This is a genomic window from Microbacterium sp. Be9 (assembly GCF_011754135.1).
In the GTDB taxonomy this organism is placed as follows: domain Bacteria; phylum Actinomycetota; class Actinomycetes; order Actinomycetales; family Microbacteriaceae; genus Microbacterium; species Microbacterium maritypicum_A.
Genome location: NZ_WNWT01000006.1, coordinates 787,944 through 843,460, shown reverse-complemented (window position 1 = coordinate 843,460; position 55,517 = coordinate 787,944). Strand labels below are relative to the sequence as shown.

Here is a 55,517-nt window from a genome sequence, read left to right as displayed (position 1 = left end):
ATCCCTCCCGTCGGGCGACCGTCACCGCCGGCCTCCTGCTCGACCGCTACGGCGTCGTGACCCGCGGCGCCGTGCAGGCCGAAGGCGTGCCCGGCGGCTTCGCGCAGGCCTATCGAGTGCTCGCCGGTTTCGAAGAGGCGGGGCACTGTCGCCGCGGCTACGTGATCGAGAAGCTCGGCGCCGCGCAATTCGCCGCCTCAGGCACCGTCGACCGACTGCGCACCTACGCGGGCCTCGCCGATCCACCACCCCGCACGGCCGTCACCCTCGCCGCGACCGACCCCGCGAACCCCTACGGTGCGGCGCTCGGCTGGCCCAAGCTCGACGGGGTGTCGCACCGCCCCGGGCGCAAGGCGGGAGGTCTGGTCGTCCTGGTCGACGGCACCCTGGTGCTCTCCCTGGAACGCGGTGGCCGCACGGTGCTGTCGTTCAGCGATGACGTCGACGTGCTGCGTGCCGCCACCGCCGACCTCGCTGCCACCGCGCGCAGCCGACGCCTCGATACCCTCACCGTCGAGAAGATCAACGGCGAGGGGGTCTACGGCACCGCACTCGCGCTCGCCCTGCAGGAGGCCGGCTTCGTGGCGACGCCGCGCGGATACACCCTCCGCAAGGTCGTCTGAGCGATGCCTCTACGCTGGAAGCCATGATCCGAGAGTTCGCCGCCGGCATCCGTACGCTGCTGCGGGGATTCGGCCTGTGGCGCACGCGGCCGGGCCTCATGGTGCTCGGACTGATCCCCGCGATCATCGCGCTGATCCTGCTCGCTGCCGCACTCGTGCCGCTGATCATCTCGCTGCCGTCGGTCTCCACCTGGCTGACGCCGTTCGCCGAGGGGTGGCTCGAACCGTGGCGCGGACTGCTGCGGTCCGCAGTGAGCTTCGTGATCGTCGCGGCGGCGCTCGCCCTGGCCAGCGTCGTGTTCAGCGCTCTGACCCTGACGATCGGCGACCCGTTCTATCAGCGCATCTGGCACGCGGTCGAGGTCGATCTCGGTGACGCTCCCCCTGCCGACGGCGGCGGCTTCTGGAGCGCCCTCGGCGAAGGGCTCCGACTGGTCCTGCTCGGCATCCTGATCGCGGTCCTCGTGCTGCTGATCGGCCTCATCCCGGCCGTCGGTGGATTCCTCGGCCCCATCGCCGGTGTCGTGTTCACCGGTCGACTGCTCGCACGCGAACTGACGGGCCGCGCCTTCGACGCCCGCGACCTCAACCCCGCCGACCGAGCCGTGCTGTTCTCCGGCAGCCGCGCACGGGTGCTCGGCTTCGGTGTCGCGACCCAGCTCTGCTTCCTCATCCCCGGCGGCGCCGTCGCGATCATGCCCGCCGCCGTCGCCGGCAGCACCATGCTCGCGCGGGACATGCTCACCCGCACGGGAACCGCTGCGCTGCCCACGACGACGACCCCGACGCCGCCCCCGCCCGCGCCCCTCGGGGCTTCCTGATGCCCGAGGGCGACACGGTCTTCCGCACGGCCCGACGCCTCGACGAAGCGCTGGCCGGTGCGGAGGTCACCCGCTTCGACCTCCGCGTCCCCCGGTTCGCCACGCTCGATCTGACCGGGCAGCCCGTGCACGGCGTGGTTCCCCGCGGCAAGCATCTGCTCATGCGCATCGGCGACAGCACACTGCATTCGCATCTGCGCATGGACGGCGCCTGGTTCACGTACCGCCCGGGAGAGAAGTGGCGGCACCCGGCGTTCAAGGTGCGCGCCGTCGTCGGCACACCGCGGAGTGAAGCCGTGGGCGTCGACATCGCCGAGATCGAGGTCGTCGCCACGCGCGACGAGGACCAGCTCGTGGGGTACCTGGGGCCGGATCCCCTCGCCGACAGCTGGGACGCGGCCGAAGCGGTCAGGCGTCTCGGGGCCGATACGCGCAGCATCCATGTCGCGCTCCTCGATCAGCGCAACGTCGCGGGGTTCGGCAATGAGTACGCTGCGGAACTCCTGTTCCTGCGTGGAATCCTGCCGACCACGCCGACGCCGGACGTCGATGTGTCCGCCCTCATCGATCTCGGCGTCCGCACCATCCGCGCCAATCGCGACCGCCGCCACCGCACCTTCACCGGCATCGATCGCCCAGGTCAGGGCACCTGGGTGTACGGTCGCGCCGGACGCCCGTGCCGACGCTGCGGAACCCTCATCCGACGCGGCGAGCAGGGCGCCGATCCGACCCGCGAGCGCGTCACCTTCTGGTGCCCCTCCTGCCAGCGCTGACCACATCCATCCGCGGGAATGAATCCGCCGCTGCCGTGGTTGTTGATATATCCGGAGAACTCCGGAGCACGGGAGGAATCGTGGGCAAGAACTACGTCGACATCGAGAACGACCAGGGCGCGACGCTGCGGTATCGCAAGCACGCGAACGGCCGGGGTCTCGTCGCGCACGGCGCGAAGGTGCACCCGAAAGCGCACATCGAGGCCGGTGCGTATATCGAACCGGGGGCGCGCGTCGGCGCCGGGGCCACCATCGCCCGCGGCGCCTGGATCGACGAGGATGCCGTGATCGGCGAAGGCGCGTTCGTCGACGCGCACGCGCACGTCGGCCACGGTGCGGCGATCGGCGATCACGCCTACGTGGGTGTCCGCACCGACATCGGCGCCGGAGCGCGCATCGTCCGCGGCGCCAGGATCGGCGACGACGAGACGGTCGCCGCGGGACTCACCATCGCGACGGACCAGAAGGGCCTGTGGCTCGCGGCCTGACCGGCCGAGCCCTGAGCCGGCTCACAGCAGGCGCCGCTCCGACGCCCATGCGGTGAGTTCGTGCCGCGACGACAGCTGCAGCTTCCGCAGCACCGATGACACGTGCGTCTCGACCGTCTTGATCGAGATGAACAGCTCCGACGCCACCTCCTTGTAGGCGTACCCGCGGGCGATGAGGCGCATGACCTCCTGCTCGCGCGCCGAGAGCCGGTCGAGCTCGTCGGTCGCGGTGGCGGTCTCTCCGGAGACCGCCCCGAACGCGTCCAGCACGAAGCCGGCGAGTCGCGGCGAGAACACGGCGTCTCCCTCGGCCACCGCCCGCACCGCGCTGCTGACCTCGATGCCGGACGAGCCCTTGGTGATGTAGCCCCTGGCCCCCGCACGGATCACCCGCACCACGTCGGCCGCCGCATCCGAGACGCTCAGCGCGAGGAACCGTGCGCCGGTGGGTGCCGAACCGCGGATCACGGCTTCACCGCCGGCCGCATCGTCGCCGCTTCCGCCCGGGAGATGCACGTCGAGAAGCACGACATCCGGCTGTGTCGCGCCGATCACGGTGATGGCGGAGGGCACGTCGGCCGCTTCGCCGACCACGTCGACGCCCGCGTCGAGATCGGCACGCAGGCCGGAGCGGAAGATCGAGTGGTCGTCGACGATCACGACCCGGATGCTGTCAGCCACGTTGTTCCTCCCGAGCGGGTGCCGGCCGCGCGGCCGGGCGATCCTGGAGCGGGCCCGTCATGATCCGCAGGTGCACCTCGGTGCCGTTCTCGTCGCTGCGGACCGCTCCGCTGCCACCCGCACGCCGCATGCGCCCGATGATCGACTCCCGCACGCCCAGCCGATCGCTGGGCACGTCGTCGAGGCGGAACCCTGCACCTCGGTCACGGATGAACACGTCGACGCCCGAAGCGCTCCCCTCGATGTACACCGAGATCTCGCCACCCGCATGACGGGCTGCGTTCAGGATCGCCTCCCTGGCGGCCGCCGCGAGCTCCCCGCTCGCACGTTCGGTCGACAGACCGGCCGAGACCACGTCGATGCGCACCGGATAGTCGAGCTCGAGCGCTCCCGCATAGTCGCGCAGGTCTGTCGGAAGGTCGCTGTCGGCCGGGGCGTCCCCGTCGTACAGCCACGCGCGCAGCTCGCGCTCCTGCGCCCTGGCGAGGCGTGCGGCCTCACTGGAGGCCCCCGCCCTGTTCTGGATCAGCGCCAGCGTCTGCAGCACCGAGTCGTGCAGGTGCGCGGCCATCTGGCTGCGCTGCTCCTCGCGGATGCGGCGCACGCGCTCACCCGAGAGCTCACGCCATCGGGGGATCAACGTCGACGACACCACGGCCGCGAGTCCGGCCAGAGGAAGGAGCACGAGTGCCACGCCGGATCGGGCGACGGGCCAGGACAGCAGGATCGTGAACAGCAGAGCCAGCAGCAGGATCGAGAGGATCCGGATGCTCATGGTGTGCCGGGGTCCTCGCGCCGTGTCCGTGCGGTCGATCAGCGTGGCCCAGAGCCCGGCACCCGTCGCGAGCGCCGCCGTACCGCCCACGACCAACGCGGCGAGGTCCGGCGGGATCGATCCGCTCAACCAGTCGCTGCCCCCGCGCCAGACCAGCACGACGAGCATTCCCACGGCCGCGGGAGCGAGCAGCAGCCAGGCCACCGGCATCCGCCTCGTCGGCGCACCCTCCCCCTGCTCCCACGGCGTGAACATCCAGCACCAGGCGTAGAGGAGCACTCCTGCGCCGCCGCACAGGGTGAGGGCGATGAACAGTGCCCGCACGGTCCACACCCGCACGCCGAGATGACGCGCGAGCCCGGTGCTGACGCCGGCGACCAGGCAGTCGCGATCGCGGCTCAACGGCGGGCGCGGCGGTGCCGCGGCACGCGGGGGTCGCGCGGGAACGTGCGCCGAAGAGGACATGTGGCAATCCAATCATCCGCACGTGTACTCCGGGGGCTCCCCTGCCCGGAATCAGGGTCCGTTCAGGGGTTCCCCCCATGGCAGCAATCCCGCTGTCGCCGCCAGGATCGAAGCATGACGATTCCGACTGCGCCCCCACCCCCCGCCGACCCCGCCGCTCCGGCCGTCGGCGCTCCGGGCACCGACATCCCGCGCGGTGCCGATCGCTTCCTGCTCTGGGTCGCCGGTCTCGGCGTCGCCCGTTCCGAGGGCTGGCTCGGCGGTGTCGCCGCCGGCATCGCCGCCCGCCTCCGCATCGACCCGCTGATCGTGCGGGGTGTGCTCGTGGTCGCGGCCCTGTTCGGACTGCCGACGATCTTCCTCTACGCCGCCGCCTGGGCACTACTGCCCGACATCGACGGACGTGTGCACGTGCGCGACCTCCTGCGCCGCGATTACCAGCCCGTGCAGTGGGGCATCCTGGCGATGGCCGTCATCGGCCTGTTCCCGACCGCGCCCCTCGCCGGCCGCCTGTTCGGGCTCGGATACGACGGCTGGTCCGCTCTGTCCCTCCTCAGCTGGATCCTCGGGCTGGTGCTCGTCGCCGGCCTGCTCTTCCTGATCGTGCGCGCGGCCAGCCGCACCCCGGGTGCTTCCGCGTCCGATCTGCCGATGGCTTCCGCAGATCAGACGGCCCCGGCCGCGTCCGCTCCCCTCGACGGTTCGGGTACCGCCGAGGGGGCGGACGCCACTCTCTCCACGCAGGCGCTCCCCGCTGCCGACACCGTGACGCAGCCCGCCGCGCCGGATGCCGGGCTCGGGCTGACCCCGCCGGCGCCGCCGGCCCCGCTGCCGCCCGGATCCCAGGACCCTCTCGCCCTCGAGGCGTGGCGCGCCCAGCATGCCGCCTGGAAGGAACAGGATCAAGCGTGGCGGCGCCAGCAGCAGGATGTCGAACGGGCCGCCCGCGACCAGCTGCGCCGGGAGCGCCAGGCTGAGGCCGCCGTGTTCGCCGCGGAGGCGGCCGAGCGCCGCCGCATCCGCCGCGCATCGAACCCGCGAGCGGGCTTCGCCTTCGCCGCGACCATGATCGGCCTCGCCATCATCACGGGCGCCGCCGTCGGTCTCGTCGCCGGTGGGGAAGCCCTCGGCGGGGCACTGGGCCTGCTCGCCGCCGCCCTCATCCTCGCCCTCGGGATGATCGTCGCCGGGGCGTTCCGTCGGCGGAGCGGCTTCCTGGCCTTCGCGACAGCGCTCACGCTGGTGGGCGGACTGGTGGCCGGTGCATTCTCGGCCTTCCCCGGCGTCACGCTCGGCTATGCCTCGATCGGCAACAACGCGCCCGCTCATGTGCGCCAGCCCTTCGGAGATGTGTACGTCACGCTGAACCCGCACGACGACGGCCCCCGGTCGATCGTCGTGGACAAGGGTTCCGGGAACACCTTCATCTATGTGCAGCCGGGAGTGGAGCTCGATCTGCGCGCCACCGTCGATACGGCCACCGTCTCCTGGACGCGGCAGGACGAGGAGAGAGGCGGGATCGTCGACAGCGGCGTCTGGCCCGTCGAGGAACGCGACGGACGCTCATCCGTGTCGGTGAAGATCGCCGCGGAGAACGCCTCGACGACCACGGTCCAGCCGGTCACCGTCCATCAGACCAGCGGCGAGATCGCCGTCATCGTCATCGAGCCCGCGAAGGAAGACCAGTGATGAGCACGCCGACGATCACCGAGACGACCACCCCGCCCCGCACCCGTTGGGCCGCCATCATCTGGGGGCTCCTGTTCGCCGCCATCGCGGGAGGTGCCCTCTGGGCGCTCGCCGACGAAGCCCGACGAGAAGCGGTCGCGGACGCGCTCCTGACTCTGACCCCGCCCACGATCATCACGATCCTGCTGCTGACCGCGGGTGTGCTGCTGCTCGTCGGCGGCGCCACGGGACTCATCCGCCGGGCGCAGCGCAAGCTCGCGGCCGCGACCCCCGCTGCGTCGCCGGAGGTGTCGGGGCCGCTCGCCGAGTAGCCTGGTCCCCATGGCGAATCAGGGAAGACGGCCCGCGAAGGGCGCAAGCCGCGGCACACCGGTTCGCCGGAACAAGGCCGCTCCTGCCGAGCGCTTCCCCCCGCAGAAGCCGAAGAAGAAGACCACCAAGGTGGTCTTCGACTCTCCGCAGCCCGAACCCGAGGCACCGCGCACCTTCCGTCTGGGCGCGGTGCCCGGCGCGACGCCCGGCAAGTGGGTCGATGCGTGGAAGCAGCGGATGCCGCACGTTCCGCTCGAACTCGTGGAGATCGAGGCGGCGTCCTCGCGGGCAGCGCTGGACGATCTCGATGCCGCCCTGGTGCGCCTGCCCCTCCTGGACGAGTCGTTGCACATCATCCCGCTCTACGACGAGCTCCCCGTCGTGGTCGCCGCGGCGGACTCGCATCTGATGGCGGCCGATGACCTCACGGCGGCAGACCTGGAGGGCGAGATCGTGATCGCGCTGACCGACGATGTGCTCGGTCCCCTCGACCTCCCGGGCGCACTCCCGGCGACGTTCGCGGCGCTCCCCACCGATGACGCGATCGCGACCGCAGCATCCGGAGTCGGCATCGTGATCGTCCCGATGTCGCTCGCCCGCAAGCACCACCGCAAGGACGCCGACCACCGCATCCTCACGGACGGACCGACCTCGACCGTGGCCCTGGCCTGGCCCCGCGAGCGCACCACGCCCGATGTCGAGACGTTCGTGGGCATCGTCCGCGGCCGCACGGCGAACTCCTCGCGCTGACGACCGCGTCGGCCGACCGCCGCACGCTCGTTAGAATCTCCTGATGGCCTCGCTTCTCTACATCTGCGTGCGTCCCGAGATCGGGGCGGCGGATGCCGAGCACGCTTCGTTCCGGCGGGCGCTGGGCGTGGACGTGGTCGACCGGCTCGACCTGCTGCAGACGCCGTTGCACATCGAGCGCCTGCGCGGCTACCGCGGCGTCGTGGTCGGCGGCTCGCCCTTCAACGTCTCCGACGCCGTGAAGGCCCCGGAGCAGCTGCGCGTCGAAGCCGATCTGCGGACTCTCGCCGATGCGGCGATGGCGGCGGAGATCGCGGTGTTCTTCACCTGTTTCAGCATCGGAGTCGTCACCCGCATGCTCGGTGGCGACGTCGTGACCGACACCCCCGAGCCCGCGAGCGCCACCGTGATCGAGACGACCCCCGAGGGTGCGCTCGACCCGGTCTTCGGTCCGAGCGGCTCCGCCCTCACCGTGTTCACCGCGCACAAGGAGAGCGCGGCGAACGTGCCTCCCGGTGCGGTGCTGCTGGCGACGAACGAGGTCTGCCCTGTACAGGCCTACCGCGTGGGCACGCACCTGTATGCGGCGCAGTTCCACCCCGAGCCCACCCCTCGCGACTTCGCCGACCGGATGACCTTCTACCGCACCACCGGCTACTTCGACCCCGACGAGTTCGACGCGGTTCAGCAGCAGGTGCTCGCCGCATCCGTCACCGAGGGCGCAGCACTCCTGCGCCGCTTCGCCGAGACCTTCGCCTGAGTCGGTCCGCCGGAGTCGCTTCGCCGGCGTCAGCTCGACGCGGAGTCGCGCAGCAGCGCCACGCGCTCGCGCAGGTATGCCTCCAGCGGCATGAATCCACCGGCGGTGCTCCACCGCACGGAGGGCACCGCATCGATGAGGGCGAGCGGACCCGAGGAACCGCCGGCATCCACCGCATCGACGTCGATCACGCTCCACCCCACGTGCACCACGTCGCCCTCGTCGAAGCCGCCGCGCAGGGCCTCGGCACGGCGCTCGGCGCGCTCCCTCGCCGACTCGGCCGTGTAGCCGCGGCGACCGGGGTCGGCGGCGCGCAACACTTCATTCGTGGCCAGCGCATGCGTATCGGTCAGCAGCAGCACGCCCAGGTGCCAGGCCGCGCCGACCCGCACGATGCGACGCCCGCGCCACCGGGAGTCGCGCTGCTCGCCGAGGCCCTCCTTCGGAGCGTCCTTCAGGTCCATCACGGCCTGGGTCAGGAGGGCGGATGCGGTGGTCACAGTTCTCCCTGCGTGGATTCGGCGGCGTGCGTCGGCCCGACGACCTCGGCGCGATCGCCGCGGAGCGTCATGCCGATGAGCGGATACAGCAGCACCGACAGCATGCCGGCCCCGACCAGCGCCGCGGCCGTGCCGGTATCGAGCATCTTCTGGTCGACACCGATGGCCGTCACCGCGACGATGATCGGCAGGCCAGTCGCGGCGAGGAGCCCGAGGGCCGCCCGATCGCGCACGCTCGCACCGTGCGGAACAGAGAGCTGCGCCGCCGATCCACGGATCACCAGCAGGGCGACCAGGAAGATCGGCACCATTGCGAGCGCGGACGACGAGGTGAGCAGCGCCTGCAGGTCGAAGGTGACGCCGGTGTAGAGGAAGAAGATCGGCACGAGGAAACCGAAGGCGATCGCCTCGATCTTGCTCTCGACCTCTTCCGCGTCCTTCTTCGGGGCGCGCGCCATGATGATGCGCCAGATCGCGCCTGCCACGAAGGCGCCGAGCAGCATGTCGAGGTCGAGCATGACGCTGAGGCCGACGAGCGCGGCGATGAGGAGGATCACGAAGCGTACGCCGAACTGGTCGGAGGTGTGCAGCGTGGCGCGCACGATACGGTGCAGCCGTCCATGCGGCACACGATTGGCGAGAAGCACGGCGAGACCGGCGAGCACGACGAAGGTCAAGAGGATCACGGTGGCGATCGGCGTCGTCCGCGTGCTCAGGAAGATCGAGATCGCGATGAGCGGCAGGAACTCGCCGACCGCGCCGATCGCGCTGATCGCACGGCCGAAGGGGGTGTCGAGCTCGCGGGCATCGCGCAGGATGGGCATCAGCGTGCCCAACGCAGTCGAGCTCAGCGCGATGCCGATCACCACCATGCCCTCCCCCGGCGCGAAGAAGAACCCCAGCCCGATGCCCAGCAGGACGCTGAGCAGCCACCCGAGCGATGCGCGCGCCAGCGGCTTGCCCGCGACCATCTTGAAGTCGATCTCGGTTCCGGCGACGAAGAACAGCAGTGCCAGGCCGAAGTCGCTGAGCTTCTCGAGCAGCGGTCCCGGCTCGACCCAGCCGAGCACGGCCGGGCCGACGAGGATGCCGAGCACGAGCTCGAACACGACGATGGGCACCCGCACCACGGGTCGCACACCACGCGCGAGCAACGGCGCGGCGACCGCCAGCAGGGGGATCAGCACCAGACCGAGGTCGCTCGCTTCCATGCTCTCAGGGTAGGTGAGCCCGCCGCCTCGCGGGTGACGCGCTGCGGGTGATCTTTCGCGATTCGCCCGCTCGGCGCATCCACGGCAGAATCGATGCACACCCTCGAGGAGCCCCCATGTCTCAGCCCGATACCGCCCGCCTGCTCATCGCCTGCGACGACCAGCCCGGCATCGTCGCCGCCGTGGCCGGCGTGCTCGCGCAGCACGGGGCGAACATCATCTCGCTCGATCAGCACTCGACCGACTCCGAGGGGGGCCGCTTCTTCCAGCGCACGGTCATCCACCTCGACGGGCTGGCGGCCGCGCGTCCCGCACTGGAGGCCGACATCGCGGTCGTCGCCGAGCGCTTCCGCATGGAGTGGTCGCTGCATGACGTGGCGCGCCGCAAGCGCGTCGCGATCTTCGTCTCGAAGTACGATCACTGCCTGATGGAGCTGCTCTGGCGCACCCAACGGGGACAGCTCGACATCGACATCACGATGGTCGTCTCCAACCACCCCGACCTGGCGGAGGCCGTCCGCTCGTTCGGGGTGCCGTTCGTGCACATCCCCTCCGGCGACAAGTCCGCGATGGAGGAGCGACAGCTCGAACTGCTGCGCGGCAACGTCGACCTGGTCGTGCTCGCCCGCTACATGCAGATCCTCACCGACGACTTCATCACCCGTCTCGAAGCCCCGGTGATCAACATCCATCACTCGTTCCTGCCCGCGTTCATCGGGGCGAACCCGTATGCGCGCGCCAAGGATCGCGGCGTCAAGCTCATCGGCGCGACCGCGCACTACGCGACCGCCGATCTCGACGAAGGACCGATCATCGAGCAGGATGTCACGCGCGTGACCCACTCCGAGTCGGCGGCCGAGCTGCAGAGCCGCGGTGCCGATGTCGAGCGCCTGGTGCTCGCCCGCGCCGTGCAGTGGCACGCCGAGGACCGCGTGATCGTGCACGGCAAGTCCACCGTCATCCTCTAGCGGAGCGTCTGGCTCGTGGAGCAGCGTCTGGCTCGCGAGGGTTCCGGTCGCACTTCCTGTCGCTCCGAGGCCGTCAGCGCGGCAGGGACTGCGACCGGAACGCCGCAGAGCGAGCGTCAGCGAGCGTCAGCGAGCGTCAGCGAGCGTCAGCGAGCGTCAGCGAGCGTCAGCGAGCGGCCGGAACCCCGGCGAGGAGTTCAGCGAACACGTCCGCGGCGACGCCATGGCGCACCAGCGGCGCGGCCTGCCCCATCCACAGCGACTGCAACGCGCCCAGGTTCTGCTCGCCGGCCGCTGTGCGAAAACGTCCGGTGAGCCAGTTCTGCATCGGGAACGGCGCGATCGTGCCGCTCGCCTCGATCGCCCGCACCACGCGGTTGCGCGCACCCCGGGCGAGGCGTCCGCTCATCGCGCGCGTGAGCACGGTCTCGTCGGCGGCGGTCGAGCGGATCGCGTCACGGTGCGCCTGGTTCGCCGCCGACTCCGCCGTCGCGAGGAAGGCCGTACCGACCTGTACACCGGCGGCGCCCAGAGCGAACGCCGCGGCCGCGCCGCGCCGGTCGGCGATGCCTCCCGCGGCGATCACGGGCACGTCGACCGCATCGACGACCTGCGGGATCAGGGCGAACGTCCCGACGAGCGACTCCTCGGCAGGGCGCAGGAACGACACCCGATGGCCGGCGGCCTCAGCGCCGGTGGCGACCACGGCATCCACTCCTGCTGCGGCGAGCGCGACCGCCTCCGCCACGGTGGTCGCCGTGCCCACGAGCCGGATGCCGCGACGTCGGGCCTCCTCCACCAGCGCGTCGGAGGGCACCCCGAACACCACGCTCAGCACCGCGGGGTCGATCTCCCAGATGGCGTCGAGCTGCTCATCGAGGGAGGGGGTATAGCGCTCGGGTCTTCCGGGAACCTCGACCCCCACGGCTTCGTAGAAGGGCTCAAGTGCCTGTGCGAACACCGTGTGCTGCGGGTTCGGTTCGACCTCATCGCCTCTGGGCAGCCAGATGTTCACCGCGAACGGTCGATCGGTCAGGGAACGCAGCTCGGCCCCGGTCGCGCGGATGCGATCGCCGTCGTAGCCGTACAAGCCGAACGATCCCAGTCCGCCCGCATCGCTCACGGCCGCGGTGAGCGCCGTCGAGGAGAGCCCGCCGAAGGGGCCGAGGATGATCGGATGATCGATGCCGAGCAGGGCGCGCAGGTCACTCATGCTTCGACGTTACGCCCGCGGCGCAGGTATCGTCCCCGTTCGGATCGCGCGAACGGTTGCATTCGAGCCGCCGATGCGACGCTTCGCGCGATTCGAAGCCGGGGCGAAGCGCCGACCCCGGTGATACCCTCGTCGCAGGGAGGAGCGCGCACATGAGCGAGTGGTTCGGGCAGATGCTGAGCTTCGTCGCGACCGCGCTCGGTCTCGTCTCAATGCCCGACGCGGCGGCTCTCGGCCTCGCGATCGCGCTGCTCGCCGTGACCGCCCTCACGCTCGCCATCGTGCTGAGCGTGCGCCCCGGAGCCACAGCCGACGCCCCGCATCCGCTGCGCGCGATCGACGTCGGCACCCTCCTCACGCAGAGCGATCCCGATGCCGCGGGGCATCCGCGCCCTCGGGCGCCGGGAGTCGCGACCGCCGCGTAGTCCGTTCACACGATGGGATCACGCGGCTTTCGCCGACCCTTCCCGACGCCACGAACGGACACCCGCATGGACATCTTCGCCTTCCCCCCTCTCGCCGCCCTCCTCGACGCCGCCTACGGCGCCCTGACCGGGCTCTCCGACCTCCTCACCCCCCTCGCCGGTGCCTCGGCGGCCGCCCTCGCGGTGGTCCTCGTCACTCTGCTGGTGCGGGCGCTGCTCATTCCCGTCGGCATCTCCCAGGCCAAGGCCGAGCAGACCAGGGCGCGCCTCGCCCCGAAGCTGCGTGAGCTGCAGCGCCGCCACAAGAAGAACCCCGAGCGCCTGCAGAAGGAGACGCTGGCGCTGTACAAGGCCGAGAACACGTCGCCGTTCGCCGGGATGCTTCCCGTGCTGGCGCAGGCTCCGGTCGTCGGCATCCTCTACACGCTGTTCCTCCGACCGGAGATCGCGGGGCACCCGAACGAACTGCTCGCACACGACCTGTTCGGCGCGCCGCTCGGCACAAGCCTGGTGTCGGCGCTCTTCGGTGGCACGGCGACCCCTGCCACGTTCCTCGTCTTCGGCGTGCTGCTGGCGGTGATGATCGTCGTCGCCGAGATCACCCGTCGCGTCTTCCGTCCGGCACCGGTGGCGGGGGACGACTCTCCGCTGAACTCCCCCGCCATGCTGCGCGTCGTCTCGGCGATGCACTACCTCACCGCCGTCTTCGCCGCGTTCGTCCCGCTCGCTGCCGCGCTGTATCTCACGGTCACCGTGGTGTGGACGCTCGTGCAGCGTGTCATCCTGCGGCGGCGGTTCCCGCTGCCGACGCCCGCTCTCAGTCAGGCAGCGGTATCGGCGCGGTGAAGGGGCCGGAGGGGCCGCCGTCGCGACGGTCCCTCCGTACGCCGAGCGTGGTGCCGACGCTCGCGGCGATCACGAGCCCGACGGCGAGCATCCGCAGCGGTGTCGCGTCCTGCCCGAGGATGAGCCACCCGGCGAGGGTCGCGAACGCGGGTTCGAGGCTCAGCAGCACCCCGAACACCCGCTGCGGCAGACGGCGCAACGCCGCGAGTTCGAAGCTGTAGGGGATCACCGACGACAGCACCGCGGTGATCGCCGCGAGCAGCAGGAGCTGCGGGTCCATCGCGACCGTCGATGCGGCGGGGATACCGACCGGGATGAGGAGCACGGCCGCGACCACGAGGCCCATCGCCAGTCCGCTGCTCCCGGGGATCAGCGCGCCGACACGGGCGCTCATCCGGATGTACATCACCCAGAAGCCGGCGGCGATGAGGATGAACACGACCCCGAGCGGATCGAGCGGCTCGGCGCCGATCATGCCGTCGATGCCCAGGACGACCATGCCGAGCAGGGCGACCCCGACCCAGGCGAAGTCCGCGAGCTTGCGGGTGAGCACGGCGGCGAGCACGAGCGGACCGAGGAACTCGATCGCGACGGCGGGGCCCAGCGGGATGCGATCGATCGCGGCGTAGAAGAAGCCGTTCATCGCGGCGAGCGAGACACCGAAGAGCACCGCGGCGAGCCACTGCGGGCGGGTCCACTTCCGCGGTCGCGGGCGCACGATGACGACGAGCAGGATCGCGGCGATCGCGACGCGCAGCGAGGTCACGCCCCACGGCCCGAGCACGGGGAAGAGCTGGGCCGCGACCGCGGCCCCGAAAGGGAGCGAGAGGCAGGAGCCGATGACGAGCGCGACCCCCACGAGGGGACTGGACGCGGCGGGCTTCTGCACCAGACAAGCTTAGGCGGCGGCCCCCGGCCGGACCGCCGCCTCGACGCAGATCAGAGAGCCTTGCCGCCCGTGACCGCGATGACCGATCCGGAGGTGTACGACGACTCGGACGATGCCAGGTACACGTACGCCCCGGCCAGTTCTGCCGGCTGTCCCGCCCGGCCCAGCGGGGTGTCGTCTCCGAAGGTCGCCAGCCGCTCGGCGTCCCACCCGGTCGCCGGGATCAGCGGCGTCCAGATCGGCCCGGGCGCGACGGCGTTGACCCGGATGCCCCTGGTTCCTGCCTCCTCCGCGAGCGCCTTCACGAACGCCACCTGCGCCGCCTTCGTCATGGCGTAGTCGATCAGTCCCGGCGAAGGGTTGTACGCCTGGACGGACGCGGTCACGATGATGCTCGCTCCAGGCTCGAGCTGGGGGTAGGCCGCCCGTGCCGAGAACAGCATTCCCGCGAGGTTGGTGTCGAACACCCGGCGCATCCGCTCCGTCTCCAGGTTCTCGAAGCCGTCGATGTCGTGCTGGTAGCCGGCGTTGAGCACGAGCACGTCGAGTCCGCCGAGCGCACTCCGCGTCCCCGCCACGATCTCGGTCGCGAACGCCTCGTCCCGCAGGTCACCGGCGAAGCCCACTCCGGTGCGTCCCGCCTCGCGGACCAGGGCGAGGGTGTCCTCCGCGTCGTCCTGCTCCTCGGGCATGTGCGCGATCGCGATGTCCGCGCCCTCGCGTGCGAAGGCGATCGCCACGGCACGCCCGATGCCCGAGTCTCCGCCGGTGATGAGGGCGCGGCGTCCGTCCAGGCGGCCGTGGCCGACGTAGGTCCGCTCGCCGTGGTCCGGTTCGGGCCTGGTCTCCTCGGTCAGTCCCGGCTGGTCCTGGTGCTGTGCGGGGAAACCCTCCTCGCGGTGCGCGTGCCGTGGGTCGGTGGTGTCGTCGGTCATGGCCGATCCTCCTCGTCTCGTCGGACGTGTCGTCGTCGGAGCAACCCTCCCCGATCGTCCCGTCCTTCGTCAGGGGGTTGACAGATCTCGCCGTTCGCCAGGGTGCCGTCGATGTCCGGGGCGCAACGCCGAGACCCACCGACGGATGCTCCGCGCCGGTGGGTCTCGATGAGGTGCGTGGGCTCGAGGAGAGCCCCGGAGGTCAGAGCGGGGGCGTGACCGGAACCTCTCCGGCACCGGGCTCGTCGCCGGCCTCGGCCGGTTCGGGAACCAGGTACAGACCGCTCGGAGCGTTCGCCGTGAACGCCAGCGCCTCGATCCACGCGCGGTTGATCGAAGGCTGACGGCTGCCGAAGTACTTGAAGACGAGCGAGCTCCCGGGCTGGATCCACACGGTGGTGCGCCCGCCGCCCACGCTCGCATCTTCGCGCCAGCTGAACGGGAACGGCTCGCCGCGCCGCAGCTTCGCGGTGATGACGAGTTGCAGGTGGGTGAGGGCGCGGTCCTCGATCTCGGTCTTCACGCCGCCTTCGTAGACGAACTTTCCCATTGGTGGTGCTCCTTGGTCGCTGCCTGGCCGAGACGACGGCTTCGGTCCATTGTCGCGCACTCCTCCGCCGGATGCCGCCCTCACGGGCAGGTGTGCCCGATGCCGACTCGATACACCGAAGTCAACCCCCTCGGCGAGACATCGACCGGAGCCTAGCCTCGGGGTCACTCGAACTCGAGAAGGGCAATGCCATGAACGACCGACACATCGACGACCGTCCCGACGAGGGCTACACGCCGACGACCACCCACGCCCAGTGGGGCGCGGGAAACCCGCGGCTGCGCATCACGCGGGACGACGAACGCACCGAATTCGCCCTGGAAGACGACGTGGTGCGCATCGGCTCGGCCGACGGCAACGAGCTGCGCCTCGCCGACACCGACCCCGTGCATGCCACGATCACGCACGACGACCGCGACGAGTATGTGTTGACTATGCACGGCGAGGGCGAGACGAACGCGAGCCTGGGTGTGGACGCGACCCATGTCGATGAGGACTCCGAGACACTGCGCACGGGAGCGCACTTCACGGCCGGTCCGTGGACTCTCGTGTTCGCGCGGGATGAGTTCGCCGATCACGGTCGCCCGTACGGAGGCCGCGCGGGTGGCGAATACTCCGACCAGCCGCTCCAGCCTCCTCGCCCCGACTATGACGAGAGCGAAGAGCGATGACCACCACCCGCGACCTGATGACGCCGAGTCCGCGGTGCATCGGGGTGAACGATTCGCTGCGCATCGCCGCGTCCGTCATGGCGGATCTGGATGTCGGCGCCCTGCCGATCTGCGGCGAGGACAGCAAGCTGAAGGGCATGCTCACCGACCGCGACATCGTCGTCGGAGCGATCGCCCTCGGGATGGACCCGGAGACGACGCCGGCGTCCGCACTCGCGAAGGGCAGGCCCGTCACTGTCGACGCCGACGACGACATCCGTGTGGCCCTCGATCGGATGCAGGAGAACCAGGTGCGACGCCTGCCGGTGATCGCCGATCGGCGGCTGGTCGGGATCGTCAGTCAGGCGGACATCGCCCGTTCGCTCTCCGCGGCGACGACCGGCAAGACGGTGGAGAGCATCTCACGGTGACCCTGCACGACGACCCCACAGCCGATCCGGACACCGAGACGGACGACGCGGACGACACCGAGACAGACGGCGCGAGCGGCGGCCCCGGCATGCGCAGCCACATCGCGCGACTGAGTGAGCTGGCCGCCGAGCGACCGCTGCGGGTCGGGGTGGCGGAGTCGCTCACCGCCGGCCTGCTCGCGCACACCATCGGCTCCGGCGACGCGGCCTCGGACTGGTTCGCCGGCGGCGTCGTCGCCTACCGGACCGACGTCAAGGAGCGGGTGCTCGGGCTGACACCGGGGACCGATCCCTGCTCCGCCTCGTGCGCAGAACAGCTCGCCGCGGGGGCACGGCGCCTCTTCGACGCCGACATCGCCGTGTCGACCACGGGAGTCGGAGGCCCCGAGCCGCAGGGGGGTCACCCCGCGGGGACGGTCTACCTGGGCTGGGCCACCGCTGACGATACGGGTCATCGGAGGCTCGCTCTGGTCGGCGACCCGGAAGAGGTACTGGCCGCGACCGTCGCCGCCGCCGTCCGCCTGCTCGCCTTCCATTCCGAGGGGTTCCGCCCGCTCGGGCCCCTGCGCGGTCAGGACGCCGACGAGTAGCGTCGGCGATCCGGGCGTCACTGCCCCGGGATGAGCCCGATCCGCAGGGGCGCGCCCGGGCTGGCGGCTGCCGCCAGAGCCGCGTCGATCTCGAACAGCCCGCGCACCGCGCCGACCGCATCCGCGAACGGGTAGGCCCGCCCCCGTCCGGCGAGGAAGGCCACGGCATCGGCCAGCTCGGCACCGGTGTAGTTGTGGACACCGGCGACCGTGACCAGCCGTCGCACGATGCTCTCGGCGTCGAACGGCACCGGGTCGGCGGGGAACACGCTCCCCACCAGCACGACCGTTCCCCCGACCGCGACGCCCGCGAGTGCCTCGGCCACGGCATGCCCCGAGGCCTCGATCACCACGTCGGGTTCACGGGCGAGACCCGTCGCGCCGAAGCGTGCGGCGAGCGCGCGTCGATCCGGATTGGGGTCGAGCACCTCGACGGTCGCGCCCTGCTCGGCCGCGATGGCCGCAGCCGACAGCCCGACCAGTCCGGCCCCGTGAATCCGCACGGCGGCCCCGTCCAGGTCGCGGTCCTTGGCGGCCCTCGCCACCGCCGCCCAGGCGGTCGCCGTGGCGCACGACGCGGGGGCGAGCACCGAGGCGGGGAGCGCCTCCGGCACGCGCACGATGGCCGTCCCCTCCCGCAGCTGCACATGACTCGCGAAGGCTCCGGTGAGATCGCCGTGCGCGCCGACGCGGTCGTGTCCGTACTTCCCCAGGTCGCGGCATTTCTGCGGCATGCCCTGTAGGCAGCGGTCGCAGCGCGCACACGACACCATGACCGACCAGACCACCCGGTCGCCGATCCGCAGCGGAGTGCCGTCGACGGTGAGCGCTCCGGCGTCGCCGGTCGCGATCACCCGCCCGACGCTCTCGTGTCCGAGCACGAGGGGCGTCGGCGCGGATCGACGGCCCTGCACGGTGTGCACATCGGAACCGCAGATCGTCGACATCTCGACCGCCACGAGCACGTCGCCGTCGGCGAGCGCGACCCCGGGCACGGCGATCGTCTCATGCGGATGGCCCTCGCCGATCCAGACCATCGCGGTCGCCGCCGGGCGCAGAGCGACGTCTCTCCGGTGTCCGGGAGGACGGATCAGCAGCGTTCCCATGTCGGGCCTCTCAGGAGGTGGCGACGAGCGGGAGCAGTTCGCGCTGGACGAGCACGCCGCGCAAGGCGGTCACATCGCTCAGCACGGCATCCGCCCCTGCGGCGCTCAGCGCCGGACGATCGTGTGCACCGGTCAGCACGCCCGCGACGAATCCGGCACCGGCTCGGCGGCCCGACTCGACGTCGCTGACGGTGTCGCCGGCGACAGCGACGGCCTGGACAGAGGCGGTCTGCGTGCGCAGCAGCGCGGTGAGCACCAGGTCCGGGGCGGGACGCCCGCGTCCGGCATCGATCGGCGACAGGACGAGGTCGACGAGATCGCCCCACCCCAGACCGTTGATCAGGGCGTCGCGGGTCACCGGGGCGAAGCCGGTGGTGAGCACGACCGTCAACCCGGCATCCTTCAGCCCCTGGATCGCGTCGGCGGCGCCAGGGACCTCGGAGACTCCCTGCTCGGAGACGATCTCGGCGTACGCGCCCTCGAACGCGGCGGTCGCCCGTGCGGCCGACTCGGCGTCGCCACCGGAGAGGTGCGTGAAGACATCGATCTTCGACTGCCCCATCGTCACACGCACGTAGTCGAGCGCCTCGTCCCACGGCATCCGGTCCGCGACGCCCGTACGCTCGGCGGCGCGCTGGAACGCCTGTTCCACGACGCCGTCGTCGAGCACCGTGGTTCCCGCCATGTCGAGGACGACGAGTTCGAGAGGAGTGGTCATGATGTTCCTTCCATTGCTGCCGCCCACCCGAAGGCGGCGGTGAGATTCTCTTCGGCGAGCCCCAGCCCTGTGGTCATCCCGATGCCGGTCGTGGCGGCGAGCACCAGCACACCGTCGTCGGTCCGGTCGATCAGGAACTCCTGCCGCCCCTTCGCGTATACGCCCTGCCACCGCTCGATCACGCGGGGAGCCGGTGCGTCGAACAGCGCCTCCGCCTCGGCGAGGAACGCGGTGAACGCGGCTTCGGGCTGAAACGGCACAGGGGCCACGGCGGTGGAGTGCGAGTCGCCGATGATGAGCGTGCCGTCGGGGAGCTGCGTGTACATCTGGTTGAGGTCGATCGCGGCGAGGTCGGGCCGCTCGGTGTGCAGGCGCTCGCGCAGCACGGCGGCCTCGGGTCCGTCGGAGAACCGACCGTAGCGGACGAGCGACCAGCCGGTGAGCAGCGGCGCCGCCAGCGGATGCCGGAACGACACGGCCGCCCGCATCATGTCCAGGGCGCAGCGGACCACCCCGTGCCGTTCGGCGACTTCGGGGAGCAGCTGATCGATGTCGTGGTTCACGGCGACGACGACGCTCCCGCAGGCGATCGGACCGCGGGTGGTCTCGACACGTCCGTCTCCGACCGCGGTGACGGCGGTACGGAAGCGGAACTCGACGCCCAGACGAGCCAGGTGACGCACGATGGCATCCGCCGCGGTGCGCGGATCCGTCTGCAGGTCGGTCTCGATATGCGCGCCGCCGATGAGTCCCTCGGCACGGAGCGGGGCGAGACGCAGGAGCTCCGCGGAATCCAGCATCCGGATCCCGCCCTCGCGGGACGCGGCCTCCAGCACGGCGAGCTCATCGTCGTGCCGGGCGGCGACCAGCGTGCCCGACTCGCGCAGCCAGAAGCCCGCATCCTGGGAGAGGCGCAGCCACAGGTCGCGCGAGATGTCGGCATACCGCCGGGCCTCCCCGCCCTGAGCCCCGATGCAGAGGTGCCCGAAGTTGCGGATCGTGGCGCCGACCGGTGCGTCGGTGCGGTCGACCACGATCACGCGCAGACCGCGCCGGACCGCCGCGTACGCCGCACCCAGACCGACGATCCCAGAGCCGACGACGACCACGTCGGCCGTGTCGAGAGGACGATTCATCGGAACACCTTCCGCATCCACATCGCGAGCCCTTCGACCACCAGCACGGTGGCGAGGATCATCAGCACGATCGCCGTCACGGTCTCGTAGCGAGAGCCCTGGCTGGCGTTGAGCAGGTAATAGCCGACGCCGCCGCCGCCGACGATGCCGAGGATCGTCGCCGCGCGGATGTTCGTGTCGAGCATGTAGAAGCTGTGGCCGATGAGCGCCTGCATGCCCTGCGGCACTGTCGCCGAGGTATAGGTCTGCAGACGCGTCGCGCCCACCGCGCGAAGTGCGCGTTCCGGTCCGCGGTCCACTTCTTCGAAGGAGTCGGCGATGAGCTTGCCGAGCAGTCCGATGCCGCCGATGGCGAGAGCGATGACGCCGGCCTGCGCGCCGAGTCCGGTGATGACCACGAGCACGATCGCGAGGATCAGCTCCGGGATGCCGCGGATGCCGACGAGCAGCAGACGTGCCGTGCCACGGGCACCGGAGCTCGGGGCGACGTTGCGTGCCGCGAGCGAACCCAGCAGCAACGACGGGAGCAGGGTGAGCACGGTGGCCGCGAGGGCGATCGCGACGGTCTCGCGCATCGCCTGGAACATCGCGCTCGCGTCGTAGTTGCCGAACGACGGCGGCCAGAACTTCGCCGCCACCTCTGGCAGCTTGGCCCAGAACGTGATGAGGTCCATCCAGTTGATCTGGCTGACCACGACGCTGCCGATCACCACGAGCACCGCGACGACGCCGGCGATCGTGTGGCGCACGCGCTGCGCGGTCCAGGGCCGCCGCACCGCGGTCTCCGGGCTGGCCGCCCAGGCGGGGCGAGAGTCGGGTGCCGATGCGGCGTTCGCGCCGAGACGCGGATGCAGGATCCTGTCGATCCACGATCGGGTGTGCTTCTGCTCGCCGAGCATCGCGCCGCGGACCATGCTCGAGACGATCTCCATCGCGACGCACAGGATGAAGATCACGAGGGCGATGCCGAGGCCCTTGCCGTAGTTGAGCGACTTGAACGCATACGACATCTCCAGGCCCAGACCGGCGACGCCGACGTAGCCGAGAACCACGCTGCCGCGCAGGTTGATGTCGTTGCGGTGCAGCACGGTGGCCACCCAGCTGGGCAGCACCTGCGGCAGGATGCCCGATGTGAACTCCTGCATCTTCGAACCGCCCGCCGCACGGATGGCGAGGCGGGGGCCTTCATCGATCTGCTCGATCGCATCGGCGAACATCTTCGAGATCATGCCGATCGAGTGGATGCCGATGGCGAGGATCCCGGGAAGGGTGCCGAGCGAGAACATCAGCACGAACGCCATCGCGAGCACCACGTCGGGAAGCGCACGGGTGAGCACGCCGATAAACCGCGCGGCTGCGCGCCATCCGTTCCCCGGCGTGGTGTTGGCGGCGGCGAGGTAGGCGATCGGCACCGACAGCACGGCGGCGAGCAGAGTGCCCACGAGCACGAGTCCCACGGTGAGGGCGATCAGCCAGGCGAGGTCGCCAGGGGCGGGGAAGGTGAGACCGCCGACGCGCGCCATGAAGTTCTCGGCATTGCCCCAGCTCTGCACCATCGCCGGGAGGGAGATGTCGACATCGCGGACGGCGAGGATGCCGAGCACCACGAGGGCGACCAGGGTGAGGGATGCCGCGATCCGCTCCGGCGAGATCGGACGCTTCGGGGCGCGCTCGGCGACGCTGCGCCCGCCGCCCTGAGCCACGGGGCCTGCGCCGCGTGTGGCGGCATCGGTCGCGGAATCGAGGGCCGTCATGATGCGGCCACCTGCGCAGCCGCCTCGACCAGCTCCTCGGCCACGGCACGGATCTCGGCGGTCGTGGTGGCGACGCGGCCGTAGATCTCCATGACCTCGGCCTTGGTGAGATCGTCGGTCGGGGTGTCCAGCACCACTTCGCCGTGACGCAGACCGACGATGCGGTCGGCCCACGCGATCGCGAGGTCGACCTGGTGCAGGCTGCAGACGACGGTGAGTCCCTCGTCGGCGGCGATCTCCCGGATCAGCGCCATGACCTGCTCGCTCGACTCCGGGTCGAGCGAGGCGACCGGCTCGTCGGCGAGCAGGATGTCGGGCTTCTGCATCAGGGCCCTGGCGATGGCCACGCGCTGCTGCTGTCCACCCGAGAGGGTGTCGCTGCGCTGGTAGGCGCGGTCGAGCAGACCGACGCGGTCGAGGTGCTCGAGTGCGGTGAGCTTGGCGGCACGCGAGTATCCCCAGAGGCCGAGGCGCGGCCCGCGCACGCCGGACAGCGATCCGGTGAGCACGTTCTCGAGCACGGTGAGCGAGGGCACCAGCTCGAACTGCTGGAAGATGAAGCCCACGCGGCTGCGGAGGTCGCGCAGCGCCCTGCCCTTCAGCACCGGCACCTGTGAGCCCAGCACCTCGACCGAGCCCGCGGTGGGGGTCTCGAGACCGTCGAGGTGGCGCAGCAGGGTCGACTTCCCCGAGCCGGAGAGGCCGAGGAGCACGACGATCTCGCCGCGGGACACCTCGAGCGAGGCATCCTTCAGTGCGGTGGTCGTCCCGAAGGTCTTCGTCACGCCGTCGAGGCGGATGAGGGCGTCGGATGCCGAGGCGGTCATGTCGTAGCTCCTGTGGTGTCGTGAGTCGTGCGGTGGTGCCCTCCGTCCCCGTCCGTGCGCGACGGAAGGGACGGAGGGCGCCGGGTGAGGGGAAGCGGTCAGGCCGGGCTCAGGCCTTGCACTGCTCCGCTTCGGTCTCCTTGCAGATGTCGCGGATCAGGTCGTAGTACGCGTCGTCGACCGGCTTCGTGGCGTAGAACACGCTGCGGAAGGCGTCGGTGTCGGCACCGTCGATGCCCGCGGCGATGATGTCGTCGATCGTGATCTCGGCGAGGCCGTCGATGAGCTTCTTCGAGACGTCGTCCGGGAGCGTGGAGGAGTAGACCAGCGGCGCACCGGGCACCATCGTCTCGTCGACGACCTTCACCTTGTCCGACTTCTCGACCTCGGAGTCCTCGGCGAAGCCCGCCTCGCACTCCACGCCCTCGCCGACCTTGGTGACGCTGACATCGTGCTTGCCTGCGAACACCGGGGTGATGTCGGTCTTGGGGTCGATGCCGGCCTTGAGCAGGTTGTACGACGGGAACAGGTAGCCCGAGGTCGACGACGGGTCCACGAAGCAGACCTTCTTGCCCTTGAAGTCGTCGATGCTCGTGATGTCGCTGCCGACCGGGACGATCGCCTGCGAGAAGTAGCCCGGCTCCTGGCCCTCCTCGGTCACGATCGAGGAGATCGGGGTGAGCTTGGCGCCGTTGTTGGTGGCGGTGACGTAGGTGAATCCGGAGAAGGACGCGACGTCGACCTTGCCGGCGACCGCGGCCTCGATGAGTGCGGCGTAGTCGGTCGACTCGTGGTACTCGACCGTCTTGCCGGTGATCTCGGCGATGTAGTCCATGAGCGGCTGGTAGTTCGTCTCGGTGTCGACCGAGTCGGGCACGACGCCGAAGACGAGCGTGTTCTCGTCGACCGCGAATCCGCTGGCGGAGGACGACTCGTCGGCACCGGGTGTGCCGGCTGCGTCGGCCGAGCCGGAACAGGCGGCGAGGCCGAGGGCGAGGAGCGCGACGCCGGCGAGGGCGGGAAGAGCGCGAAGCTTCATGAGGACCTTTCAGGGTGTGAGGGGTGATCCACGGAAGACTCTCTCAGGTGCCACGCCGAGATATGTACCTAACTCTGAAGAGTTCAGGGCTCGTTTACCGAGCATTCGCCTGGATGAACACTCCTCGAACGTGATCGCGCCCACCGAGATGGCGAAGTAATGTACCTATGTGGCCGAAGCTGTGTACACCCAGATCGCCGACGACCTTCGCGCGCAGATCGCGGCGGGCACCCTGCGCCCGGGCGACGACGTCCCGACCGAGGCGGACCTCGCCGAGAAGTGGCGCACATCTCGCGGTCCGATCCGCAACGCCCTGGCCGCCCTGCGCGGCGAAGGTCTGATCGAGACGAGCCGCGGGCGGCCGGCGCGCGTGGTCGCCCGCAAGGCCAATCAGGCCGTCGACGTGTCGGTGCCGTTCACGCGCTGGGCTCGGGATCTGGGCGTCACCCCGGGGGCGCAGACGCAGGAGCTGAGCCTGCGGCGCGCCGGCGATCTGGGAGCAGCACTCGGAGTCGACGCGAGCGACACCATCGTGAGCGTGGTCAGGCTGCGTCTGCTCGACGGCCGGCCGACCATGCTGGAGCGCCTCCACTACACGGAGGTCGCGGGACGACGATTGTTCGAGGTGAACCTCGACGAGGTCTCGATCACGGAGTACCTGGGCTCGGTCGGACACCCGATCGTCACGCTGCAGCACGTCATCGATGCGGTGGCCGCCGACGACCAGGATGCCGCACTGCTGCGCGTGCCCCGTGGCACGCCCATCCTGCGCCTCACACGCACGTCGCGCGATGCGGAGGGGCGGATCTTCGAGGCCTCGGAGGACCGCTACCTGAGCGAGGTCGTGCGCTTCACGGTCGCCGCGTCGGGGATCTCCACCGACGGCCATTTCATGCGTGCCGTCGGCGCCTAGCAGGACGTGCATGAGCACCGGTCGGGAGGCCGGAGAATCGGCCGTTAACGCAGAAGGCGATCGCGAGCGCGCAAGGTGTTTCAGAAGCCAGAAAGACCGCGCCCGCGATCGCAGCGCTGGGGACGCTTTATCTGGGGAGCCTTCAGATTACGGGAGGCTGCAACGCGTTCCACAGGGTCGAACGTCGAGACTTCTCTAGACTTTCGTCTAGGTTCTCGCGGATCGCGGAAGGGGTGCTCACACACTCTAGAGCATCAGACGACCGGAAGTCGGGCCGACACGACCCAGAATCCCTCGACTTCGCCGGCGCTGAACTCGCCGCTCGCGCCCATGACGCGCTCCGCCATCCTTCCCAGGCCGGTGCGACTGGAGGAGAGCTCGCGGCGCGGCGTCGTCGGGAGCGGGCTGCGCAGCGTGAGGTGGGCGACGTCGTCGTCCACGGCGAGGTCGATCTGCACCTCACCGGGTCCTGCGTATTTGAGGATGTTCGTGGCGGACTCGCGCACGATGCGCGCGAGGACGATCTCGACGGCACGCGGGATGCGCTCGTCGCGGGGGTCTCCGTCGCGGGCCACGGAGTGACCCGCGGATTCGAACTCGCTCTGCGCCTCGTCGATCGCCGCTGCGAGGTCGCCCGTCTGCACACTGGACGACTGCGGACCGTCGTCCGCCAATTCGATCACGAAGCGAAGATCGGTCATCGCCTTGCGCGCGGCGACACGGATCGCTTCCTGCGAATCGGTGCTGGTCTCGGGGTCTTCGAGCATCTGCACGTGCAGCGCCACCACCGTGAGGTGGTGCGCGATGCTGTCGTGCAGCTCACCGGCGATCCATCGTCGCTCGGCGAGCACTGCTTGACGTTCTTGTTCCGCGCGCTCCTCGAGTTCGCGCTCGAGGCGACTGCCCCGAGCGAAGGCGAGCCGCAGGGCGAACCCGACAGCTCCGGCCACCGTGGCGAAGATGAGGAACAGACCGACGTTCACATCGGTGTCGGCATCGCCGTTGGCGACGAGTGCTGCAGCGATGAGGAACGCACCGGTGTACGACAGGATCAGGGAGGTCCATCCCAGCCTCATGACCAGCCCGGCCGCGACAGCGGCTGCGGTCAGAACCTGGGACTCGGTTCCCACGAGGAATGATGTCGCGAACACGACGCCGAGGGCGCATGTCGCGATGAGTGGATTCCAGAGATAGAGGGCGAACGCTGCGGTACATGCGACGCTCACCAAAAGTGCGACCGGGTTCACACCCGGCGTGGTGAAAAAACCTATGACGTCCGTGGCGATGGTGATGGAGACGATGACCAGGACGACGATCCGCTCGATCGCGCTGAGCTTCTCGCCCCGACCCAACCGGAACGAATCCGCAGATCGTCGGGTGGACTGGTCGAAGGCCATGGTTCACTATCTCCTATTCGCCAGGTACGCTAGCGGACGAGACCAAAAAACTTGCCAACCTGCTGCCAGAAAGTCATTACGTTCACCTCCATTATGTAGTCGTTCGTCGATGTCTGTATTCATCTTCTCGGCGAACAACGCGGCGCACATCTGTCTCACGTCTAGAGGTTTTTGGCCAAAGGTCTACATGACGTCATCGAAGCGCTCCCGCCGTTAGGCTTCCCCCTATGCAGGAAATCCGTGTCGTGATCGTCGACGATGATCCACTGGTCCGTTCGGCGCTGTCGCACTTCGTGTCGCGTGACCCGGAGATCACCGTGATCGCGCAGGCGGAGGACGGCCTCGAGGCGATCGCCACGGTGGAACGCGAGCAGCCCGATGTGGTGATGATGGACGTGCAGATGCCCGAGATGGACGGCATCGAGGCCACCGGCGTGATCGCCGAGCGCTGGCCTCACGTCCGCGTCCTCGCGGTGACGACGCTCGACGGCAGCGACACGGTGCTTCCGATGCTCAGCGCCGGCGCCTCCGGCTACCTGCTCAAGGACTCCAGCGCCGACGACATCGTCACGGGCGTCCGCGAAGTGCACAGCGGCGCCAGCTCCCTCTCTCCCCGGATCGCCTCGATGCTGATCAAGCACGTCCGCGAATCTACGCCCGTGGCGGCCGACGCCGACGCCCTCGAGCCGCTCACCGAGCGCGAGGTCGAGGTGCTCCACTGCCTCGCCCAGGGCATGTCGAACGCAGAGATCGCCAAGGCGCTGATCGTCTCCGAGGGTACGGTGAAGGCGCATCTCGGCCGCATGATGTCCAAGTGGCACCTGCGCGACCGCGTGCAGATCCTCGTGACGGCCGCGCACGCTGGTCTCGTCAGCTTCCGCTGATCACCACGCGAGCAGGACGATCCCCGCGACGACGACGAGCGACGCCGCGATCCGCCAGGCGGGACGCGACTCCCGCAGCACGAACACCCCGAACAGGCTCACCAGCACCACGCTGACCTCGCGCAGGGGGGCCACCAGCGCGACCGGTGCGATCTGGATCGCGGTCAGCACCAGGATGTACGACAGCGGCGACAGCATGCCGAAGGCCAGGATGCGGCGCCATTGCGTGCGCCCGAGCGCCCATACCGCACCCCAGCGCCGACGCACCGCGATCGAGTAGAACGGCACCTGCAGCAGCGTGGTTCCGACCATGAACGCGACCGGCGAGAGGCCCCAGGTGCGTACCGCGTGCGCGTCCCAGATCGTGTAGACGGCTATCGCGACACCGGTGAGGAGCCCGAAGACGATGCCGGGATCGAGCCGCCGAGAACCCGCCCCTCTCCCCCGGTCGACGAGTCCGATGGCGACGACGCCGACGATCACGGCGGCGACGCCCACGAGCGCGACCGCCGAAGGACGCTCGCCGAGCAGCAGCACGGCCACGATCACCGAGAGGAAGGGGCCCGTGCCCCGCGCCGTCGCGTAGACGGTGGAGAGGTTGCCCTCCCGGTACCCGCGCTGGAGCACCGCCATGTAACCGACGTGCAGCACCGACGAGACGGCGACGCCGAGGGCGAACGATCCCAGGTCGTCGGCCCCGAGACCGCCGGTGAACGGCACCGCGCCGATCCACACGACGGTGCTGCCGACCGATCCCCACCACAGGAACGGCGCTCCGGCCCGGCTGATGCCGTGCGCGATGATGTTCCACGCCGCGTGGGCTATGGCGGCGCCGAAGACCAGGACGAAGGCGAGTGGAGACACGACGAGACCCTTCCGTCCGACGCGCGGCGCGACGAACAGGGTCCTCCGGGCTTTTGTCCTGTCAGATGACGGCTCTCCTGTGGAGGAGGGCCGTGGCGCCGCTCGGACCAGACGGGCGCGAACCCCGGAACCCTAGGCGCTATCGGGACGAGCCTAACGCGATCGGATGAACGGCGGGGAAACGACGACGCGCCCCGCTCGATCATCGGGCGGGGCGCGTCGTGCGGATGGAGCGGCGTCAGACCTCGACGTCGCGGCGACGCACGCGGGCGATCAGCAGCACCACGGCCCCGACCGCGAGCAACGCGAGCGCCCAGCCGATTCCGGTGATCACGCCACCCGTGGCGGCGAGCCCGTTCAGGTCGACCGTCGCGGTGGCGGCAGCCGTGACCGTCACGGCCCCGCCGACGCCACTCGCCGTGGCCACGTTGACGACTGTGCTCGCCGCGATGTCCGCCGTGGTGAGGGCGTAGGTCACCGGACCGCAGCTCGCCGTGGCGCCGGGAGCGAGGGCGGGGATCGCGCAGTCGACGACGCCACCCAGCTTCGGGTCGTCGATCTTCACGTTCGTCAGCGTCACCGCTCCCGTGTTGGTGACGGTGAACCGGAAGGCGATGGTGTCGCCCGCGTTCATCTTCCCGTTGCGGTCGGCATCGACGTAGTCGCCGCCGGTCTTCGTCAGGGCGATGGCCGGCTGTGCCACGAGCGGGGTCACCACGGTGTCGGTCGCGACCGGCGGGATCTCCGAGGTGCCGGTTCCCGTGGCGGTGGCCGTGTTCTCGATCTCGCCCGCATCGATCTCGGCCTGCGTGAGCACGGCAGGGGCGCCGGCCGCGCAGACGGTCGACTCACCCGGGGCGAGCTCGGTCGCATCGCACGTGACCGCCGCCCCGAGGCGCGGGTCGCTGACCGTGACGCCTGTGAGGGTCGTCGTGCCCGCGTTCGTCACGGTGAACGTGTACGCGATGGTGTCACCGGCATCCGTGCGTCCGTTGCCGTTGGCATCGACCACGGCTGCCGCGGACTTCAGCAGCGTGATGTCGTCGGTGCCCGCGACGCGCACGTCGGCCTCGTCCTGGGCGTCGGCGCTGCCGTTGCGCGACTGCCCCTCGACGGTGGCCACGTTGTGCACGGTCCCGTCGTCGACGTTCTGCTGCGTGAGCACGTAGTCGACCGGCCCGCAGGTGACCTCGTCACCCGGACTCAGCTCGAGACCGTCGAGAGCGGCGCAGTCGACCCTGCCACCCAGCAGTGGGTCGTCGAGGACGATGTCGCGCAGCACCGTCGTGCCGCTGTTGCGGATCGTGAACGTGTAGCCGACCGTGTCACCGGCTCCTGCCCGACCGTCTTCCCCGAGCGCGATCGCTCCCGGGGTCTTGGTCAGCTCGATCGCGCTCGTGCCCGTGATCACGACGTCGGCCGATGCGTCGTCGCTGACTGGACCGAGCGGGCTGGTGCCGGTCGTCGTGGCGGTGTTGCGGACGATCTCGGCCTCGATGTCGGCCTGGGTCAGCGTGTACGTGAACGAGCCACAGTCCGAGGTGCCGCCCGGCGCGAGAGCACCGACTGCGCAGAGGGTTCCCGCACCGAGCATCGGGTCGGTGATCACCACACCAGTGAGGGTGGTGGTGCCGAGGTTGCGCACCGAGAAGGTGTAGTCGACCGTGTCACCGGCACCGATGAAGCCGTCGCCGTCGGCGTCGAGCACGCGCCCGACGTTCTTGAGCAGTTCGATCGCCGCGGTACCGGTGATGTCCACGTCCGCCTGCGCGGTGTCGGTCACCGTGCCGATCGGTGCGTTCGCCGTGACCGCGGCCTCGTTGTGCACGAGCCCGCCGTCGATGTCGGCCTGGGTGAGCGTGTAGGTGATCGGTGTGCAGGAGACCGACTGCCCCGGTGCGAGCGCGATTCCATCGAGCTCGGGGCACGCCACGGTTCCGCCGAGCATCGGGTCGGTGATCACCGCGTCGCGCAGCGTCGTCGTGCCGTTGTTCGTGACGGTGAACGTGTAGTCGATCGTGTCACCGGCTCCGACGGCGGAGTCGCCGTCCACGTCGACCACGGTCGACGGGTTCTTGGCGAGACTGATGCCGTTGGTCGCCGCGATCGTGACGTTCGCCTCGGCATCGTCGGTCGCGGGGCCCTGGGCCGACTCGGCCGTCACCGCGGCGGTGTTGCGCACCGTTCCGGCATCCACATCCGCCTGCGTGAGCGTGTACGAGACCGGCGCGCAGGTCACCGCGCCGCCCGGCGCCAAAGGTGCGGCGAAGGCCGCGCACGCCACCGCACCGCCGAGCAGCGGGTCGGTGATCGCGGCGCTGGTGAGCGTGACGTCGCCGGTGTTGCGGACCGTGAAGGTGTAGGCGACCGTGTCACCCGCACCGATGCGTCCGTCACCGTCGGTGTCGGTCGGAGCGCTGACGCTCTTGACGAGTTCGACCTGCGGCGTTCCCGAGACCGGAACGGTCACCGTCGACGTGTTGTCGCTCGGGTCGGGGTCAGGAGTGCTCGAGGTCACCGTCGCCGTGTTCGACAGCGTCGCACCCGCGATCGACGGGTCGACCGTGCCGCTCACCGTCGCGGTGAAGGTGGCGCCGACCGCGAGGGTCGGCTGCGTGCACGCGAGCTGCGATCCGGTGACCGTGCACCCGGGGGTGGCGGTCGACGGATTCAGCAGGCCAGCGGGAAGGGCATCGGAGACCGCGACGGCGGAAGCGATGCTCGGCCCGTTGTTGGTCACGACGAGCGTGTAGGTCACGGCGCCGTTGAGAGGAGCCGGGTTCGCCGAGATCGTCTTGACGATCGCGAGGTCGGCGGAGGGCGTGACGGTCACCGACGCGGTGCCGGTGTTGTTCGACGTGTCAGGATCCGGCGTACGCGAACTCGCCATCGCGGTGTTGGTCAGCTGTCCTTCCGCGTTGACGGTCGCGGTGACGGTGATCGTCTCGGAGTCGCCCGGCAGCAGGGTGCCCACCGTCCAGCGCGCGTCCTCCATCGACCACGTGCCTGTCGACGGCGTGGCTCCGGTGAGCATGAACCCGACGGGGAGCAGCTCGTCGAGCACCACGCCGGCGGCCGCCGACGGACCTTCGTTGGTGACCGTGACCTCGAACGTCGCGGTCCCGCCGAGCGGAACCGTCGGGGTCGAGGTCGTCTTGACGACGCTCACGTCGGCGTTCGGCGCGAGCGTGACGTCGACCGTCGAGGTGTTGTTGTCGGTGTTCGGATCCGGAGTCCCGGAGGTGGTCGTCGCGGTGTTCGACACCACGCCCGTCGCGGTCGTGCTCCACGTGCCCGTGACCTCGATCGCCACCGATCCCCCGGGAGCGATGTCGCCGAGCTCGCACCCGACCGTCCCTCCGACGATCGAGCAGCCCGGTCCGTTGACGACGACGTCGAGGAATCCCGCCGGGAGCGTGTCCGAGACCGAGGCGCCGCGGGCGACGGAGGGCCCCGCGTTCGCAACCCGGAGCGTGTACGTGAAAGAGCTCCCCGGCTCGCCCGTCGTCGGCGCCGTCTTGACGATGCTCAGGTCAGCGCTCTGGACGACCTCGACGTCGACCGAGCTGGAGTTGTTCGTGGTGTCCCGGTCGGCCGCGGGGGCCGCGACGGACGCGGTGTTCGTCACGGTGCCGACGGGTGCATCGGCGTCGACCAGAGCGTGCACGACCACGTTCGACGGTCCCCCGACGAGGAACGACGCCCAGGTGCACATGATCGAACTCGCGGTGGATGTGCACGTCGCGCCGGGCGGGGCGTCGACACCCGTCACCGAGAACCCTTCGGGCACGGTGTCGACGAGCGCCACGTTCACGGCGTCCGACGCACCGAGGTTGCGTACAGCGAGAGTGAAGTCGATCGTGTCGCCGGCCGAGACCTGCGCGGCGGAGGCCGTCTTCACGACGGCCATGTCGGCGATCACATCGGGCTGGAAGCTGGTCGACGAGACGTTGTTCGCCGGGTTCGTGTCGGTCGTGCTGGTCGTCACCGTCGCGGTGTTCTGCAGCACAGCGGTGGCGCCGGGGTTGATCTCCACCACGACGAAGGTTTCGACGGAGCTCGCGCCGGGGGCGAGCGTACCCACCTGGCAGGTGAGCATCGACCCCTGAGCCGTGCACGTGCCCTGGCCGGGATCGGCGCTGATGAAGGTCGTGTCCGGGTCCAGCGGGTCGGTGACCACGACGTTGCGCGCCTCGGACGGCCCGGCGTTGAAGACCGAGAGGGTGTAGGTCACCTGCTCGCCGGCGACCGGCGTGGACGGGGAGAACGTCTTGACGATCGACACGTCGGTCTGGGCGGACATCGTGCTGACGACGCTCGCGGTGTTGTTCGCGAGATTCGGATCGGTGCGGGTGCCCGAGACCGTGGCGGTGTTCGACAACGAGGCCCCGGGGTCGCCCGACGGGGAGAGCGTTCCGGTGATCTTGATCTCGGTGCTCTGCCCGACCGCCATGTCCGGTACGGCGCAGTTCACCGTCGCGGTGACGGTGCACGTCACGTCACCCGAGTCGACCGTGACGTTCGTGATGCCTGCAGGGATGGGGTCGGTGACCGTCACCCCTGTCGCAGTCTGCGGGCCGTTGTTCGTCACACCGATCGTGAACGTCACCGGCTGGCCGGCGACCAGCGGATCCGTGTCGATGCTCTTGGTGATCGCCAGGTCGGCGGCGGCGTTCACAGGGGTCTGGGTCTCCTGGCTGACCGAGGTGCGGTCCTGGCCGACGACGTTGTCGCGGAAGGCGACCCGTGCCTCATTGACGATCGTGGTCGCCGCGGCCGAGACATTGACCTTGGCGTCGAAGGTGTAGCTCGTGCTCGCTCCCACGCCGATGGACCCGCCTGCAGTGGCCGTACCCCCGTCACCGAGGCGCACCTGCACCGTGCGGCTCCCCGAGGTGTACGAGCCGCGGTCATCGCCGGCGGCGTCGGTGAGGGCACCCGTGCCCGCTCCGCTGATGATCTTGAGCGAGCCCGGGACGAAGTCGATCCCTGCGGCGAGCACGTCGGACGACACCGACTGCAGCGCCGGGTTCCCGCCGCCGTTGTTCGTGGTGACCGTGTAGCGCAGCGTGTCGCCCACCTCAGCGGTCGTGCCTCCGCGCGTCAGATTGGTCACCGACTTGTTCGTGATGAGACAGGGGCCGGTTCCGAAGGTGATGTCGTCGAGGAAGTTGCCGACGGAAGCGCTGCCACCAGCCGAGCTGACCGCCTCGAAGCCGAAGCGCGTCACCGTCTGACCCGCGGGAACGGTGTACGTGCCGGTGTGCGCGCCCCAGGCCGTGTTCCCGTCGGAGAGGTTGGGGCCGCTCTGCACGAGGGCTCCGGTCGGGGTGCCGATCACGACGCGCATGACGTCGGTCCCGGTGCGCCCGCGGTGCTTGAGCGACCACGACAGCGTCTGGCCCGGCGTCGTCGCCACGTCCTGATAGAGCCGGCTGGGGCTGTTCGCGTTGAGCTCGGCGAACTGCCGCCCCGCGGCGGCGGTGACGCCGTTGAATCCGCTGCTCCACAGCTCGATCTGGTTCAGGCTGTCGTTCGTGAACCACCCGGGGACCTGGTTCTCGTCGGGGAGCGACACCGAGGCGTTCGGGATCACCGGCGCCTCGAACCCGCCGTTGACGAGGGCGACCGTTCCCTGACAGCTGGTCGGGGTCTGCGCCGCCGATGCCGATGTCGGAGCGACCGCTTCGGTGACGACGGTGAGGCCAGCAGCCAGCAGCAGTACCGAAGTCGCCCCCGCGATGGCGCGACGAATGGACAGACGTGGGTGTGCACGCATGTGAAGTTCTCCCCGGTTCACGGAAGAGCCCGAACCGGCATCTCCCCCGCTGGAAGGCTAACCCGGGTGTAGCCGAAAGTGGTAGACCCGCCTTCGGACGAAGTCCCCGACTACGCTCGAAGCACCGCGTTCTCCAGGAAGGTCACGACATGCCCGTCACCCCCGCAGCCCTCGCCCACGCCGAGGACCTCGCCGACTTCGTCGCCGCCTCGCCCTCGAGCTACCACGCGGCGGCCGAGGTCGCTCGACGACTGGAGGAATCGGGGTTCACGCGGCTGCAGGAGGAAGACGAATGGCCTCTTCAGCCCGGTGGGCGCTTCGTGGTCGTGCGCGACGGCGCGGCGATCGCCTGGGTCGTGCCGTCGGACGCCGCGACCACCACGCCGGTGCAGATCTTCGGCGCGCACACCGACTCCCCCGGGTTCAAGCTCAAGCCGCAGCCGACCACCGGTTCGCGGGGCTGGCTGCAGGCTGCAGTCGAGGTGTACGGCGGACCGCTGTTGAACTCCTGGCTCGACCGCGAGCTGCGCCTCGCCGGGCGACTGGCGCTGGCCGACGGCCGTGTCGTGCTGGCGGACACCGGCGCCCTGCTGCGCCTGCCGCAGCTCGCGATCCACCTCGATCGCGGCGTCAACAACGGGTTGGCCCTCGACAAGCAGACCGAGACGCAGCCCGTGTGGGGGCTGGGCGACCCGACCGAGGCCGACATCCTCGCCGAACTCGCCGCAGCGGCCGACGTGGCAGCGTCCGAGATCCGGGGATACGACGTGGTCGTCGCCGACTCCGCACGCGGCGCGGTGTTCGGCAAGGACGACGCGTTCTTCGCCTCCGGCCGTCTCGACGACCTCGCCTCGGTGCACGCCGGCGTGGTCGCACTCGCGACGCACGAACCGCCCGCGGGCGCACCGATCGCGGTGCTCGCCGCGTTCGACCACGAGGAGCTCGGCTCGGAGTCCCGTTCCGGGGCCGCCGGCCCCTTCCTCGAAGACGTGCTCGAGCGCGTGTACTCGAGGCTGGGCGCCGATGGATCCGCGCGCCGTCAGGCGTATGCCTCGTCGTGGTGCCTGTCGAGCGACGTCGGACACTCGGTGCACCCGAACTATGCCGCCAAGCACGACCCCGTAGTGCAGCCGGTGCTCGGCTCGGGACCGATCCTGAAGATCAACGCCAACCAGCGCTATGCGACGGATGCGATCGGCACGGCGTCATGGCGGAGCTGGTGCGAGCGCGCAGGCGTCGCGACGCAGGAGTTCGTGTCGAACAACAGCGTGCCGTGCGGCTCGACGATCGGCCCGATCACGGCGACCCGGCTCGGCATCCGCACGGTCGACGTGGGCATCCCCATCCTCTCGATGCACTCCGCACGAGAGCTCGCCGGGGTCTCCGACCTGCACGATCTGGCCCGCACCGCGCAGTCGTTCTTCGCCGGCTGAGCACGCGGGCGGTTCCGGCCCACGCGAATTCCGCCCGGCCGCGCCCCCGCAGTGCCAGGATGTGAGCATGACGGACATCAAGCCGGCCCTCATCGAGCGTGCGGGCATCGAGATCATCCCCGAATCCGAGCGCACCGCGAAGCCTCGTGACCTGTTCTGGCCGTGGTTCGCGGCGAACGTCTCGGTGTTCGGCATGTCGTACGGTTCGTTCGTGCTGGGCTTCGGCATCTCGTTCTGGCAGGCGACGATCGTCTCGGTCATCGGCATCGTGGTGTCGTTCCTGCTGTGCGGGCTCATCGCGATCGCCGGCAAGCGCGGCTCGGCGCCCACCATGGTGCTCTCCCGCGCGGCGTTCGGCGTGCAGGGCCAGAAGGTTCCGGGTATCGTCTCGTGGCTGACCTCGATCGGCTGGGAGACGTTCCTCGCGATCATGGCGGTACTCGCCACCGCGACCGTCATCACGCAACTCGGAGGTGACGGCGACAGCATCTGGCTGCGCATCGTCGCGACCGTCATCGTCGCAGCGCTGATCGTGACCGCCTCCGTGCTCGGCTATCACACGATCATGAAGCTGCAGTCGGTGCTCACGTGGATCACCGGCGTGGTCACCGTGGTCTACATCGTCCTCGCGGCGCCGGCGATCGACTTCTCCGCCGTGCTGGCCCGCCCCGACGGCGGTATCGGTCAGGTGATCGGCGCGCTCGTGATGGTGATGACCGGATTCGGGCTCGGCTGGATCAACATCGCCGCCGACTGGTCGAGGTACCAGAAGCGCACGGCGTCCGACGGAGCGATCGTCGCCTGGAACACGATCGGCGGCTCCGTGGCACCCGTGATCCTCGTGGTGTTCGGCCTGCTGCTCGGCGGCTCCGACGAAGACCTCATGAACGCGATCGCCGCCGACCCGATCGGCGCGCTCGCCTCGATCCTTCCTCCCTGGGTACTCGTGCCGTTCCTGCTGACGGCCGTGCTCGCGCTCGTCTCGGGCGCGGTGCTGGGCATCTACTCCTCCGGGCTCACCCTGCTCAGCCTCGGCATCCGCATCCCGCGCCCGTCGGCGGCCGCGATCGACGGCGTGATCCTCACGCTCGGCACGATCTTCGTGGTGTTCTTCGCGACCGACTTCCTGGGGCCGTTCCAGAGCTTCCTGATCACGCTCGGTGTGCCACTCGCCTCGTGGGCCGGCATCCTGATCGCCGACATCCTGCGTCGGAAGAAGGACTACGACGAGGAGGCCCTGTTCGATCGGAACGGTCGTTACGGCGCGTGGGACTGGACATCGATCGCTACCCTGGTCGTCACGAGCGTGATCGGTTGGGGCCTGGTCGTGAACAACTTCGCCGAGGATGCCGCGTGGAACAACTGGCAGGGCTACCTGCTGTTCCTCATCGGCGGCAGGGACGGCGAGTGGGCATACGCGAACCTCGGGGTGTTCTTCGCGCTGGTGCTGTCGTTCCTCGTGACCTACGTCGCCAGGGCCGCGAAGATCCGGCGCCAGGAGGCCGTGTGAAAGCTCCGGCGGCCGGGGACACCTGGCTCGTGGTGATCGATCCGCAGGCGATCTTCGCCTCGCCGGAGTCTGCGTGGGGTTCACCTTTCTTCGCCGAGGCGATGCCGAGCATCCGCGCCCTGGCGGAGGCGTTCGGCGACCGCGTGCTCGTGACGCGCTGGGTGCCGACCGCCGATCGGTCCACCTCCTGGGGCGACTACTTCGCAGCCTGGCCGTTCGCCGACCAGCCGCCGGGCGACCCGCTGTTCGCCCTGGTGCCCGAAGCGATCGACCTCTCCCCGCATCCGAGCCTCGACCTGCCGACGTTCGGCAAGTGGGGCCCCGAGCTCGAAGCGGTGGTCGGTCGCGGAGGGCGCCTGGTGCTCGCCGGGGTCTCGACGGACTGCTGCGTGATCTCGACGGCTCTGGCCGCGGCCGACGCGGGTGCGCACGTCACGATCGCCGCCGATGCCTGCGCCGGCTCGACTGCGGAGAACCACGCGACTGCGCTGCACGTCATGGGACTGTATCCCCCGCAGATCACCGTGAGCGACACCGCCACCGTGCTCGGCAACCGCTGACGGCGGGCGTGGGCCTCAGTCCGAGGCTCGCACGGCGGCGGCGATGTCGGTCGGGGAGCCGTGCCAGGGCGCGCCGTGACCCGGCAGCACCCAGGAGGCCGAGACCGCGGCCAGGCGGTCGAGCGAGGCGAGCGCCTCGTCGGGCTCGTCCGTGAAGGGCGCGCGCTGCGCCCCGGTCCGTCCCGTGAGCACGTGCCGAGTGGTCAGCGCGTCGCCGACGAACACCGCGTCGACGGCCGGCACGTGCACCGCGATGCTCCCCGGCGAGTGGCCGGGCATCCCGATGACGACCGGAGCACCGGGCAGATCCAGCACGTCGCCGTCGCCGACTTCCGTGACGACCGACACGTGATGTGTGCGCAGGGCGTTCTTGCGCAGGCCGTAGGCGAAGAAGCCGAGCGTGGGCCCGATCTTCGCCGGTCCCATCGCGGTCTTCGGCTTCTCCCCGGTGCGCACACGATGGCTGTCGGCCGCATGGATGAACACCGGCACTCCCGCCTCTGTGCGTAGCCGCTCGGCGAAGCCGATGTGATCGCCGTCGCCGTGGGTGAGGACGAGTCCGCGGATGTCGGACAGCGGGCGACCGAGCGCGGCGAGTTCGCGCTGCAGATCGTGCCAGTGCCCTGGCAGCCCCGCGTCGATCAGGGTGATGCCCTCGGGCAGGTCGATCAGGTACGAGGCGACGATGTCGTTGCCGAGGCGGTGCAGGTGCGGTGCGAGCTTCATGGCGGATCCTCTCGGGATGATTGCGATGGCTACGTTACGTAGCTATCATGGCTATTGTCAATAGCCATCCAGGGAGGATCCGATGCCGACACCGGAACGCACGTCCACCGACGAGATCGTCGCGGCCGGACGGGAGATCCTCGAGGTCGCGGGACCTTCGGGCCTCACGATGCAGGCGGTCGCGAACAGGGTGGGCGTCCGCGCCCCCTCGCTCTACAAGCGGGTGCGGGACCGGGATGCTCTGCACGCCGCCGTCGCCACCGCGTCGATCGATGCGCTCACGGCGCGGCTCGAAGCCGCGGGCGACGACATCGGTGCGCTCGCTCATGCCTACCGCGACTTCGCGCACGCGCATCCGGAGGGCTTCCGGATCATGTTCACGATCGCGGCTCCGCATGACGCGCTGGAACGTTCGGCGGCACCCCTCATGCGCGCCGCCGCCTCCCTGGTCGGTGACGACGACGCGCTCGACGCCGCCCGTCTGTTCACCGCCTGGGCGACCGGCTTCCTGCAGATGGAGCTGTCCGGAGCGTTCCGACTCGGCGGCGACGTCGACCGCGCTTTCGAGTACGGCCTGCGTCGACTCATCGCCGGGATGGCCGGCTGAACCGCCACGGGTTCGATCACTGTCGCGCACCGGCATCCGCAGCCGGAGTCGCGCACCGGGGCCGCCGGGCTACTTCATCGTGTCGAGGATGCCGACGAGGTCTTCGAACGTGGTGAGGGGATTCAGGATGGCGAAGCGTGTGTTCGGACGCCCGGCATGGGAGCTGGGGACCACGAACGCCCGCTGCGAGTCGAGCAGGGCCGCCGACCATCGGTCGTAGTCGGCACGCTCCCAACCGTCGCGCTCGAACACCACGATCGACAGCTGCGGGTCTCGCACCAGACGCAGCTCCGGACGTCGGGCGATCTCCGCGGCGATCCGTCGCGTCAGCGCGAGTCCGGCACTCACCGCCTCACGGTAGGCCGTGACCCCATAGGTCGCGACCGAGAACCACATGGGCAGGCCGCGCGGGCGACGCGTCAACTGGATGGAGTAGTCCGAGGGGCTGAACTCGTCGACGTCGGTGAGGATGTCGAGGTATTCGGCATGCTGCGTGTGCGCCCGGCGCCCGCTGTCGGGGTCGCGGTAGATCAGCGCGCAGCAGTCGAACGGTGCGAACAGCCATTTGTGCGGATCGACGATGACCGAGTCGGCGCGCTCGACGCCGGCGAAGATGTGCCGCGCTTCCGGCGCCAGCATCGCGGTGAGACCGTAGGCACCGTCGATATGCAGCCAGAAATCGAACTCGTCCTTGAGCGCCGCGATCCCCTCGATGTCGTCGACGATGCCGAAGTTGGTTGAGCCGCCGGTCGCGACGACCGCACAGATCTCGTCACCGTGCGCGAGGAGGGCTTCGCGCACGCCCTCCGCGCGCAGCACGCCGTCGTCGCCCGCAGGAACCAGCAGCACGTCGGCATCCATCACCTTCGCGGCCGACTTGTTCGAGGAGTGCGCCTCGACGCTGCACAGGATCTTCCATCGGCTCGGCAGCTCCTTACCGGCCGCGATCAGCCGCGCCTTCGCCGCCTCGCGCGCGGCGACCAGTGCCGAGAGGTTGCCGATCGTGCCGCCCTGCACGAACACTCCGCCCGCGGTCTCGGGCAGCCCGAACTCGCTCGCGAGCCACGACAGCACCTCGTTCTCGGCGTGCACGGCCCCCGCGCCCTCGAGCCAGCTGCCGCCGTAGAGTCCGGATGCCGACACGACGAGGTCGAACGCGATCGCCGCCATGGTCGGCGCTGTCGGGATGAACGACAGATACAACGGGTGGCTCGTGGTCAGGCACGCCGGGGCGAGGACGTGCTCGAACACGCTGAGGGCACGCGCGGCCCCGAGTCCCGCATCGGTGATCGTGGGCCCGACGAGGCGGTTCAGCTCGGCCTCGGACTGAGGCTTGTCGAGCGGCACGTCGGCGGCGAGCATGCGACGACGCGAGTAGTCGAGCACGGCGTCGACGATCGCCGTCGATTCGGGCGAGGCCGCGTGCATGCGCACAGCATCCATGGGCGTTCCTTTACTTGTCATCAGATCGGGAGTCGGCAGATAGAGAGTCGGCGGGTGCGGTGTCGAGCGGTGCGATGTCGAGCGGTGCGGTGTCGAGCACGGCCGACAGTGCACGCCTGGCCAGGTCGGCGCGGTCGCGGGGCGCCCACTTCACGAGGGAGTGCGCGTTCATTCCGTCGACCATCGCGAGCAGCAGCCACGCGGCCATGTCGGCGCGGCCGGCCGCGATCGCACCGGTCGCCGCGGCCCGGGCGAAGATCTGCTCCAGCGCGCTCTGCCACCCGTCCATCTCCTGCCGCACGCGGGCGGCGAGCGCCTCGTTGCGAGCACCCAGCGCCCACGCCTGCACCCAGATCAGGGTGACGTCGTCGCGGTCGGCGTCGAGGAGTGTCTCGATCAGGCGCAGCAGACCGGCCCGCAGCGCGGCGGGGCCGTCGGCGCCATCGAACGCGGCGATCACCTCGTCGCGCTCCGCCGCCACGATCAGCCCGAACACATCGGCGACGAACGCGTCCATCCCCGGCCGGTAGTGCGCCACGAGCGCCGGAGTCACCCCGACGCGAGCGGCGACCGCCCGCACGGTGAGGCTCTCGAGACCACTCTCGCGCGCAAGGCCGATCGCGCCGTCGAGGATCGAGTGATCGCGCTCCTCCGGCGACATCCGGCGAGCGCCCGCACCTGTTGACGTGGTCTTCATCAGGGGTTACCATAACACCTGTTGATCGCATGTTCAATAGAAGAACCGGCAGCAGCGAGGAGATCACGATGAGCTGGCGCATGCCCACCGAGACCGCACGTCACGAGCGCACCTGGATGGCGTTCCCTGCAGAGGGCGAGACCCTCGGCGACACCGACACGGCGCGCGAAGAGGGCTACGCCACCTGGACCGCCGTCGCCCATGCGGTCGCAGAATTCGAGCCCGTGTCGATGCTGGTCGACCCGAGCGAGGTCGACAGGGCCCGGCGCATGCTCAGCAGCAGCATCGAGATCGTCGAAGCGCCGGTCGACGAGTTCTGGATGCGCGATTCCGGGCCGACGTTCGTGGTCGACGACGACCGGCCGGGAGTGCTCGGTGCGGTCGACTGGATCTTCAACGGCTGGGGTGCGCCGGAATGGGCCGAGTGGCGCAAGGCCGCGCAGCACGCGCGCATCGTCGCCGGCGCCGTCGGGGCGGAGCTCGTGAGCTCCACACTCGTGAACGAGGGCGGCGGCATCCACGTCGACGGCGAGGGCACCGTGCTGCTCACCGAGACCGTGCAGCTCGACCCTCGGCGCAACCCCTTCGCCGACAAGCAGCGGATCGAGGCCGAGATGGCCCGCACTATCGGCGCGACCAAGGCCGTGTGGCTGCCCCGTGGGCTCACTCGCGACTACGACGACTTCGGCACGAACGGCCACGTCGACATCGTCGCCACCATCGTCTCGCCCGGGCGGCTGCTGCTGCACGATCAGCAGAACCCCGAGCACCCCGACCACGCCGTCACCCGTGAGCTGCGCGCCCTGCTCTCGGAGCAGACCGATGCCGCCGGACGCCGCTTCGAGGTGATCGACCTGCCCGCACCCTCCACGCTGACGGACCAGGAGGGGCCCGTCGACTGGAGCTACGTCAACCACCTGGTCACGAACGACGGCGTGGTGGCGTGCGGCTTCGGCGACGAGAAGGCGGATGCCGCGGCGCGCGAGATCCTCGCCGACGCCTACCCCGGACGCCGGGTCGTCACGGTGGATGCGCGCCCGCTGTTCGACCGCGGCGGAGGGATCCACTGCATCACTCAGCAGCAGCCCGCCCTCGACGGAAGCCACTGATGTTCGACGTGGTGGAGGCATCCATCGCCGAGCTGCGGCGCGCCCTCGAGACCGGCGAGACGACCGCGGTCGAACTCATCGACGCCTACCTCGCGCGCATCGCCGCCTTCGACGCCCCCGGCACGGCTACGGCGCTGAACGCCGTCGTCGTCGCCAACCCGGAGGCCCGTGCCGAGGCGGCGGCATCGGATGCTCGTCGCGCCCGCGGCGAGGCCCTCGGGCCCCTCGACGGCATCCCCTACACAGCGAAGGACAGCTACCTCGTGCGCGGCCTCACCGCCGCCGCGGGAAGTCCCGCTTTCGCGGAGCTCGTGGCCCAGCGCGATGCCTTCACGATCGAGCGGCTGCGTGCGGGCGGAGCCATCTGCCTCGGGCTCACGAACATGCCTCCGATGGCGAACGGCGGCATGCAGCGTGGTGCCTACGGTCGCGCGGAGAGTCCGTACAACGCGGCCTTCCTCACAGCGCCCTTCGCCTCCGGCTCGTCGAACGGCTCCGGCACGGCGACGGCGGCGAGTTTCGCCGCTTTCGGCCTCGGCGAGGAGACCTGGTCGAGCGGCCGGGGCCCCGCGACCAACAACGCGCTGTGCGCCTACACCCCCTCACGCGGCGTGATCTCGACCCGCGGGAACTGGCCTCTCGTGCCGACCATGGACGTCGTGGTGCCGCACACCCGCTCGATGGCCGATCTGCTCGAGGTGCTCGACGTGATCGTCGCCGACGACGCCGAGACCCGCGGCGACTTCTGGCGGGCGCAGCCGTGGGTCGAGCTGCCCGCCGCATCCGCCGTCCGCCCGGAGTCGTATCGCGCCCTCGCCGCGGACACGGCGCGCACGCTCGTCGGTGCACGCATCGGCATCCCCCGCATGTACATCAATGCGGACCCGGATGCCGGCAGCACCGAGAGCCCGGGCATCGGCGGCCCCACCGGCCGGCGCATCGACACACGGGCGAGCATCATCGCGCGCTGGGAGGCCGCCCGCCGCGACCTCACCGCTGCCGGAGCGACCGTGATCGAGGTCGACTTCCCCGTGGTGTCGAACTACGAGAGAGACCGTCCGGGGGCGCACACCATCGCGACTCGCGGCCTGGTGTCACCCGAGTACCTGCACCGCGAGATCGTCGACCTCTCGGCGTGGGCGTGGGAGGACTTCCTGCAGGCGAACGGCGACCCGGGCCTGCGCTCGCTCGCCGAGGTCGACGGCGCCAGGATCTTCCCGCATCCGGAGGGCGCGCTTCCCGACCGTTACACCGGGTTCGACGACGATATCGCCGAGTATCCGGACTGGGTGCGCCACCATCCCGACGTCTCGTACAGGGACATGCCCGAGCTCGAAGACGGGCTGCGCGGTCTGGAGGAGACCCGCCGCCGTGACCTCGAGGTGTGGATGGATGTGCTGCGGCTCGACGCCGTGGTCTTCCCCGCGGTCGCCGACGTGGGGCCGGCCGACATGGACGTGAACCCGGAATCCGCCGACCTCGGCTGGCGCAACGGCGTGTGGATCGCGAACGGCAACCTCGCGATACGTCACCTCGGCATCCCGACCGTCACCGTGCCGATGGGACTGATGAGCGACATCGACATGCCGATCGGGCTGACATTCGCGGGACGGGCGTACGACGACACGCGACTGCTGCGTTTCGCCTCGGCATTCGAAGCGGCAGGCGGCCCTGGCACGCGTCGCACGCCGCCGACGCGCACCCCCGCGCTCTGAAAGAGCCGCCAGCGTGACATAACACTCCTGTGACGCTCGCCACGATAGTGATATGTTCGGCGCATGCACACCGAGAACGAACGCGCCCTCGAATCCGGTATCGTCACCGACCTCTCGGGGCGGATGACCTACGGCTCGTACCTGGCGCTCGACCAGCTGCTCACCGCGCAGCATCCGGTGAGCGCACCGCAGCACCACGACGAGATGCTGTTCATCATCCAGCACCAGACCACCGAGCTGTGGCTCAAGCAGCTGCTGCATGAGCTGTCCTCCGCTCGCGAGCTGCTCGCCCGCGACGACCTGCGCGAGGCCCTGAAGCGCATCGCCAGGGTCAAGCGCATCCAAGACGTGATGACGCAGCAGTGGTCGGTGCTCGCCACGCTCACCCCCACTGAGTACGCACAGTTCCGCGGGGCACTGGGCAACTCGTCGGGCTTCCAGTCCGTGCAGTACCGGGCGGTGGAGTTCGCCCTCGGCAACAAGAACGCGAAGATGCTGAGCGTCTTCGCCGACCACCCCGCCAATCTCGCTCTGCTCACCGCCGAATGGGAGAAGCCGACCCTGTACGACGAATTCCTGCGTTTCGCCGCCCGCCGTGGGCTGCCGATCCCGAGCTCGATCCTCCAGCGCGACGTGCGCGAGCCCTACCGGGAGATCCCTGAGCTGGTGCCGGCGATCCGCGAGATCTACCAGGACCCGAGCCGGTACTGGGACCTGTACGAGGCGTGCGAAGACCTGGTCGACCTCGAGGACAACTTCCAGTTCTGGCGCTTCCGGCACCTCAAGACCGTCGCCCGGACCATCGGAATGAAGGTCGGCACCGGTGGCTCCAGCGGGGTCGGATTCCTGCAGCGCGCGCTGGACCTGACGTTCTTCCCCGAGCTCTACACCGTGCGCACCGAGATCGGCAGCTGATGAAGGCCGCGACGTTCTTCGACGGGACCGCATGGCGCGAGGGCGTCGTCGAGCTCGCCGACGGGCGCGTGCGGCTGCGCGATGAGCGCCCCACCCCCGACCTCCCCCGCATCCCCGGCGCCATCACCGGCGGATTCACCGACCACCACGTGCACCTGCAGCTCGTCGCGCACGGCCTGCTGGCAGGGTCGCGCCTCGGCCGCGTGATCGACCTCGGCGGCAACCCCCAGGTGCTGAGCCGGCTCGCCGTGCAGGCGGTCGCGATCGACTATGCCGGCGCTTTCCTGACCGCTCCGGGCGGTTACCCCTCCGACCGCGACTGGGCACCGGAGGGCTCCGTCCGCGAGATCACCGACGCGGATTCCGCCGCCGCCGCGGTCGCCGGGATGGCGGCGGCCGGAGCCACCCGCCTCAAGGTCACCAGCAACAGCGCCGCAGGACCGGTGCTCTCCGACGACCTCTTCCGCGCGATCGTGCGGGCGGCCGACGAGCACGGCCTTGCGGTCGTCGCGCATGCCGAAGGGGCGGGCGAAGCGCAGCGCGTCGTGCGTCTCGGCGCCTCCCACCTGGCCCATGCCCCGTTCACGGAGCGCCTCGACGACGCGGAGGTCGTGCGCCAGGCGGCCTCGGCCTCGTGGATCTCGACGCTCGCGATCCACGAAGACCCCGAGCGCGCGATCGCGATGGACAACGTGCGTCGCTTCCACGCCGCAGGCGGGACCGTGCTCTACGGCACCGATCTGGGCAACGGGCCGATGCCGGTCGACCTGAACCCGCGCGAGATCGCCGCCCTCCGCGAAGCCGGGCTCGACGACGCCGCCCTCCTGCGCGCACTCGCGCCCGGGGATCCGTTCGACCCCACCTCCGTGCTCCTCCTCTCGGGCGGACCAGCCTCGACCGCCGATCCGCTCGACGCCCGCCCCCTCACCCCCGCAGATCTGAAGGTGTGACATGACCACGACATCCGACCCCTCGCTCCTCGCGCACGCCCGCGCTCTCGACGCCGCCGATCCGCTGCGCGCCCACCTCGACGCGTTCGCCGAAGCCCCGGGCGTCACGGCCTACCTCGACGGCAACTCCCTCGGCCGACCGCTGCGCGACATGCCCGACAAGCTCGCCGCGTTCGTGCGCGACGACTGGGGAACACGGCTGATCCGCTCCTGGGACGAGCAGTGGATGGCGCTGCCGATGGAGCTCGGTGACCGCATCGGGCGGGTGGCGCTCGGTGCCGCTGCCGGGCAGACGGTCGTCGCCGATTCGACCAGCGTGCTCATCTACAAGCTCATGCGCGCCGCCGCGAGCGCCGATCCCACCCGCACCGAACTCGTGATCGAGGCCGGCAACTTCCCCACCGACCGGTTCCTCGCCGAGGGGGTGGCCGTCGAGACCGGGATGACTCTGCGCTGGCTCGAACCCGACCCGGTGCACGGGGTGACCGTCGCCGACGTCGAGGCCGTCGTCTCCGCACGCACCGCGCTGGTGTCGCTGAGCCATGTCGACTACCGCTCGGGCGCCCTGGCCGACATGCCGGGCATCACGGCTGCCGCGCATGAGGCCGGAGCACTGATGATGTGGGATCTGTGCCACTCCGCCGGCGTGGTCCCGATGCAGCTCGACGAGTGGGGTGTCGACATGGCCGTCGGCTGCACCTACAAGTACTTGAACGGCGGACCGGGCTCCCCCGCCTTCGCCTACCTCCGCCACGGACTGCAGGGGGTGCTGCGCCAGCCGATCCAGGGCTGGTGGAGCGCGGCCGACATCTTCGCGATGGGGCCGGAGTACGTACCATCGGGCGACATCCGCCAACTGCTCAGCGGCACGCCGCCGGTGACCTCGATGCTCGCGATGCAAGGCATGCTCGACCTCATCGAGCAGTCCACGGTCGAGGGAGTGCGGGCGAAGTCGCAGTCGCTGACCGATCTTGCGGTGCAGGCCTACGACGAGCTGCTCGCCCCTCTCGGCGTGCGACTGCTCAGCCCCCGCGACGCCGGGGGGCGCGGCGGTCATGTGACGATCGGCCACCCCGACTTCCGTGAGGTCACGCGGCGCCTGTGGGCGGACGGCATCATCCCCGACTTCCGGTTCCCGGATGGCATCCGCCTCGGCCTCTCCCCGCTCAGCACTTCGCACGTCGAGACGGTGACCGGCGTTCTCGCGGTGCGCGACGCGTTGGAGTCCGGTGATCTCTGACCCCGCCGTCGCACCCGTGCTCGACGACATCGATGCGCGCCCCGGCAGCACCGCCTCGCTGCTGCGGACGTTCATCGGCGTCTTCCTGCGCCCGCTCGGCGGATGGATCTCGACGGCCGACCTGGTCGCCTTCGCCGGCGACCTGGGCATCGAAGCGGCACAGGCACGCACGGGTGTCGCCCGCCTCAAGCAGAAGGGCCTGCTGCTCGCCTCGCGCGAAGAGCAGATCGGCTATCGCCTCAATCCCGCAGCCACCGGGATGCTGGAACGTGGGGATCGACGCATCTTCGAGATGCGGGAGATGACGGATGCCGACACCTGGTGCCTGGTGTCGTTCTCAATCCCCGAGAGCGCACGGAGCGTACGCCACCAGTTGCGTCGACGGCTGCAGTGGATCGGCGCGGGTGTCGTATCGCCGGCGCTGTGGATCTGTCCCGGCCACCTTCAGGCGGAGGTGGAGCAGATCCTCCAGGAACTCGACGTGCGCGGCTGGGCGACGCTGTTCCCGACATCCGTGCCCGTCCCCGCCGGCACGCTGATCGAGGCCGCGGCGCAGTGGTGGGACCTGGAGGCGCTGCGCGGCGAGCATCTCTCTTTCCAGGGCGCGCTCGCGACGCTGCCCGCCGAGCCGTTCGCCGCGTACGTGCAGCTGATCGACCGTTGGCGGGTGCTGCCGTACACCGACCCGGGGCTTCCCCCCTCGATGCTGCCGACCGATTGGCCCGGTCGTCGCAGCTTCGACGAGTTCGCCCGTCGGTCGGCGGAGCTGGCCGCACCCGCCTGGGCGCATGTGCGCGCCCGGATCACCTAGTTCCGTCATCCACCCCGCCGTTCCGGTCGCACTTTCTGTCGCCTGCGCGCCTCGCGGGCGACAGGAAGTGCGACCGGAGCAATCCGAAGCCGGGATCGCCTAGCCCGCCTGCCCCGCGACCTCGGCGAGGAAGCCGGCCACGTGCTCCTGCAGTCGCAGGATGCGCAGGTCGCGCGCGAACTCGCGGTCGAACCCCTGGTAGGCCAGGGGCGGCAGGATGCGGACATTGTGGTTGCAGCCGAACTCGGCGCAGGTGAGCACGCCCACGCTGTCGCCCTTGCGTCCGGCCGGCCCGGCCTTGCGCGCGACGTACAGCTGCACGTCGTTGCGGAGCGTGACGTCTTCGCACCATGAGCATTGCGCCCGCGCGATCACGCGCTGTTCGGCGCGCTGCAGGAAGACGCCGACCGGGGCGTCGTCGACCCAGCTGACGACGTAGGCCCGGCGGGGCATCCTCGGGTCAGCCCAGCCGAGGAAGTCGAGGCGATCGAAGTCGATCTCGGCGAAGCCGTGCGGCAGGGTCAGGTCGGAGACCTCCTTGCGGGAGGCGTTGAGGAAGGAGGCGCGGATGCCGCGCTCGTCGATGGGACGCATGAGAATGAGTGCTTTCGGGGTGGTCGCCGCGAGGGCGAGTCGATGGGAGGAAGGTCCCGGACGCGGATGCCGGGTACGTCACGACACCGGGGACGGGGGTTCCGCCTCCGGTGGGTCCTCAGCCTCTGTCTGCGGCGCGGAAGGCGCCTGCAGCTCCGTTCTGCGCCCCGTGGGCGCTCATCGACGACAGCACCCGGCGAGCTTACACCCGTTTGTTTCACTCCGTGTCGGCCCGCCTGGGCGCAGCGCGAAGGGCGTCTTAGTCTTTCCGGAACATCCGACCAGAAGGAGACCACCGTGTCCACGCCGCTGAACCGCCTTTCGCCCCTCCCGGTGCGTGAGCGTGCGGCGTGCATGTGCAGCCACGGCGGCCGGTGCTCCTCCTTCGCCCCCGGCCATGCTCTGCACCTCATCCAGGCACGCATCGCCTCGGCGACGCCCACGGAGTGGGTCGACGCCCTGGTCGAGTCTGCCGACGCGGTATCGGGAGACCTCGTGGTGCGCACGCTCGACGGCGAAGCGCACGATCTGTGGAACGGCTCCGGCGCTGCGCTCGAAGCCGCTCCGGGCACCCCCGTCGCACTCCACGCGCGCTACGGCGTGCTTGCCGTCGGCGGCACGCCGTTCAACGTCGCAGCCGTCTGATCGCGCCCTGAGCCCGCCCCCGGTTCAGGCGCTCCGGTTCAGGCGTTCCGGTTCAGGCGCTCGCCATCAGCATGTCCTTCATGGCGGTGCAGGCATCCATGCAGGCCTGGCACGCCTGAGCGCACATCCGGCAGACGTCGCTCTCGTCGGCATGCCGCGCGCACGCGTCCATGCACGTCCTGCACATCGCGATGCAGGCGTTCAGCATCGCCATCATCGACGCCGGGGTCATGCCCTGCATCCGCATCATCGACCGCATCATGGTGTTGCACATGTCGGCGCAGTTCATGCACGCCGGTGAACAGTCCATCATCTGCGTCGAGCACACCGTGCAGGCCTGCTCGCAGGCGGCGCACGCATCCATGCACGCCTGCATGACGGCCATGTCCATCATCTGCATGTCGGGCATCGACTCCATATTCTTCGACATGGCGCCCATCATCATCGAGTCCATCGCACACCGCTTCCTTGGTCGAGGTCCGCGGGCAGGACCACCCGCCTGGCGCCAGGCTAGTCCTTCCCGGTGCATGAGTCGATGGGCGCCGAACGTTGTCATGGTGCGAGCCGATTGTCAATCCCGTGGCCGCTTCTCCGCAGGAGTGAGAGTGTCGGAAGCAATCGATCCGCCTACGAGAGGAGCCGCACATGAGTGCCGCAGACGACATCAAGAACGCCGCCGAGAAGGCCGCCGGAAAGGTCAAGGAAGGCGTCGGAAAGCTCACCGACAACGAGAAGCTCGAAGCCGAGGGCAAGGCGGATCAGGTCAAGGCCTCCGCCAAGCAGGCCGGCGAGAACGTGAAGGACGCCGCGGGCAAGGCCGGCGACAGCGTCCGGGACGCGTTCGAGAAGTAAGACGCCCCACACACCGAAGAGGTGAGGCCCGCCGAACGGCGGGCCTCACCTCGATGGGCCAGACGTGTGGAGTCGTCAGACCTTGCGGCTGCCGCTGATCGCTCGGATCAACCAGGCGATCACAGCGATCGCGAGGAGGACGAGCCCGACCCACAGGAGGAACTGGAGCGACTGCACCAGTCCTCCGGTGATCGCAAGGATCACTGCGACGACGATGACGATGATCAGGAGGATGTTCATCGGTCTTTCCCTTCTTTCGGCAGGCGCGAACGCCCGACTGTGGTGCCTCCACGCTAGCCGTGGGAAGCGTTATGCCCGAGGGGGTTGACTTACCCCCTCCGAGTGCGCGAAGGAGACGAGCACATGCCAGGAAGACGCGACAACTCGCTGAAGGATCCCGAGCTGTACGAAGAGCTGAGGAAAGACGGCGCCTCGAAGGAGAAGGCCGCGCGCATCTCGAACGCCGCGGCGAAAGAGGGGCGCAGTGCCGTGGGGCGCCGCGGCGGCGAACACGGAGACTACGAGGATTGGACCGTGCCGGAGCTGCGCGCGCGTGCGAAGGAACTCGGTCTTACCGGCTACAGCGGCAAGCGGAAATCCGAGTTGATCTCCGCGCTCAGGAATCACTGAGGCCGCCGATGGCGCGCTTCGGCATCGAGGAGGAGTTCCTCTTCCTCGATGCGCACTCGCTGGTGCCCGTGACGCTCACCGCCGGCACTCGCGAGCGCATCACGCGCCTCAAGACGGGCGGAGAGGTGACGAGAGAGTACCTGACCTCGCAGATCGAGTGCCTCACCGAGCCGGTCACGACCGCGACGGACGCTGAAGCGCAGCTGGCCCATCTGCGCGGCCTCATCGGATGGCACGCCCAGGATCAGCATGCCATCGCCGCCGGCACCGGCACCCCGTTCGCCTCGACCCGGTCCTCCGCCGTATCGCCCTCGCCGCACTACGACGACGTCGCGTCGCAGCTCGGACATCTCACGCGCGACCACGAGGTCAACGGGCTGCACGTGCACGTCGAGGTCACCGACGACGAGGAGCGGGTCCGCGCCCTGAACCGGGTGCGCGGCTGGCTCCCCGTGCTGCTGGCGCTCACCGGGAACAGCCCGTTCGTGAACGGACGGGATTCCGACTTCGCCAGTTGGCGCAGCATCCTGATCCGTCGGCTGCCGTCGTCATGGGCCCCGCCATGCTTCCGCGACTACGACGACTATCGCTCAGGTGTGCAGCGTCTCATCGACGTCGGCGCGCTCACCGATGCGGCGTCGCTGTCATGGTCGGCCCGGATATCGGAGCGGTACCCGACCGTCGAGGTCCGGGTCTTCGACGCCCAACTGACGGCCGAGGACTCGGTGTCCGCCGCGCTCCTCTCCCGCGCACTCGTGCTCACCACCGATCTGCCGCTCGCCGACATCGGTGTCGACGGCATCGACGCCTCTCTGTGGACGGCGGCCCGTCGAGGGATGGACGCACGCCTGCTCGATCCGACGACCGGCGAGGCCGAAGACGCCTGGAAGCTCGCCGACCGCATGCTGTCCGCGATCGCTCCCACGCTCCGCGAACTCGGCGACGAGGATCGGGTCCGCGATGGCATCGATCGGCTGCGCACCGACGGGTCCGGTGCGCAGCGCCAGCGCCGCGCCGTCGCCGAGGGCGGGACGCGTGCCCTCGGCGATCTTCTCCGCGCGGGGACAGCCGCACCGCTTCCCGCCCCCGCAGAGCAGCCTGCCTCCGCACCGACCACTTGATCTTCGCCGACCTGATCTTCACCCGCCCCGATCTTCGCCGGCCCCGATCTTCGCCGGCCCCGACGTCCGATGACGGCGGTATGGTCGGCCTGTGGCCTCCTTCGCCCCGCTCCAGCGCCTCGTGATCTCGATCGCGGTGCTCGCGTCGTTCGTGACGTTCCTCGACGGCACGGTCGTCAACGTGGCGCTGCCCGCGATCAGTCGCGAGCTCGGAGGCGGCATCACCACCCAGCAGTGGGTCGTCGACGCCTATCTGATCACTCTGAGTGCCCTGATCCTGCTGGCCGGATCGGTGTCGGATGCCTACGGCCGGGTGCTGGTGATGCGTATCGGGCTGATCGCGTTCGGCGTGGCATCCATCGCCGTGGCCGCGGCATTCGATCCACTCGTCCTGATCATCGCCAGGGCCGCGCAGGGGGCCGCCGGTGCGCTGCTGGTGCCGAGCTCGCTCGCACTGATCACCGCGACCATGCGCTCCGACGTGCAGTCGAGGGCGATCGGCGTCTGGACGGCGTTCACCACGGGAGCACAGCTGGTCGGTCCACTGCTGGGCGGATTGTTCGTCGACTACCTGTCCTGGCGCTTCGTCTTCCTCATCAACGTGATCCCGATCGGCATCACTCTCCTCCTGCTCTCCCGTCTTCGTCTGCCCGAGCATCCCCGTGGCATCACGGTCGACTGGTGGAGCGGGGCGCTGTGCGCGGTCGGACTCGGCGCCGTGGTCTTCGCACTCATCGAACAGCCGAATCTGGGGTGGCAGTCGCCCGCGATCTGGATTCCGGCCGTGGCCGGCGCCGCCCTGTTCGCCCTGTTCCTGTGGCGTCAGCAGCACTCGGCGTCACCCCTCATGCCCCTGTGGTTGTTCCGGGTGCGCGACTTCGGCTGGGGCAACCTCGCCACGTTCTTCGTGTATGCGGCTCTGTCGCTCAACGGCTTCGTGGTCGGCGTCTACCTGCAGCAGGGGGCGGGCCTCAGCGCGACCGCCGCGGGACTGGCCAGCCTGCCCATGACCATCCTGATGATCCTCGTCAGCTCGCGCGCGGGCCAGTGGGCCGGCCGGTGGGGACCGCGCATCTTCATGACGCTCGGACCGCTGCTCATGGCCGTCGGCGCCCTCATGCTGCTCCTCGTCTCGGCCGACTTCGACTACTGGTGGCAGGTGCTGCCGGCGATGATCGTGATGGGCCTCGGGCTCTCGCTCACGGTCGCTCCGCTCACGGCCGCGATCCTCGGAGCGATCGACGAGAACCACTCGGGTATCGCCTCCGCCGTCAACAACGCCGTCTCGCGTGTCGCCGGGCTGCTCGTGGTGGCGATGCTGTCGACGATCGTCGGCGGTGCGCTCGACCTCGACGGGTTCCACAGCGCGGCATGGGTCACGGCGACGCTGCTCGTGATCGGCGGCGTGGTGTCGTGGATCGGCATCCGCCGCAATCCGGCCGAACCGACACCGGCCGACGCCGCCGCGACCGGCCCCGTGCCGCGATGACCGTGGCCGCACTCGCGCGAGGCCGATGGGCCGGTCTGATCGTCGTCGGAGCGCTCGCGCTGACGGCCTGCTCCCCCGCGCCCGCGCATTCGCCTTCGTCGGGCGTCACCCTTCCGCCCTCCGGCTCGGTGCCCGACTACCAGCTGGGCGGAGCCTACGCACCGGACCCCGAGGTCGGCATCGTCGGGCGGGACCGGAGCGCCGAGCCCGTACCCGGCGTGTACTCGATCTGCTACGTGAACGGCTTCCAGACGCAGCCGGGCGAACTCGCAGACTGGCCGCGCGATCTGCTGCTCCAGCGCGGGGGCGAGGTCGTGTTCGATCCGGACTGGCCGGACGAGGCGCTGCTCGACACCTCGACCGCGGAGCATCGAGACAGGATTTCCGAGACGGTGAAGCCCTGGATCGACGACTGCGCGGATGCCGGCTTCGACGCGGTGGAATTCGACAACCTCGACTCGTACTCACGGTCCGATGGTTCCCTCTCGTTCGACGACAACCGGGCACTGGCCTCGCTCCTCGTCGATGCCGCCCACACCGCGGGGCTCGCCGCCGGGCAGAAGAACGCCGCCGAGGACGCGGCTCCGCTCCGCGCGCGGGCCGATTTCGACTTCGCCGTCACCGAGGAATGCGCCGCGTACGAGGAGTGCGAGGCCTACACGTCGGTTTACGGCGACCACGTCATCGACATCGAGTACGCCGACGAGCTCACGCGGTCCTTCGCCGAGATGTGCGACGACGACGCCTCTCCCGCCGCGATGGTGCTCCGCGACCGTGACCTCGTCACCCCGGACGACGGCGCCTACGTGTTCGAGACCTGCGGCTGAGCGATCCGGCTGCTCAAAGACCGTCGTCTTCGTGCCAGTGCTCCTGCCAGCGCCAGTCGATCGGCTCGGATGCCCGCTGATAGCGGATGTCGGTGGAGAGACGGATACGCCCCTGCGGGTCGACGTTGTCGGTGCTGGCGTGCACCACGTACGACGAATGGACCATCACGTCGCCGGCCCGGTAGTCGGCGAGCAGCCACCGCGCATCGTGCGCCTCGGCGAGAGCGGGGAGGTCGGCCGTGATCGACGCAGCCGGAGGCCTGTCACCGCGCTCCCGCTCGGCGGCGAGGGCCCAGTGGTGGCTGCCTTCGAGATAGGTGAGACCGCCTTGCTCGACGGGACAGTCTCCCAGGGGGATCCACATCGAGAGCACGCGCTCGCTTCCCTGGCGCAGATAGACGAGGTCGTAGTGTGCCTGTGTGGCGGTGCCGATGCCCGATTCGCCCGGACGGATGTGGCGGATGATCTTGCGCCGGTGCAGGTGCACGTCATCGCCGAGGAACCATTCGAACCACCCGCGGATGTCGGGGTGTCCGGTCAGCGCCGCGTATCGCTCCCCCGGAACGATCTCGTCGAACAGGGCGGCGCGGATCTTTGCCCTGTCGATCTCTCCCTGCGCGCCGATGCCGACGGCGGGATCGGAACCGTGCTCCGTGATCCCGGTGTCCGCCATCGCCGTGAAGTAGTACTCGCGGAACGAGGCGACCAGCTGCGGATCGAGCTGCTGCGGCAGATAGAGGTAGCCGTCGCGACGCAACCGATCCCACAGCGCATCCTTGTCGCTGCGGATGGCGTCCGGCACGGGCTCCATCCTGCCCAGGCGGGACGGAGAATCGTCGAGGGTGTATCCGTTGGAGGTGAGCATGACTCCAGCGTCGGCGACACTTGGACTTCCGTCCATGGACTTTTCCGCCGGATCATTGGACTATCCGCGATGAACCGACCGCGACTTGGAGTATTCAGTCGAAGCGCGATCGGGCCTGCTGCCGGCGGAACGCCGATGGCGCGGCCCCCGTGCGCCGCCGGAAGAGTCGGGAGAAATAGGCCGCGTCGTCGTAGCCGACCTGCGCGGCGATCTGGCCCACATCGAGCCTGGTCTCCGCCAGGAGCGACTGGGCCTGCGCGATGCGCACCTCGATGACCAGATCGTTCACTGTGAGCCCGGTCGCGGAACGCACGGCATCCCCCAGCTCGCGCGCGGTGAGCCCGACGGCGGCTGCCCGCTCGGCGACCGAGAGGGTCCGGATCGCGCCACGAGTGACGAGGTCGACGATGGTGGCACCGGCCGCCGGCCCTTCCGCCGGATCCGCGGCATCGAGGATGGCGAGCAAGAGCCGTTGCGTCGCGATCGATGCGGCGATCTCCGCCCGCGCCCCCACCGCGGCGACAGCCACGCAGAGCTCACGGAAGATCGCATCCGCGTCTTCGACCGGCCGGAGGAGTTTCTGCACCGGCCGGTGGCGCCCTCCCAGTCCGGTCGTCTCGAATGCCGCGAAGGGCTCGCCCTCGAACAGCACCCAGTGCTCCGACCACCCCCGGGCGTCGGAGCCGTATCCGTGGCGCACTCCGGGCGTGAGCCAGATCACCGCCGGGCCCTCCACCGGCACCTGCAGGCCGCGCGGCTCGTACTCCTCGTAGGTGCCGCGCCCCTCGGAGATGTAGACGAGGCCGCGGGTCGGGAGTGCCCGCTGACGGAAAGGCGGCTGCAGGCCCGCCTGTTCCCCGGCTCCACGGCACGAGATCAGGAATCGTCGCATCGCATGGCGCGGTGAGGCGTAGTGGGACCAGGAGGCCGTCGGCGTCATCGACGTCAGCCTAGTGCCGCGCCCGCAGCCCACACCGCGCACCGCTCCGGCAGCTCCCGCGCGTGGCTCACGGAAG

57 protein-coding genes (1 of these 57 only partly in view) are annotated in these 55,517 nt (G+C 69.9%); 32 read left to right on the top strand and 25 right to left on the bottom strand.

The annotated features are described in order from the left end of the window. The 4 genes from GLO27_RS14945 to GLO27_RS14930 all read left to right on the top strand — a co-directional run. On the top strand, positions 1-623 hold the 3' end of the coding sequence (locus GLO27_RS14945; protein WP_167255547.1) for an ATP-dependent helicase. The gene continues 3,958 nt to the left of window position 1, outside the view; 623 of the gene's 4,581 nt are visible here — the last part of the coding sequence; its start codon lies beyond the left edge, outside the window; its stop codon occupies positions 621-623. 23 nt (positions 624-646) lie between these two features. Further along, complete coding sequence (locus tag GLO27_RS14940; RefSeq protein ID WP_167255545.1) at positions 647-1,444, top strand: EI24 domain-containing protein; 798 nt, start codon at positions 647-649, stop codon at positions 1,442-1,444. Continuing rightward, a complete protein-coding gene (locus GLO27_RS14935) occupies positions 1,444-2,217 on the top strand; it encodes an Fpg/Nei family DNA glycosylase (RefSeq protein WP_167255543.1) in 774 nt (257 codons plus the stop codon). The genes GLO27_RS14940 and GLO27_RS14935 overlap by 1 nt, the downstream gene beginning before the upstream one ends. 80 nt (positions 2,218-2,297) lie before the next feature. Next, positions 2,298-2,705 (top strand): DapH/DapD/GlmU-related protein, encoded by a 408-nt coding sequence (locus GLO27_RS14930; RefSeq protein ID WP_017829277.1) that lies wholly within the window; start codon positions 2,298-2,300, stop codon positions 2,703-2,705. A gap of 21 nt (positions 2,706-2,726) precedes the next feature. On the opposite strand, the gene GLO27_RS14925 is transcribed toward GLO27_RS14930, so the two are convergent. Then, positions 2,727-3,386, bottom strand: coding sequence for a response regulator transcription factor (locus GLO27_RS14925; RefSeq protein ID WP_021201190.1), 660 nt, complete (start codon positions 3,384-3,386; stop codon positions 2,727-2,729). Then, a complete protein-coding gene (locus GLO27_RS14920; protein WP_021201191.1) occupies positions 3,379-4,626 on the bottom strand; it encodes an ATP-binding protein in 1,248 nt (415 codons plus the stop codon). The genes GLO27_RS14925 and GLO27_RS14920 overlap by 8 nt, the downstream gene beginning before the upstream one ends. A 114-nt stretch (positions 4,627-4,740) precedes the next feature. Between GLO27_RS14920 and GLO27_RS14915 the strand changes: the two genes are divergently transcribed. The 4 genes from GLO27_RS14915 to GLO27_RS14900 are packed head-to-tail and all read left to right on the top strand — an operon-like array spanning position 4,741 to position 8,137. After that, a complete protein-coding gene (locus tag GLO27_RS14915; protein ID WP_167255541.1) occupies positions 4,741-6,315 on the top strand; it encodes a PspC domain-containing protein in 1,575 nt (524 codons plus the stop codon). Continuing rightward, complete coding sequence (locus tag GLO27_RS14910) at positions 6,315-6,626, top strand: hypothetical protein (protein ID WP_021201192.1); 312 nt, start codon at positions 6,315-6,317, stop codon at positions 6,624-6,626. Before GLO27_RS14915 ends, GLO27_RS14910 begins: the two co-directional genes overlap by 1 nt. A 10-nt stretch (positions 6,627-6,636) precedes the next feature. Beyond that, entirely contained in the window at positions 6,637-7,377 is a 741-nt protein-coding gene (locus GLO27_RS14905) for a LysR family transcriptional regulator substrate-binding protein (RefSeq protein WP_036271716.1), read from the top strand. Between the two features lie 43 nt (positions 7,378-7,420). Then, entirely contained in the window at positions 7,421-8,137 is a 717-nt protein-coding gene (locus GLO27_RS14900; protein ID WP_021201194.1) for a hypothetical protein, read from the top strand. A 29-nt stretch (positions 8,138-8,166) separates the two neighbouring features. Here GLO27_RS14900 and GLO27_RS14895 read toward each other — a convergent pair whose 3' ends face one another. Further along, complete coding sequence (locus GLO27_RS14895) at positions 8,167-8,637, bottom strand: glutaminase (RefSeq protein ID WP_167255539.1); 471 nt, start codon at positions 8,635-8,637, stop codon at positions 8,167-8,169. Further along, on the bottom strand, positions 8,634-9,848 hold the full coding sequence (locus GLO27_RS14890) for a cation:proton antiporter (RefSeq protein WP_029259989.1): 1,215 nt from the start codon (positions 9,846-9,848) through the stop codon (positions 8,634-8,636). The genes GLO27_RS14895 and GLO27_RS14890 overlap by 4 nt, the downstream gene beginning before the upstream one ends. A 116-nt stretch (positions 9,849-9,964) precedes the next feature. On the opposite strand from GLO27_RS14890, the gene purU reads away from it, so the two are divergent. Beyond that, the gene (gene purU / locus GLO27_RS14885) at positions 9,965-10,816 is read left to right on the top strand and encodes a formyltetrahydrofolate deformylase (RefSeq protein ID WP_021201197.1); all 852 of its coding nucleotides are present in this window, start codon (positions 9,965-9,967) and stop codon (positions 10,814-10,816) included. Positions 10,817-10,982: 166 nt separating this feature from the next. Here purU and GLO27_RS14880 read toward each other — a convergent pair whose 3' ends face one another. Next, positions 10,983-12,029: a DUF561 domain-containing protein gene (locus GLO27_RS14880; protein ID WP_167255537.1), complete on the bottom strand. Its 1,047-nt coding sequence runs from the start codon at positions 12,027-12,029 to the stop codon at positions 10,983-10,985. Between the two features lie 152 nt (positions 12,030-12,181). On the opposite strand from GLO27_RS14880, the gene GLO27_RS14875 reads away from it, so the two are divergent. Continuing rightward, positions 12,182-12,454 carry a DUF6412 domain-containing protein gene (locus tag GLO27_RS14875; RefSeq protein WP_029259987.1) on the top strand — a complete coding sequence of 91 codons (273 nt, stop codon included), beginning with the start codon at positions 12,182-12,184 and terminating at the stop codon, positions 12,452-12,454. A gap of 66 nt (positions 12,455-12,520) precedes the next feature. Beyond that, complete coding sequence (yidC, locus tag GLO27_RS14870; protein ID WP_167255535.1) at positions 12,521-13,300, top strand: membrane protein insertase YidC; 780 nt, start codon at positions 12,521-12,523, stop codon at positions 13,298-13,300. On the opposite strand, the gene GLO27_RS14865 is transcribed toward yidC, so the two are convergent. The 3 genes from GLO27_RS14865 to GLO27_RS14855 all read right to left on the bottom strand — a co-directional run bounded on the left by GLO27_RS14865 (position 13,272) and on the right by GLO27_RS14855 (position 15,674). Further along, entirely contained in the window at positions 13,272-14,189 is a 918-nt protein-coding gene (locus tag GLO27_RS14865) for a DMT family transporter (RefSeq protein ID WP_029259985.1), read from the bottom strand. The two genes, yidC and GLO27_RS14865, sit on opposite strands and share 29 nt — an antisense overlap. A gap of 50 nt (positions 14,190-14,239) precedes the next feature. Then, positions 14,240-15,124: an SDR family oxidoreductase gene (locus GLO27_RS14860; protein ID WP_167255533.1), complete on the bottom strand. Its 885-nt coding sequence runs from the start codon at positions 15,122-15,124 to the stop codon at positions 14,240-14,242. A gap of 202 nt (positions 15,125-15,326) precedes the next feature. Beyond that, positions 15,327-15,674, bottom strand: coding sequence for a hypothetical protein (locus GLO27_RS14855; protein WP_021201203.1), 348 nt, complete (start codon positions 15,672-15,674; stop codon positions 15,327-15,329). A 191-nt stretch (positions 15,675-15,865) separates the two neighbouring features. On the opposite strand from GLO27_RS14855, the gene GLO27_RS14850 reads away from it, so the two are divergent. Genes GLO27_RS14850 through GLO27_RS14840 form a run of 3 tightly spaced genes read left to right on the top strand, consistent with a single transcriptional unit; the run spans position 15,866 to position 17,345 of the window. Then, positions 15,866-16,345 carry a hypothetical protein gene (locus GLO27_RS14850; protein ID WP_021201204.1) on the top strand — a complete coding sequence of 160 codons (480 nt, stop codon included), beginning with the start codon at positions 15,866-15,868 and terminating at the stop codon, positions 16,343-16,345. Continuing rightward, positions 16,342-16,755: a CBS domain-containing protein gene (locus GLO27_RS14845; protein ID WP_021201205.1), complete on the top strand. Its 414-nt coding sequence runs from the start codon at positions 16,342-16,344 to the stop codon at positions 16,753-16,755. Before GLO27_RS14850 ends, GLO27_RS14845 begins: the two co-directional genes overlap by 4 nt. Then, entirely contained in the window at positions 16,752-17,345 is a 594-nt protein-coding gene (locus GLO27_RS14840; RefSeq protein ID WP_292774398.1) for a CinA family protein, read from the top strand. Before GLO27_RS14845 ends, GLO27_RS14840 begins: the two co-directional genes overlap by 4 nt. Before the next feature lie 17 nt (positions 17,346-17,362). Here the strand turns inward: GLO27_RS14840 and GLO27_RS14835 are convergent, their stop codons facing one another. The 6 genes from GLO27_RS14835 to GLO27_RS14810 form a co-directional block, all read right to left on the bottom strand. After that, positions 17,363-18,451, bottom strand: coding sequence for an alcohol dehydrogenase catalytic domain-containing protein (locus GLO27_RS14835; protein WP_167255531.1), 1,089 nt, complete (start codon positions 18,449-18,451; stop codon positions 17,363-17,365). Positions 18,452-18,461: 10 nt separating this feature from the next. Next, positions 18,462-19,169 carry a phosphonatase-like hydrolase gene (locus GLO27_RS14830; protein WP_167255529.1) on the bottom strand — a complete coding sequence of 236 codons (708 nt, stop codon included), beginning with the start codon at positions 19,167-19,169 and terminating at the stop codon, positions 18,462-18,464. Next, complete coding sequence (locus GLO27_RS14825; RefSeq protein ID WP_167255527.1) at positions 19,166-20,305, bottom strand: TIGR03364 family FAD-dependent oxidoreductase; 1,140 nt, start codon at positions 20,303-20,305, stop codon at positions 19,166-19,168. The genes GLO27_RS14830 and GLO27_RS14825 overlap by 4 nt, the downstream gene beginning before the upstream one ends. Further along, positions 20,302-22,059, bottom strand: a complete 1,758-nt coding sequence (gene phnE / locus GLO27_RS14820; RefSeq protein WP_167255525.1) for a phosphonate ABC transporter, permease protein PhnE — start codon at positions 22,057-22,059, stop codon at positions 20,302-20,304. Before phnE ends, GLO27_RS14825 begins: the two co-directional genes overlap by 4 nt. Further along, positions 22,056-22,886, bottom strand: coding sequence for a phosphonate ABC transporter ATP-binding protein (gene phnC / locus GLO27_RS14815; RefSeq protein ID WP_167255523.1), 831 nt, complete (start codon positions 22,884-22,886; stop codon positions 22,056-22,058). Before phnC ends, phnE begins: the two co-directional genes overlap by 4 nt. 109 nt (positions 22,887-22,995) lie before the next feature. Further along, the gene (locus tag GLO27_RS14810; RefSeq protein WP_029259977.1) at positions 22,996-23,925 is read right to left on the bottom strand and encodes a phosphate/phosphite/phosphonate ABC transporter substrate-binding protein; all 930 of its coding nucleotides are present in this window, start codon (positions 23,923-23,925) and stop codon (positions 22,996-22,998) included. A 169-nt stretch (positions 23,926-24,094) separates the two neighbouring features. Here GLO27_RS14810 and GLO27_RS20305 point away from each other — a divergent pair, with 169 nt between their 5' ends. Beyond that, entirely contained in the window at positions 24,095-24,838 is a 744-nt protein-coding gene (locus GLO27_RS20305) for a GntR family transcriptional regulator (protein WP_292774387.1), read from the top strand. A gap of 254 nt (positions 24,839-25,092) precedes the next feature. Here the strand turns inward: GLO27_RS20305 and GLO27_RS14800 are convergent, their stop codons facing one another. Then, positions 25,093-26,235: a histidine kinase gene (locus GLO27_RS14800; protein WP_021201214.1), complete on the bottom strand. Its 1,143-nt coding sequence runs from the start codon at positions 26,233-26,235 to the stop codon at positions 25,093-25,095. Positions 26,236-26,462: 227 nt separating this feature from the next. On the opposite strand from GLO27_RS14800, the gene GLO27_RS14795 reads away from it, so the two are divergent. After that, entirely contained in the window at positions 26,463-27,119 is a 657-nt protein-coding gene (locus GLO27_RS14795) for a response regulator transcription factor (protein ID WP_021201215.1), read from the top strand. Here the strand turns inward: GLO27_RS14795 and GLO27_RS14790 are convergent, their stop codons facing one another. Together GLO27_RS14790 and GLO27_RS14785 are read right to left on the bottom strand one after the other, a co-directional pair. Continuing rightward, entirely contained in the window at positions 27,120-27,983 is an 864-nt protein-coding gene (locus GLO27_RS14790; protein ID WP_167255521.1) for an EamA family transporter, read from the bottom strand. It abuts the gene before it with no gap. A 238-nt stretch (positions 27,984-28,221) separates the two neighbouring features. After that, entirely contained in the window at positions 28,222-33,762 is a 5,541-nt protein-coding gene (locus tag GLO27_RS14785; protein WP_167255519.1) for a DUF11 domain-containing protein, read from the bottom strand. Positions 33,763-33,911: 149 nt separating this feature from the next. Here GLO27_RS14785 and GLO27_RS14780 point away from each other — a divergent pair, with 149 nt between their 5' ends. The 3 genes from GLO27_RS14780 (at position 33,912) to GLO27_RS14770 (ending at position 37,265) form a co-directional block, all read left to right on the top strand. Continuing rightward, positions 33,912-35,195 carry a M18 family aminopeptidase gene (locus GLO27_RS14780; protein ID WP_167255517.1) on the top strand — a complete coding sequence of 428 codons (1,284 nt, stop codon included), beginning with the start codon at positions 33,912-33,914 and terminating at the stop codon, positions 35,193-35,195. A gap of 67 nt (positions 35,196-35,262) precedes the next feature. Next, positions 35,263-36,705 carry a cytosine permease gene (locus tag GLO27_RS14775; protein ID WP_167255515.1) on the top strand — a complete coding sequence of 481 codons (1,443 nt, stop codon included), beginning with the start codon at positions 35,263-35,265 and terminating at the stop codon, positions 36,703-36,705. Beyond that, entirely contained in the window at positions 36,702-37,265 is a 564-nt protein-coding gene (locus tag GLO27_RS14770; RefSeq protein WP_021201220.1) for a cysteine hydrolase, read from the top strand. The genes GLO27_RS14775 and GLO27_RS14770 overlap by 4 nt, the downstream gene beginning before the upstream one ends. A 15-nt stretch (positions 37,266-37,280) precedes the next feature. Here the strand turns inward: GLO27_RS14770 and GLO27_RS14765 are convergent, their stop codons facing one another. Continuing rightward, positions 37,281-37,991 carry an MBL fold metallo-hydrolase gene (locus GLO27_RS14765; protein ID WP_167255513.1) on the bottom strand — a complete coding sequence of 237 codons (711 nt, stop codon included), beginning with the start codon at positions 37,989-37,991 and terminating at the stop codon, positions 37,281-37,283. An 82-nt stretch (positions 37,992-38,073) separates the two neighbouring features. Here GLO27_RS14765 and GLO27_RS14760 point away from each other — a divergent pair, with 82 nt between their 5' ends. After that, positions 38,074-38,598, top strand: coding sequence for a TetR/AcrR family transcriptional regulator (locus GLO27_RS14760; RefSeq protein WP_029259969.1), 525 nt, complete (start codon positions 38,074-38,076; stop codon positions 38,596-38,598). 69 nt (positions 38,599-38,667) lie between these two features. Here the strand turns inward: GLO27_RS14760 and GLO27_RS14755 are convergent, their stop codons facing one another. Both GLO27_RS14755 and GLO27_RS14750 read right to left on the bottom strand, forming a co-directional pair. Next, on the bottom strand, positions 38,668-40,041 hold the full coding sequence (locus GLO27_RS14755; RefSeq protein WP_021201223.1) for a pyridoxal-dependent decarboxylase: 1,374 nt from the start codon (positions 40,039-40,041) through the stop codon (positions 38,668-38,670). A 10-nt stretch (positions 40,042-40,051) separates the two neighbouring features. Next, positions 40,052-40,738: a TetR/AcrR family transcriptional regulator gene (locus tag GLO27_RS14750; RefSeq protein WP_167255511.1), complete on the bottom strand. Its 687-nt coding sequence runs from the start codon at positions 40,736-40,738 to the stop codon at positions 40,052-40,054. A gap of 68 nt (positions 40,739-40,806) precedes the next feature. Between GLO27_RS14750 and GLO27_RS14745 the strand changes: the two genes are divergently transcribed. From GLO27_RS14745 to GLO27_RS14720, 6 genes are all read left to right on the top strand, one after another. Continuing rightward, positions 40,807-41,847, top strand: a complete 1,041-nt coding sequence (locus tag GLO27_RS14745; protein ID WP_021201225.1) for an agmatine deiminase family protein — start codon at positions 40,807-40,809, stop codon at positions 41,845-41,847. Further along, a complete protein-coding gene (locus tag GLO27_RS14740; RefSeq protein WP_021201226.1) occupies positions 41,847-43,562 on the top strand; it encodes an amidase in 1,716 nt (571 codons plus the stop codon). Before GLO27_RS14745 ends, GLO27_RS14740 begins: the two co-directional genes overlap by 1 nt. A 63-nt stretch (positions 43,563-43,625) precedes the next feature. Continuing rightward, positions 43,626-44,477, top strand: a complete 852-nt coding sequence (locus GLO27_RS14735; protein ID WP_021201227.1) for a tryptophan 2,3-dioxygenase family protein — start codon at positions 43,626-43,628, stop codon at positions 44,475-44,477. Continuing rightward, positions 44,477-45,427: a hydrolase gene (locus GLO27_RS14730; protein ID WP_167255509.1), complete on the top strand. Its 951-nt coding sequence runs from the start codon at positions 44,477-44,479 to the stop codon at positions 45,425-45,427. Before GLO27_RS14735 ends, GLO27_RS14730 begins: the two co-directional genes overlap by 1 nt. A 1-nt stretch (position 45,428) precedes the next feature. After that, on the top strand, positions 45,429-46,667 hold the full coding sequence (locus GLO27_RS14725) for an aminotransferase class V-fold PLP-dependent enzyme (RefSeq protein ID WP_167255507.1): 1,239 nt from the start codon (positions 45,429-45,431) through the stop codon (positions 46,665-46,667). Beyond that, on the top strand, positions 46,657-47,478 hold the full coding sequence (locus tag GLO27_RS14720) for a PaaX family transcriptional regulator C-terminal domain-containing protein (RefSeq protein ID WP_021201230.1): 822 nt from the start codon (positions 46,657-46,659) through the stop codon (positions 47,476-47,478). Before GLO27_RS14725 ends, GLO27_RS14720 begins: the two co-directional genes overlap by 11 nt. Before the next feature lie 99 nt (positions 47,479-47,577). Here the strand turns inward: GLO27_RS14720 and GLO27_RS14715 are convergent, their stop codons facing one another. Continuing rightward, the gene (locus GLO27_RS14715; protein ID WP_167255505.1) at positions 47,578-48,072 is read right to left on the bottom strand and encodes an FBP domain-containing protein; all 495 of its coding nucleotides are present in this window, start codon (positions 48,070-48,072) and stop codon (positions 47,578-47,580) included. A gap of 297 nt (positions 48,073-48,369) precedes the next feature. On the opposite strand from GLO27_RS14715, the gene GLO27_RS14710 reads away from it, so the two are divergent. Further along, complete coding sequence (locus tag GLO27_RS14710; protein WP_136024471.1) at positions 48,370-48,717, top strand: hypothetical protein; 348 nt, start codon at positions 48,370-48,372, stop codon at positions 48,715-48,717. A 52-nt stretch (positions 48,718-48,769) separates the two neighbouring features. Here GLO27_RS14710 and GLO27_RS14705 read toward each other — a convergent pair whose 3' ends face one another. Continuing rightward, complete coding sequence (locus GLO27_RS14705) at positions 48,770-49,171, bottom strand: hypothetical protein (protein ID WP_029259953.1); 402 nt, start codon at positions 49,169-49,171, stop codon at positions 48,770-48,772. Positions 49,172-49,362: 191 nt separating this feature from the next. On the opposite strand from GLO27_RS14705, the gene GLO27_RS14700 reads away from it, so the two are divergent. Then, on the top strand, positions 49,363-49,569 hold the full coding sequence (locus GLO27_RS14700; protein ID WP_017829324.1) for a CsbD family protein: 207 nt from the start codon (positions 49,363-49,365) through the stop codon (positions 49,567-49,569). Positions 49,570-49,644: 75 nt separating this feature from the next. On the opposite strand, the gene GLO27_RS14695 is transcribed toward GLO27_RS14700, so the two are convergent. Further along, positions 49,645-49,809 (bottom strand): hypothetical protein, encoded by a 165-nt coding sequence (locus tag GLO27_RS14695; RefSeq protein ID WP_017201713.1) that lies wholly within the window; start codon positions 49,807-49,809, stop codon positions 49,645-49,647. 123 nt (positions 49,810-49,932) lie between these two features. Between GLO27_RS14695 and GLO27_RS14690 the strand changes: the two genes are divergently transcribed. From GLO27_RS14690 to GLO27_RS14675, 4 genes are all read left to right on the top strand, one after another. Beyond that, positions 49,933-50,199, top strand: a complete 267-nt coding sequence (locus GLO27_RS14690; RefSeq protein ID WP_021201234.1) for a Rho termination factor N-terminal domain-containing protein — start codon at positions 49,933-49,935, stop codon at positions 50,197-50,199. Between the two features lie 8 nt (positions 50,200-50,207). Next, positions 50,208-51,320: a YbdK family carboxylate-amine ligase gene (locus tag GLO27_RS14685; RefSeq protein WP_167255503.1), complete on the top strand. Its 1,113-nt coding sequence runs from the start codon at positions 50,208-50,210 to the stop codon at positions 51,318-51,320. Between the two features lie 91 nt (positions 51,321-51,411). Then, on the top strand, positions 51,412-52,809 hold the full coding sequence (locus tag GLO27_RS14680; RefSeq protein ID WP_167255501.1) for an MFS transporter: 1,398 nt from the start codon (positions 51,412-51,414) through the stop codon (positions 52,807-52,809). After that, complete coding sequence (locus GLO27_RS14675) at positions 52,806-53,636, top strand: endo alpha-1,4 polygalactosaminidase (RefSeq protein ID WP_167255499.1); 831 nt, start codon at positions 52,806-52,808, stop codon at positions 53,634-53,636. The genes GLO27_RS14680 and GLO27_RS14675 overlap by 4 nt, the downstream gene beginning before the upstream one ends. Positions 53,637-53,649: 13 nt before the next feature. Here the strand turns inward: GLO27_RS14675 and GLO27_RS14670 are convergent, their stop codons facing one another. Together GLO27_RS14670 and GLO27_RS14665 are read right to left on the bottom strand one after the other, a co-directional pair. Continuing rightward, the gene (locus tag GLO27_RS14670) at positions 53,650-54,501 is read right to left on the bottom strand and encodes a phytanoyl-CoA dioxygenase family protein (RefSeq protein ID WP_167255497.1); all 852 of its coding nucleotides are present in this window, start codon (positions 54,499-54,501) and stop codon (positions 53,650-53,652) included. A 94-nt stretch (positions 54,502-54,595) separates the two neighbouring features. Further along, positions 54,596-55,441 carry an AraC family transcriptional regulator gene (locus tag GLO27_RS14665; protein ID WP_167255495.1) on the bottom strand — a complete coding sequence of 282 codons (846 nt, stop codon included), beginning with the start codon at positions 55,439-55,441 and terminating at the stop codon, positions 54,596-54,598. Positions 55,442-55,517: the final 76 nt, after the last annotated feature.

Coding starts and splice junctions, on each gene's coding strand:
- GLO27_RS14940 (WP_167255545.1), top strand. CDS start 647: ATGATCCGAGAGTTCGCCGCCGGCATCCGTACGCTGCTGCGGGGATTC.
- GLO27_RS14935 (WP_167255543.1), top strand. CDS start 1,444: ATGCCCGAGGGCGACACGGTCTTCCGCACGGCCCGACGCCTCGACGAA.
- GLO27_RS14920 (WP_021201191.1), bottom strand. CDS start 4,626: ATGTCCTCTTCGGCGCACGTTCCCGCGCGACCCCCGCGTGCCGCGGCA.
- GLO27_RS14915 (WP_167255541.1), top strand. CDS start 4,741: ATGACGATTCCGACTGCGCCCCCACCCCCCGCCGACCCCGCCGCTCCG.
- GLO27_RS14910 (WP_021201192.1), top strand. CDS start 6,315: ATGAGCACGCCGACGATCACCGAGACGACCACCCCGCCCCGCACCCGT.
- GLO27_RS14905 (WP_036271716.1), top strand. CDS start 6,637: ATGGCGAATCAGGGAAGACGGCCCGCGAAGGGCGCAAGCCGCGGCACA.
- GLO27_RS14900 (WP_021201194.1), top strand. CDS start 7,421: ATGGCCTCGCTTCTCTACATCTGCGTGCGTCCCGAGATCGGGGCGGCG.
- GLO27_RS14890 (WP_029259989.1), bottom strand. CDS start 9,848: ATGGAAGCGAGCGACCTCGGTCTGGTGCTGATCCCCCTGCTGGCGGTC.
- purU (WP_021201197.1), top strand. CDS start 9,965: ATGTCTCAGCCCGATACCGCCCGCCTGCTCATCGCCTGCGACGACCAG.
- GLO27_RS14880 (WP_167255537.1), bottom strand. CDS start 12,029: ATGAGTGACCTGCGCGCCCTGCTCGGCATCGATCATCCGATCATCCTC.
- GLO27_RS14875 (WP_029259987.1), top strand. CDS start 12,182: ATGAGCGAGTGGTTCGGGCAGATGCTGAGCTTCGTCGCGACCGCGCTC.
- yidC (WP_167255535.1), top strand. CDS start 12,521: ATGGACATCTTCGCCTTCCCCCCTCTCGCCGCCCTCCTCGACGCCGCC.
- GLO27_RS14860 (WP_167255533.1), bottom strand. CDS start 15,124: ATGACCGACGACACCACCGACCCACGGCACGCGCACCGCGAGGAGGGT.
- GLO27_RS14855 (WP_021201203.1), bottom strand. CDS start 15,674: ATGGGAAAGTTCGTCTACGAAGGCGGCGTGAAGACCGAGATCGAGGAC.
- GLO27_RS14850 (WP_021201204.1), top strand. CDS start 15,866: ATGAACGACCGACACATCGACGACCGTCCCGACGAGGGCTACACGCCG.
- GLO27_RS14845 (WP_021201205.1), top strand. CDS start 16,342: ATGACCACCACCCGCGACCTGATGACGCCGAGTCCGCGGTGCATCGGG.
- GLO27_RS14835 (WP_167255531.1), bottom strand. CDS start 18,451: ATGGGAACGCTGCTGATCCGTCCTCCCGGACACCGGAGAGACGTCGCT.
- GLO27_RS14830 (WP_167255529.1), bottom strand. CDS start 19,169: ATGACCACTCCTCTCGAACTCGTCGTCCTCGACATGGCGGGAACCACG.
- GLO27_RS14825 (WP_167255527.1), bottom strand. CDS start 20,305: ATGAATCGTCCTCTCGACACGGCCGACGTGGTCGTCGTCGGCTCTGGG.
- phnE (WP_167255525.1), bottom strand. CDS start 22,059: ATGACGGCCCTCGATTCCGCGACCGATGCCGCCACACGCGGCGCAGGC.
- phnC (WP_167255523.1), bottom strand. CDS start 22,886: ATGACCGCCTCGGCATCCGACGCCCTCATCCGCCTCGACGGCGTGACG.
- GLO27_RS14810 (WP_029259977.1), bottom strand. CDS start 23,925: ATGAAGCTTCGCGCTCTTCCCGCCCTCGCCGGCGTCGCGCTCCTCGCC.
- GLO27_RS14800 (WP_021201214.1), bottom strand. CDS start 26,235: ATGGCCTTCGACCAGTCCACCCGACGATCTGCGGATTCGTTCCGGTTG.
- GLO27_RS14795 (WP_021201215.1), top strand. CDS start 26,463: ATGCAGGAAATCCGTGTCGTGATCGTCGACGATGATCCACTGGTCCGT.
- GLO27_RS14785 (WP_167255519.1), bottom strand. CDS start 33,762: ATGCGTGCACACCCACGTCTGTCCATTCGTCGCGCCATCGCGGGGGCG.
- GLO27_RS14780 (WP_167255517.1), top strand. CDS start 33,912: ATGCCCGTCACCCCCGCAGCCCTCGCCCACGCCGAGGACCTCGCCGAC.
- GLO27_RS14775 (WP_167255515.1), top strand. CDS start 35,263: ATGACGGACATCAAGCCGGCCCTCATCGAGCGTGCGGGCATCGAGATC.
- GLO27_RS14765 (WP_167255513.1), bottom strand. CDS start 37,991: ATGAAGCTCGCACCGCACCTGCACCGCCTCGGCAACGACATCGTCGCC.
- GLO27_RS14760 (WP_029259969.1), top strand. CDS start 38,074: ATGCCGACACCGGAACGCACGTCCACCGACGAGATCGTCGCGGCCGGA.
- GLO27_RS14755 (WP_021201223.1), bottom strand. CDS start 40,041: ATGGATGCTGTGCGCATGCACGCGGCCTCGCCCGAATCGACGGCGATC.
- GLO27_RS14750 (WP_167255511.1), bottom strand. CDS start 40,738: ATGAAGACCACGTCAACAGGTGCGGGCGCTCGCCGGATGTCGCCGGAG.
- GLO27_RS14745 (WP_021201225.1), top strand. CDS start 40,807: ATGAGCTGGCGCATGCCCACCGAGACCGCACGTCACGAGCGCACCTGG.
- GLO27_RS14740 (WP_021201226.1), top strand. CDS start 41,847: ATGTTCGACGTGGTGGAGGCATCCATCGCCGAGCTGCGGCGCGCCCTC.
- GLO27_RS14735 (WP_021201227.1), top strand. CDS start 43,626: ATGCACACCGAGAACGAACGCGCCCTCGAATCCGGTATCGTCACCGAC.
- GLO27_RS14730 (WP_167255509.1), top strand. CDS start 44,477: ATGAAGGCCGCGACGTTCTTCGACGGGACCGCATGGCGCGAGGGCGTC.
- GLO27_RS14725 (WP_167255507.1), top strand. CDS start 45,429: ATGACCACGACATCCGACCCCTCGCTCCTCGCGCACGCCCGCGCTCTC.
- GLO27_RS14715 (WP_167255505.1), bottom strand. CDS start 48,072: ATGCGTCCCATCGACGAGCGCGGCATCCGCGCCTCCTTCCTCAACGCC.
- GLO27_RS14705 (WP_029259953.1), bottom strand. CDS start 49,171: ATGGACTCGATGATGATGGGCGCCATGTCGAAGAATATGGAGTCGATG.
- GLO27_RS14700 (WP_017829324.1), top strand. CDS start 49,363: ATGAGTGCCGCAGACGACATCAAGAACGCCGCCGAGAAGGCCGCCGGA.
- GLO27_RS14695 (WP_017201713.1), bottom strand. CDS start 49,809: ATGAACATCCTCCTGATCATCGTCATCGTCGTCGCAGTGATCCTTGCG.
- GLO27_RS14690 (WP_021201234.1), top strand. CDS start 49,933: ATGCCAGGAAGACGCGACAACTCGCTGAAGGATCCCGAGCTGTACGAA.
- GLO27_RS14685 (WP_167255503.1), top strand. CDS start 50,208: ATGGCGCGCTTCGGCATCGAGGAGGAGTTCCTCTTCCTCGATGCGCAC.
- GLO27_RS14675 (WP_167255499.1), top strand. CDS start 52,806: ATGACCGTGGCCGCACTCGCGCGAGGCCGATGGGCCGGTCTGATCGTC.
- GLO27_RS14670 (WP_167255497.1), bottom strand. CDS start 54,501: ATGCTCACCTCCAACGGATACACCCTCGACGATTCTCCGTCCCGCCTG.
- GLO27_RS14665 (WP_167255495.1), bottom strand. CDS start 55,441: ATGACGCCGACGGCCTCCTGGTCCCACTACGCCTCACCGCGCCATGCG.